General features: G+C 37.5%; 63 protein-coding genes and 3 pseudogenes (1 of these 66 only partly in view). 30 read left to right on the top strand and 36 right to left on the bottom strand.

Annotated features, from left to right (window positions below):
• Together B5X64_RS15670 and B5X64_RS15675 are read left to right on the top strand one after the other, a co-directional pair.
• The coding region (locus B5X64_RS15670; protein ID WP_139377612.1) for a Crp/Fnr family transcriptional regulator at positions 1–258 on the top strand (258 nt) is incomplete at its 5' end.
• Positions 259–355: 97 nt separating this feature from the next.
• Positions 356–565: pseudogene (locus tag B5X64_RS15675) on the top strand (DUF1275 domain-containing protein); the annotation flags it as partial.
• A 19-nt stretch (positions 566–584) separates the two neighbouring features.
• Here the strand turns inward: B5X64_RS15675 and B5X64_RS15680 are convergent.
• From B5X64_RS15680 to B5X64_RS15750, 17 genes are all read right to left on the bottom strand, one after another.
• Positions 585–983 carry an AraC family ligand binding domain-containing protein gene (locus B5X64_RS15680; RefSeq protein ID WP_164463431.1) on the bottom strand — a complete coding sequence of 133 codons (399 nt, stop codon included), beginning with the start codon at positions 981–983 and terminating at the stop codon, positions 585–587.
• 268 nt (positions 984–1,251) lie between these two features.
• Positions 1,252–1,470: a hypothetical protein gene (locus B5X64_RS15685; protein ID WP_079466132.1), complete on the bottom strand. Its 219-nt coding sequence runs from the start codon at positions 1,468–1,470 to the stop codon at positions 1,252–1,254.
• Positions 1,471–1,509: 39 nt separating this feature from the next.
• Complete coding sequence (locus B5X64_RS22850) at positions 1,510–1,776, bottom strand: hypothetical protein (RefSeq protein WP_079466133.1); 267 nt, start codon at positions 1,774–1,776, stop codon at positions 1,510–1,512.
• Positions 1,777–1,789: 13 nt separating this feature from the next.
• Positions 1,790–1,939 (bottom strand): hypothetical protein, encoded by a 150-nt coding sequence (locus B5X64_RS22855; RefSeq protein ID WP_164463433.1) that lies wholly within the window; start codon positions 1,937–1,939, stop codon positions 1,790–1,792.
• Positions 1,940–2,168: 229 nt separating this feature from the next.
• A complete protein-coding gene (locus tag B5X64_RS15695; RefSeq protein ID WP_123920878.1) occupies positions 2,169–2,456 on the bottom strand; it encodes a hypothetical protein in 288 nt (95 codons plus the stop codon).
• 198 nt (positions 2,457–2,654) lie between these two features.
• Complete coding sequence (locus tag B5X64_RS22620) at positions 2,655–2,816, bottom strand: hypothetical protein (protein ID WP_174887945.1); 162 nt, start codon at positions 2,814–2,816, stop codon at positions 2,655–2,657.
• A gap of 5 nt (positions 2,817–2,821) precedes the next feature.
• Positions 2,822–4,012, bottom strand: coding sequence for an ergothioneine biosynthesis protein EgtB (gene egtB, locus B5X64_RS15700; protein ID WP_079466135.1), 1,191 nt, complete (start codon positions 4,010–4,012; stop codon positions 2,822–2,824).
• A gap of 17 nt (positions 4,013–4,029) precedes the next feature.
• On the bottom strand, positions 4,030–5,013 hold the full coding sequence (locus B5X64_RS15705; RefSeq protein WP_079466136.1) for an L-histidine N(alpha)-methyltransferase: 984 nt from the start codon (positions 5,011–5,013) through the stop codon (positions 4,030–4,032).
• A gap of 19 nt (positions 5,014–5,032) precedes the next feature.
• A complete protein-coding gene (locus B5X64_RS15710) occupies positions 5,033–5,347 on the bottom strand; it encodes a zinc-binding dehydrogenase (RefSeq protein WP_338030755.1) in 315 nt (104 codons plus the stop codon).
• Between the two features lie 296 nt (positions 5,348–5,643).
• Positions 5,644–6,390 (bottom strand): M17 family peptidase N-terminal domain-containing protein, encoded by a 747-nt coding sequence (locus tag B5X64_RS15715; RefSeq protein WP_079466138.1) that lies wholly within the window; start codon positions 6,388–6,390, stop codon positions 5,644–5,646.
• Positions 6,391–6,566: 176 nt separating this feature from the next.
• Positions 6,567–7,937, bottom strand: a complete 1,371-nt coding sequence (locus B5X64_RS15720; RefSeq protein ID WP_079466139.1) for an alginate export family protein — start codon at positions 7,935–7,937, stop codon at positions 6,567–6,569.
• A gap of 141 nt (positions 7,938–8,078) precedes the next feature.
• The gene (locus B5X64_RS15725; protein WP_079466140.1) at positions 8,079–9,851 is read right to left on the bottom strand and encodes an amidohydrolase; all 1,773 of its coding nucleotides are present in this window, start codon (positions 9,849–9,851) and stop codon (positions 8,079–8,081) included.
• Between the two features lie 69 nt (positions 9,852–9,920).
• Positions 9,921–10,610, bottom strand: coding sequence for a hydrolase (locus B5X64_RS15730; RefSeq protein ID WP_079466141.1), 690 nt, complete (start codon positions 10,608–10,610; stop codon positions 9,921–9,923).
• 368 nt (positions 10,611–10,978) lie between these two features.
• Positions 10,979–11,854: a pirin family protein gene (locus B5X64_RS15735; protein WP_079466142.1), complete on the bottom strand. Its 876-nt coding sequence runs from the start codon at positions 11,852–11,854 to the stop codon at positions 10,979–10,981.
• 150 nt (positions 11,855–12,004) lie between these two features.
• On the bottom strand, positions 12,005–12,589 hold the full coding sequence (locus B5X64_RS15740) for a Crp/Fnr family transcriptional regulator (protein ID WP_079466143.1): 585 nt from the start codon (positions 12,587–12,589) through the stop codon (positions 12,005–12,007).
• A gap of 9 nt (positions 12,590–12,598) precedes the next feature.
• Positions 12,599–12,910, bottom strand: coding sequence for a hypothetical protein (locus tag B5X64_RS15745; RefSeq protein WP_079466144.1), 312 nt, complete (start codon positions 12,908–12,910; stop codon positions 12,599–12,601).
• Between the two features lie 133 nt (positions 12,911–13,043).
• Positions 13,044–14,654 (bottom strand): Na+/H+ antiporter, encoded by a 1,611-nt coding sequence (locus B5X64_RS15750; protein ID WP_079466145.1) that lies wholly within the window; start codon positions 14,652–14,654, stop codon positions 13,044–13,046.
• Between the two features lie 564 nt (positions 14,655–15,218).
• Here B5X64_RS15750 and B5X64_RS15755 point away from each other — a divergent pair.
• The 13 genes from B5X64_RS15755 to B5X64_RS15820 all read left to right on the top strand — a co-directional run bounded on the left by B5X64_RS15755 (position 15,219) and on the right by B5X64_RS15820 (position 26,784).
• Positions 15,219–15,695: a Dps family protein gene (locus B5X64_RS15755; RefSeq protein ID WP_079466146.1), complete on the top strand. Its 477-nt coding sequence runs from the start codon at positions 15,219–15,221 to the stop codon at positions 15,693–15,695.
• Positions 15,696–15,749: 54 nt separating this feature from the next.
• Positions 15,750–16,445 carry a LytR/AlgR family response regulator transcription factor gene (locus tag B5X64_RS15760; protein WP_079466147.1) on the top strand — a complete coding sequence of 232 codons (696 nt, stop codon included), beginning with the start codon at positions 15,750–15,752 and terminating at the stop codon, positions 16,443–16,445.
• A 250-nt stretch (positions 16,446–16,695) separates the two neighbouring features.
• Positions 16,696–18,909, top strand: a complete 2,214-nt coding sequence (locus B5X64_RS15770; RefSeq protein WP_079466149.1) for a hybrid sensor histidine kinase/response regulator — start codon at positions 16,696–16,698, stop codon at positions 18,907–18,909.
• Between the two features lie 23 nt (positions 18,910–18,932).
• Positions 18,933–19,484: a putative antibiotic biosynthesis monooxygenase gene (locus tag B5X64_RS15775; protein WP_079466150.1), complete on the top strand. Its 552-nt coding sequence runs from the start codon at positions 18,933–18,935 to the stop codon at positions 19,482–19,484.
• A 262-nt stretch (positions 19,485–19,746) separates the two neighbouring features.
• Complete coding sequence (locus B5X64_RS15780) at positions 19,747–20,304, top strand: hypothetical protein (protein ID WP_079466151.1); 558 nt, start codon at positions 19,747–19,749, stop codon at positions 20,302–20,304.
• Between the two features lie 50 nt (positions 20,305–20,354).
• Positions 20,355–20,798, top strand: coding sequence for a lipocalin-like domain-containing protein (locus tag B5X64_RS15785; RefSeq protein ID WP_079466152.1), 444 nt, complete (start codon positions 20,355–20,357; stop codon positions 20,796–20,798).
• 28 nt (positions 20,799–20,826) lie between these two features.
• Positions 20,827–21,795 carry an NAD(P)H-quinone oxidoreductase gene (locus B5X64_RS15790; protein ID WP_079466228.1) on the top strand — a complete coding sequence of 323 codons (969 nt, stop codon included), beginning with the start codon at positions 20,827–20,829 and terminating at the stop codon, positions 21,793–21,795.
• Positions 21,796–21,817: 22 nt separating this feature from the next.
• Positions 21,818–22,495 (top strand): YoaK family protein, encoded by a 678-nt coding sequence (locus B5X64_RS15795; RefSeq protein WP_079466153.1) that lies wholly within the window; start codon positions 21,818–21,820, stop codon positions 22,493–22,495.
• A 363-nt stretch (positions 22,496–22,858) separates the two neighbouring features.
• A complete protein-coding gene (locus B5X64_RS15800; RefSeq protein WP_079466154.1) occupies positions 22,859–23,905 on the top strand; it encodes a cupin domain-containing protein in 1,047 nt (348 codons plus the stop codon).
• 25 nt (positions 23,906–23,930) lie between these two features.
• The gene (locus B5X64_RS15805; RefSeq protein ID WP_079466155.1) at positions 23,931–24,632 is read left to right on the top strand and encodes a YoaK family protein; all 702 of its coding nucleotides are present in this window, start codon (positions 23,931–23,933) and stop codon (positions 24,630–24,632) included.
• A 4-nt stretch (positions 24,633–24,636) separates the two neighbouring features.
• A complete protein-coding gene (locus B5X64_RS15810) occupies positions 24,637–25,098 on the top strand; it encodes a redoxin domain-containing protein (protein ID WP_079466156.1) in 462 nt (153 codons plus the stop codon).
• Between the two features lie 3 nt (positions 25,099–25,101).
• Positions 25,102–25,620 (top strand): DsbA family protein, encoded by a 519-nt coding sequence (locus tag B5X64_RS15815; protein ID WP_079466157.1) that lies wholly within the window; start codon positions 25,102–25,104, stop codon positions 25,618–25,620.
• A gap of 342 nt (positions 25,621–25,962) precedes the next feature.
• Complete coding sequence (locus tag B5X64_RS15820; protein ID WP_079466158.1) at positions 25,963–26,784, top strand: alpha/beta fold hydrolase; 822 nt, start codon at positions 25,963–25,965, stop codon at positions 26,782–26,784.
• 584 nt (positions 26,785–27,368) lie between these two features.
• Here the strand turns inward: B5X64_RS15820 and B5X64_RS15825 are convergent.
• The 3 genes from B5X64_RS15825 to B5X64_RS15835 form a co-directional block, all read right to left on the bottom strand.
• Entirely contained in the window at positions 27,369–27,758 is a 390-nt protein-coding gene (locus tag B5X64_RS15825; RefSeq protein WP_079466159.1) for a RidA family protein, read from the bottom strand.
• A gap of 79 nt (positions 27,759–27,837) precedes the next feature.
• Positions 27,838–28,410 carry a Crp/Fnr family transcriptional regulator gene (locus B5X64_RS15830; RefSeq protein WP_079466229.1) on the bottom strand — a complete coding sequence of 191 codons (573 nt, stop codon included), beginning with the start codon at positions 28,408–28,410 and terminating at the stop codon, positions 27,838–27,840.
• A 361-nt stretch (positions 28,411–28,771) separates the two neighbouring features.
• Positions 28,772–28,987, bottom strand: a complete 216-nt coding sequence (locus B5X64_RS15835; RefSeq protein WP_228418953.1) for an FAD-dependent oxidoreductase — start codon at positions 28,985–28,987, stop codon at positions 28,772–28,774.
• A 179-nt stretch (positions 28,988–29,166) separates the two neighbouring features.
• On the opposite strand from B5X64_RS15835, the gene B5X64_RS15840 reads away from it, so the two are divergent.
• The 3 genes from B5X64_RS15840 to B5X64_RS15850 are packed head-to-tail and all read left to right on the top strand — an operon-like array spanning position 29,167 to position 31,248.
• Positions 29,167–29,373 (top strand): hypothetical protein, encoded by a 207-nt coding sequence (locus tag B5X64_RS15840; RefSeq protein WP_079466161.1) that lies wholly within the window; start codon positions 29,167–29,169, stop codon positions 29,371–29,373.
• A gap of 27 nt (positions 29,374–29,400) precedes the next feature.
• On the top strand, positions 29,401–29,946 hold the full coding sequence (locus B5X64_RS15845) for a hypothetical protein (RefSeq protein WP_079466162.1): 546 nt from the start codon (positions 29,401–29,403) through the stop codon (positions 29,944–29,946).
• A 9-nt stretch (positions 29,947–29,955) separates the two neighbouring features.
• Complete coding sequence (locus B5X64_RS15850; protein ID WP_079466163.1) at positions 29,956–31,248, top strand: hypothetical protein; 1,293 nt, start codon at positions 29,956–29,958, stop codon at positions 31,246–31,248.
• Positions 31,249–31,406: 158 nt separating this feature from the next.
• Here B5X64_RS15850 and B5X64_RS15855 read toward each other — a convergent pair whose 3' ends face one another.
• The 5 genes and pseudogenes from B5X64_RS15855 to B5X64_RS15870 form a co-directional block, all read right to left on the bottom strand.
• Complete coding sequence (locus B5X64_RS15855; RefSeq protein WP_034675205.1) at positions 31,407–31,625, bottom strand: hypothetical protein; 219 nt, start codon at positions 31,623–31,625, stop codon at positions 31,407–31,409.
• A 37-nt stretch (positions 31,626–31,662) separates the two neighbouring features.
• Positions 31,663–33,784, bottom strand: a pseudogene (locus B5X64_RS15860) (type IA DNA topoisomerase).
• A 51-nt stretch (positions 33,785–33,835) separates the two neighbouring features.
• Positions 33,836–34,777: a DUF3945 domain-containing protein gene (locus tag B5X64_RS15865; protein ID WP_338030628.1), complete on the bottom strand. Its 942-nt coding sequence runs from the start codon at positions 34,775–34,777 to the stop codon at positions 33,836–33,838.
• 5 nt (positions 34,778–34,782) lie between these two features.
• Complete coding sequence (locus B5X64_RS23260; protein ID WP_338030629.1) at positions 34,783–35,283, bottom strand: hypothetical protein; 501 nt, start codon at positions 35,281–35,283, stop codon at positions 34,783–34,785.
• 95 nt (positions 35,284–35,378) lie between these two features.
• Positions 35,379–35,660 (bottom strand): helix-turn-helix domain-containing protein, encoded by a 282-nt coding sequence (locus B5X64_RS15870; RefSeq protein ID WP_079466165.1) that lies wholly within the window; start codon positions 35,658–35,660, stop codon positions 35,379–35,381.
• A 177-nt stretch (positions 35,661–35,837) separates the two neighbouring features.
• On the opposite strand from B5X64_RS15870, the gene B5X64_RS15875 reads away from it, so the two are divergent.
• Entirely contained in the window at positions 35,838–36,104 is a 267-nt protein-coding gene (locus B5X64_RS15875) for a hypothetical protein (protein WP_079466166.1), read from the top strand.
• Positions 36,105–36,252: 148 nt separating this feature from the next.
• On the opposite strand, the gene B5X64_RS15880 is transcribed toward B5X64_RS15875, so the two are convergent.
• Positions 36,253–36,429: a histone H1 gene (locus B5X64_RS15880; RefSeq protein WP_055983569.1), complete on the bottom strand. Its 177-nt coding sequence runs from the start codon at positions 36,427–36,429 to the stop codon at positions 36,253–36,255.
• A 115-nt stretch (positions 36,430–36,544) separates the two neighbouring features.
• Here B5X64_RS15880 and B5X64_RS15885 point away from each other — a divergent pair, with 115 nt between their 5' ends.
• A complete protein-coding gene (locus B5X64_RS15885) occupies positions 36,545–37,357 on the top strand; it encodes a helix-turn-helix domain-containing protein (RefSeq protein ID WP_079466167.1) in 813 nt (270 codons plus the stop codon).
• A gap of 110 nt (positions 37,358–37,467) precedes the next feature.
• Positions 37,468–37,944 carry a DUF6265 family protein gene (locus B5X64_RS15890; protein ID WP_079466168.1) on the top strand — a complete coding sequence of 159 codons (477 nt, stop codon included), beginning with the start codon at positions 37,468–37,470 and terminating at the stop codon, positions 37,942–37,944.
• 48 nt (positions 37,945–37,992) lie between these two features.
• On the opposite strand, the gene B5X64_RS15895 is transcribed toward B5X64_RS15890, so the two are convergent.
• The 6 genes and pseudogenes from B5X64_RS15895 to B5X64_RS23065 form a co-directional block, all read right to left on the bottom strand.
• Positions 37,993–38,883, bottom strand: a complete 891-nt coding sequence (locus B5X64_RS15895) for an exodeoxyribonuclease VII large subunit (protein ID WP_164463434.1) — start codon at positions 38,881–38,883, stop codon at positions 37,993–37,995.
• A gap of 886 nt (positions 38,884–39,769) precedes the next feature.
• Positions 39,770–40,447: a type 1 glutamine amidotransferase domain-containing protein gene (locus B5X64_RS15900; RefSeq protein WP_079466170.1), complete on the bottom strand. Its 678-nt coding sequence runs from the start codon at positions 40,445–40,447 to the stop codon at positions 39,770–39,772.
• A gap of 133 nt (positions 40,448–40,580) precedes the next feature.
• Positions 40,581–40,793, bottom strand: a complete 213-nt coding sequence (locus B5X64_RS22625; RefSeq protein ID WP_073334137.1) for a hypothetical protein — start codon at positions 40,791–40,793, stop codon at positions 40,581–40,583.
• Positions 40,794–40,825: 32 nt separating this feature from the next.
• Positions 40,826–41,362, bottom strand: coding sequence for an alpha-ketoglutarate-dependent dioxygenase AlkB family protein (locus B5X64_RS15905; protein ID WP_228418959.1), 537 nt, complete (start codon positions 41,360–41,362; stop codon positions 40,826–40,828).
• 96 nt (positions 41,363–41,458) lie between these two features.
• On the bottom strand, positions 41,459–42,010 hold the full coding sequence (locus tag B5X64_RS15910; protein WP_228418961.1) for a S24 family peptidase: 552 nt from the start codon (positions 42,008–42,010) through the stop codon (positions 41,459–41,461).
• 39 nt (positions 42,011–42,049) lie between these two features.
• Positions 42,050–42,232: pseudogene (locus B5X64_RS23065) on the bottom strand (helix-turn-helix domain-containing protein); the annotation flags it as partial.
• A 61-nt stretch (positions 42,233–42,293) separates the two neighbouring features.
• Between B5X64_RS23065 and dinB the strand changes: the two are divergent.
• The 5 genes from dinB to B5X64_RS15935 all read left to right on the top strand — a co-directional run bounded on the left by dinB (position 42,294) and on the right by B5X64_RS15935 (position 49,884).
• Positions 42,294–43,436 (top strand): DNA polymerase IV, encoded by a 1,143-nt coding sequence (dinB, locus tag B5X64_RS15915; protein WP_079466171.1) that lies wholly within the window; start codon positions 42,294–42,296, stop codon positions 43,434–43,436.
• Between the two features lie 10 nt (positions 43,437–43,446).
• Positions 43,447–46,518, top strand: a complete 3,072-nt coding sequence (locus B5X64_RS15920; protein ID WP_079466172.1) for a DNA polymerase III subunit alpha — start codon at positions 43,447–43,449, stop codon at positions 46,516–46,518.
• Positions 46,519–46,906: 388 nt separating this feature from the next.
• A complete protein-coding gene (locus B5X64_RS15925) occupies positions 46,907–47,881 on the top strand; it encodes an NADP-dependent oxidoreductase (protein WP_079466173.1) in 975 nt (324 codons plus the stop codon).
• Positions 47,882–48,004: 123 nt separating this feature from the next.
• A complete protein-coding gene (locus B5X64_RS15930) occupies positions 48,005–49,024 on the top strand; it encodes a DJ-1/PfpI family protein (protein ID WP_164463435.1) in 1,020 nt (339 codons plus the stop codon).
• A gap of 59 nt (positions 49,025–49,083) precedes the next feature.
• Entirely contained in the window at positions 49,084–49,884 is an 801-nt protein-coding gene (locus B5X64_RS15935) for a helix-turn-helix domain-containing protein (RefSeq protein ID WP_079466175.1), read from the top strand.
• Between the two features lie 53 nt (positions 49,885–49,937).
• Here the strand turns inward: B5X64_RS15935 and B5X64_RS15940 are convergent, their stop codons facing one another.
• Positions 49,938–50,309: a hypothetical protein gene (locus tag B5X64_RS15940; protein WP_123920885.1), complete on the bottom strand. Its 372-nt coding sequence runs from the start codon at positions 50,307–50,309 to the stop codon at positions 49,938–49,940.
• A 224-nt stretch (positions 50,310–50,533) separates the two neighbouring features.
• On the opposite strand from B5X64_RS15940, the gene B5X64_RS15945 reads away from it, so the two are divergent.
• Entirely contained in the window at positions 50,534–51,526 is a 993-nt protein-coding gene (locus tag B5X64_RS15945) for an NADP-dependent oxidoreductase (RefSeq protein ID WP_079466178.1), read from the top strand.
• Positions 51,527–51,648: 122 nt separating this feature from the next.
• Here B5X64_RS15945 and B5X64_RS15950 read toward each other — a convergent pair whose 3' ends face one another.
• A complete protein-coding gene (locus B5X64_RS15950; RefSeq protein WP_079466179.1) occupies positions 51,649–52,035 on the bottom strand; it encodes a winged helix-turn-helix transcriptional regulator in 387 nt (128 codons plus the stop codon).
• A 124-nt stretch (positions 52,036–52,159) separates the two neighbouring features.
• On the opposite strand from B5X64_RS15950, the gene B5X64_RS15955 reads away from it, so the two are divergent.
• Positions 52,160–52,597: a nuclear transport factor 2 family protein gene (locus tag B5X64_RS15955; protein WP_079466180.1), complete on the top strand. Its 438-nt coding sequence runs from the start codon at positions 52,160–52,162 to the stop codon at positions 52,595–52,597.
• A gap of 130 nt (positions 52,598–52,727) precedes the next feature.
• Here the strand turns inward: B5X64_RS15955 and B5X64_RS15960 are convergent, their stop codons facing one another.
• Together B5X64_RS15960 and B5X64_RS15965 are read right to left on the bottom strand one after the other, a co-directional pair.
• Entirely contained in the window at positions 52,728–53,189 is a 462-nt protein-coding gene (locus B5X64_RS15960; RefSeq protein WP_123920887.1) for a hypothetical protein, read from the bottom strand.
• A gap of 171 nt (positions 53,190–53,360) precedes the next feature.
• The gene (locus tag B5X64_RS15965; RefSeq protein ID WP_079466182.1) at positions 53,361–54,404 is read right to left on the bottom strand and encodes an aldo/keto reductase; all 1,044 of its coding nucleotides are present in this window, start codon (positions 54,402–54,404) and stop codon (positions 53,361–53,363) included.
• Positions 54,405–54,573: 169 nt separating this feature from the next.
• Here B5X64_RS15965 and B5X64_RS15970 point away from each other — a divergent pair, with 169 nt between their 5' ends.
• Complete coding sequence (locus B5X64_RS15970; protein ID WP_079466183.1) at positions 54,574–55,449, top strand: helix-turn-helix domain-containing protein; 876 nt, start codon at positions 54,574–54,576, stop codon at positions 55,447–55,449.
• Between the two features lie 70 nt (positions 55,450–55,519).
• Positions 55,520–56,460: the 5' portion of an MFS transporter gene (locus tag B5X64_RS15975; RefSeq protein ID WP_228418955.1), read on the top strand. The gene runs 265 nt beyond the window's last position; only the first 941 of its 1,206 coding nucleotides appear in the window; the start codon lies at positions 55,520–55,522; its stop codon lies off the right edge, out of view.

Genomic DNA, 56,460 nt, shown 5'->3' on the forward strand with positions numbered 1-56,460 from the left:
GTTCTGTCACAACGAACGGTCAGGGAACGTGTAGCATTAAGTTTATTAATTCTGCATAGAAAATATCAATCTAATATAACAGAGGATAAAACTTATATTACATTATCCAGAACAGATCTTGCCAATATGGTAGGAACTGCCAATGAAACGTTAGCCCGTATTCTTCATGATTTCCGGGAAGATCAACTTATCGTTATGGAAGGAAGAAAAATTCTATTAATAGATTTGGAACGCCTTACCCGTATTGCGAATATCTAAAGGTAATAATTGTCTTTAAACATTTCAAGGAGCTGTCTGTAAAAATCTGTATTCAAAAAATTTACCTTTTTAAAAATTTCACTTAAAAGAATTGGTCATGTTTAGGCACAAAGGGAAAGGAAGGACATATTCCCATAATTTGAAATTGGCATCTATTTTATCTGGTGTTGCAGGATTAGTGAATATTACAGGAGTTCTCTCCGTTAACAACCTTACAACAAATGTAACGGGACACTTTGCTTTTTTTTCCGAACAACTATTTTTAAGAAATTATAAAATGGCATTAATTTATTTGCTATACATTTTATTTTTTTTATTAGGTGCTTTTATTTCAGGACTGATAATTGAATGGACTGCAAAGTACAGACCCCATAACTCATATCTCTCAAAACTGGAGGCGCTGCAAAAACATGCACTTTATTATAAAAATCATTATCAAAAACAGTTTTGAATAAGATAACCATGAGATTAACTGTGCTGGCTTCCGACTGAGTATGATGTTTTTTGCCCGTAGGGATCAAAATTAAGTGATTTTGTGGAACCAGATAGATTTTATTCTCAATGTGAAAATACTGATACCCTTCTTCAACATAAGTCAGCTGATATCTGTGATGAGCATGATCATAGTCATCATGTGTCCAGTCTTTCTCATACCACACATAAGCAGCAATATTAATTTCATCATCAAACTCCCCTTTCCTTTTTTCTAATAATCCACATTTCATTTTGGCGTTTTATATAATAATTATGATAAAAAAGAATTCTTGGATAGTAATCTCTTTGGGTATTTCAATGGGTATTAGTCAACTTATGGACTCTGAATATTCCTGGATTCCTTTGACTATTAATCTGCTGATTATCATTCTGTATTTTATGTATTTAAATTTCATAAAAGAAATACAGTAAAGTGAGAAAAAAGTACTTATTAAAATTTTTTTAAATTCTAACTATATAATTGTATCTAAAAAAGGAGTCAGTTTTTGACTCCTTAATTTATTTCGGCAACATTATCATTCGCGCGTTAGGACCTATTCGTATTGCAATTTTATTTTCATCAGCCATTCTCTTTAGAAAAGCATTTCTGTCTTCAAGTGACATATTTAGTATGTGGTCAAAATCAGCAAAGCCATTTCCATTATTTCCGCCAGTTTCATCATGCTTATTCTTGACTATCTCTAATATTTGTGCTTCTAATTCCTGAATGTTTTCCATCAGGTAAAGATACCGAGAAATTAAAACGATACTTTAATTTTATTCCTCATTTTTAGGTTTGAAATTCCTGCCGACGCCTTGTCGGATTACGGTTATCTTACCCTGTGTTTTCTTTGCTTTTGCGAGAATTTCTAAAGCTTTTGTTCGCTCGTTAATTCTTCCGGCATGTGTTATACTATCTTGATTTTCACTTTTTCTCATATTGTAAGATAGTGAATTTATTTTTAATAACCAAATATTTCGCTTCCATATTTTCAGAAATTTTATATCCAGAGAGTATCCTTGTAGTTCGATAACGTTGAACATTTCAAAAACTCAATTATAAATTATATACTAATATCTTTTTTTTATTTCTTTCAACTTGATGCTCTTGCCAATCTACTGCGTATTTCTCTGTAGTCTTTGTATTTGTGTGGCCAGCAATTTCAGCAGCTTTGGATAATCCAAAATCCTTTGATACTAAATTCAAGAAAAGTAAATGTTGTACAATGTCTGTTTGGGAAAATAATCAGATTATTGCCACCAAAGTTCTACTAACTTGATGAACATACGAAAACTGATCAACAAGTGTTTCAACAGTTATACTTTGGAAAAATCAGAATCACTAACCACTGAATTTCGGATGAAATTGATTACTTTCATTGTCTGATAATGTAAAGTAATCAGGACGACATTATTCCAAACTACTTTACACTTAATCACTTTTTACTGAATGTTTGGAAAGTATAGTCTTCAGTGGTAATGAACATATACTCCTTGCCTGATTTAAGCTCAACATATTCACCAATCACACATGTACCGTATGCAAATGGCGGCATTGAATCGCCGTCTGCCATAAATCCCCTGAATATGCCATGACCTAAAAATGGCAGCTGTATCCTGGGAAGGCTTTCAATATATTCGGGATCACTGAATCCGTTCAGATAGCCCATCGAAGCTTTTTGGGGAAAGATCTCAATAAACTTATTTCCTTCAGGATCAACCACCACAAGCAGCAATATTTTATTGCCCGGCAGGCTCTTTATCTTGTCTAAAGGATACTTTCGAATATCAACCGTGACCAGAAGGTCAATGCTGATATATAGTATTTGGAAATTCTAACCGTAATTGAACGGCTTTGGTTTTAAAAGCCGGATCGTAGATTTTTTGCTCTTGTTTCATAAGTTAAAATTAAGGTTTTATGCTTAACCTTTACTGGACGCTAAGTTAGGATATCCAATCGTCGTTTTTCCACAACCGCTGGTTCCCAGAAGCACCAATATTTCCTTATCATTTGCCTGAAAAGAAATAGTCTCTACTGCTGGTTTTCCGTTGGAACTTTTTGAAACCGATTCTACTGTAATCATAGTAATTATTGAGCAAGTCTGATTCCTGTGAACTGCCATTTCAAGCCAGTCTGGAAAAAATTCCGATAGGTATTTCTACTGTGACCTTTCGGCGTTGCCTCGGAAGCACCACGAAGAACGGTCTGATTGACCATAAATTTCCCATTGTACTCACCAACTGCCCCAGCTTCTTTTTTAAATCCTGGATAAGGCAAATAGGCTGAATTGGTCCATTCCCAACGGCTTCCCCATTCGAAATGATTGGAAGCAACTTCCCATTCCGCTTCGGTTGGCAAACGCATTCCTTTCCACGAAGCGAACGCTGAAGCTTCATAAAAATTGATATGACAAACTGAATCATTTAAATCTAATTCTTGTAATCCATTCAAAGTATAATTCATCCATTTCCCGTCAATCAAATGCCTATATAACGGAGATTTTGCATCATTCTGTTTCACCCAATCCCAACCTTCGGCGTGCCAATGTCTGAAATCTTCGTAACCTCCAGCTTTCATAAATTCTAGATATTCCGAATTGGAAACTAAACGGTCAGCAATTTCAAAATCATTCAAATAAACCTTGTGTCTTCCCAATTCGTTATCAAAACAAAAACTTTTACCTTCAAAACCGATTTCATAAACCCCTTCAGAAAAACTTAACATTCCAATCGCTTGAGAATATATTTTTTCTGAAATCATTTCATTTTTATAAGTTGGAAAAAGAGGATTGTGACCTAAAATATATTTGATATCAGTCATCAATAATTCCTGATGTTGCTGTTCGTGATTGAGTCCAAGCTCGAGTAAAGGTTTGATTTCTTCCGTTAAAAATTCGCTGTTGAGAAAAGCATTCATTTGTTCATCAACATATTTTCTGTATTTGTAAATATCAGAAACAGATGGACGGCTCAAATTTCCTCTGTCCGTACGGATAACTCTCGCTCCAATCGTTTCATAATAACTGTTGAAAACAAAATTATATTGAGCCTCGAAAATCTGATAATCAGGGAAATTTGGTTCCAAAATAAACGTTTCAAAAAACCAGGTCGTGTGACCTAAATGCCATTTTGGTGGACTCACATCTACAATCGGTTGAACGACATAATCCTCGATTTCTAGAGGCTTACAAATCTCCACAGAATAATTTCGGATTTCTAAATATTTCTCGGCCCAATTGGTTATGGAATTTGATATTGTTAAAACGGAATTTGTTTTCATTTGAATTAATTTTAAAATTAGACAACTTGCCAAATCGAATCTACAAACCAGTTTTTGGAATCGGCAATCTCATCAATGATATGGAATTTGGAGTCCCTGGAGAGTTTGCTGATATCGTCCTGAGAAAATTTTTGTGAGATTTCCATATCAATCAATTCATTTTCTTCAAAGTGAAAAACCTGATTTCTGATGTGCACATTTTGCTCCACGAGAGCTACGAGATAACTTTTGCAAGCCCCTGATATTGGGTCGTAGGTTTGATAATGCTGGAAATTCAAAACATCGAAATTGGCTTTCAGTTCGCGATTAATTCTGATGAGAAGATTGAGGTTGAAAGATGATGTAATTCCTGCGGAATCATTGTATGCATTGAGAATGATGTGTGGGTTTTTCTTAAGGTCGAAACCAACCAGAAGAATATCGCCACGATTGAGTTTTCTTCTGAGTTCTCTGCAGAAATTATAAGATTCTTCCAAGTCCATATTACCAATATTTCCACCTAAAAAAAGAACCACTTTTCTTCTTGGTGAGATGGACATTGCCTTGTCGAGCATATCAAAATAGTCTCCTTCCAAAGTGATGACTTCTAACTCGGGCAAATCTCTCCTGAATTTTTCATCTAATTCTTTCAGAATATGTCCGGAAATATCAATCGGCATGTAGGTGAAATCTATATTTTTTTTGGTCAGATGTTCTAGCAGATAACTGGATTTCATCGCATCTCCGGCTCCTAATTCTATTAAATCGAAAGGTTCATTGTCTATCAGAATGCTTTTTGCTAATATCTCAATTTTATTTTTGAAGATATCCAGTTCACAATTGGTGAGATAATATTCCGGCATATTCATGATCTGTTGGAAAAGTTGGTCGACCGCTTTATCGTAAAAATATTTTGAATGTAATTTTTTTGGAGTGCTTTTTAAACCTTCCAGAACGTCCGCCAGAAAAGTTTCCTTGGAATTGTTTTGTGTCTGAGACTCTGTTTCCACCTGTGAATTCATAAATATTGTTTTGGGGGTTTTAGAGAACTACAACTATCTTGCCGCCGCCGGAATTGGATTCCATAAAAGTGTGGGCTTCTACAATTTCTTCCAGCGTGAAAACCCTTTTTATTTTCGGATGAATGTTTCCATTTTCGATTTCATTAATAAAATCCTGAAAATATTTTCCTTCAACCCGTATATGCCCGCTGTCGTAAACGGTGACAAAACTTGCAGCCGGAATATAATCAATCGGCGCAAAATCTTTGATAGACCATTGCTCAGAATGCATTCCGGTTATACAAACGATTTCGCCCAGAACAACTGATGCTAATGATTTTTGGCAACTATATATTTAAATGTACCAATTTAATTTTTCATTAGGCTTTTTATGAGAAGAAGATATTATGATATGTTTTATTTATCAGAAAATTATCATTTATAAATAGACAATTTTCTGATTTCATTTTTATACAAAATATTGTCAATATCCTCTACTAATTGGTTTGAATAGAGTCCTGTTAAGTTCACAAACAGCCAAATGGCGCCACTTGTCTTCAAGTGGCGCCATTTTTTAATTTTCAATACCAGGAATAGTTCAGCTTAAAAATTCTAAAAAAGAGAGCACCATAAATTTATTTAATAAAACTATTACCTCTTAACTTCCGCAATCGCAGCCTGAATTCCGCCACCTGCAACTTCAAAGAAAGACGGACCAGCCAATAGATATACTTTTTCCAACTTTTTTGTTTTGGAAAGATTATGTCCTCTTAAATAAATTTCTGAACGATTAGCCAAGACAACACCTTTTACCACATTTCCTGCAACGAGAGCAGTTGGAGAATCAATTCCGGCATCTTTAAGGTCGCTGGCAAAGGCAAAGTTAGTTACACCCAATCTCAAAGCTTCTCTGGTAGCCACTTCTGCTACGGAAGTCATCAGTTCCGGAGTGAAATTGTTACGGTCACCCAAACCAATTAATAACAATTTTTTCACTGACATAGAACCCGCGGGAGGCGTAATCAATAAGGTTTCCAAAGAATGTCCCTTGAACTGACCCGACTGTCTGATTTTGGTGAATTCACCCTTCAAAGCTTCATCCAGATGCACCAATCCGTTTAAGTTGGCAGGCAGTGCCTGAGCGCTGTGGATGTCGTTATCTGTATATTCGAAAACACAGGCAACCTGCAGTTGAGCGTCAGCCGAAGATGGTCCCTGAACCAATCCAATCATTGAAATCCCGTCCACTGAACCCCAGTTTTTAGAAGTTCCGATGGCTGTGGTTTTTGCAGAGGCATTGACCGTAGTTGTAGCTGTTTGCGCAAATGTTAGGGTTGAAAATGCTAATCCTGCGATTAATAATGATTTTCTTAAGGTATTTTTTACGATATTTTTCATAATATTTTTTGCTTTTAGCTTTAGCAGCTTGCTGTGGCTGATGATAATTTTGTTAATTTATTTTTGTTTTAATGTTATTCAAAGGTAGTTTCAGAAATAGATTCTGGCATTGATGTGAGATAACTATTGAAATTGATTTTCAAATGAGCACATTCTCAAATTTTCATATTAAATTTTTAAAACTTGAAAACAATCCTTGAGTTGATAAACAATCCGTTTTTGTCATTTTCAATAATATCATCCACAAATTCTCCGGTTTTGAAATACTGCATACCCGTATTGAAATTAAAAGATTTATTGATTTTATAATTAAAGCTTCCAAGGAAAGCCGTTCCGATATATTTCTTTTTAGACTTCATTGAAGTCAGATTTAAAGAACCGCTTGGTCTGTAAACGCCGTCCTGCGTAGAATATCTCCAGTTGAAAATCACATCGGCCTGAACCGTCATTTTGCTGTTCAAATCTACTGTTGCATACGGATGAATGTCAATTAAATTCACAGGTCCGATTTGTGGATTGAATCCGAAGTAACCACCTTTAGGATATAATGGATTGAAAGTTCCCAATTTGCCATCCTCTCTGTTTCGGTCTCCGGAAATGTAATCGTTTCGAAGATTGATGCTTGGTTTTCCTTTCACATTTTCGAATAGATATCCAATATCTGCAGAAGCTGTCCAAGCACTTATTGTACTATTATTAAAGTTTCCAAACTGATAAGCACCTTCAAAATTATAAATAAATCCGCCACCATATCTGTAAAATCTTCCTCCCAAAGTGTGTCTTTTCTCATCTCCTGTTCCATCTTCGAAACGTGATTCTTTTCTTTGAATTCCCAAATAATAAAATTCCAGATTCCCATTTTTCGGAAGAATTAATGTGTTATAACTTCCCCAAAGATTGACCGATTTTGAAGGTTTGTTATCAAAAACTCCGGTGCCGATTTCACTCGCCATCATCATAAAAGCATCCGATTTGAAGTTTCCTCTTTTGTACATCAGTTTCAGTCCGTCAAAATAGAGTCTCAAGTTCGGACCTTCACGCACCGAAATCAATCTTCCGCTTCCGTAATCCAACTCCTGTCTTCCGGCACGAACGGTCAGTTTTTCTTTTTCATTTTTAATCGCATCAACGTCTACGAAAAGGTTTTGAACATTCAAATGGTCTTCATCAATGGGTCTCGGTCCGTTTTTTCTGCCATTTTCCCACGCACTTCTCAACTGTCCGAAAACTCTCACCTTTGAACCTAAATGCAAATCGGCGTGAACTGTATATCTTTGGATAAAAAACGGGTTGCTTCCGATTCCCAATCTTCCCCAGTCTTCATTATTAAATTCTACAAACTCTGCTCTCGCCTCTCCGCCTAATGATAAATATTTATTGTTATTTTTTTCGGAAAGTGGAATGTATTTTATGGAATTGTAAAATGTGTCAGCAGAATCTTTGTAAGTTGAATAATCTTCATCAAATCTCATCAGTTTAAATTGTGCAGATATGATGTGTGGGTTAAAAATCTGCAGGACAAAAAAAATTATGATTAGCTTTTTCATTGTTTTAGGTTTGAGTTTTTCAGGAGTGTAATGAGTTATTTTTGATTGTCAGTTAAACCACCTCGTCAAAAATTCTTTGAATTTTCGTCACCCCTCCAGAGGAGGGGAATTTTTAGCAAAATTATTTTGTTTAAATCTTAGTTATTTTGTTTGGTATCCGCCGTAGTATTTTACAGGAGACCATTCTGGAAGAACCGGAAGTGCAGCTGGAGAAACCGTTTTGTAGGTTTCGTCTCCATAAACCACTTTTCCGTCAACGATGGTTAATTTGGAAGTGATGTCTTTAATTTCTTCTTCATCAACACTGAAATAATCTTTATCTAAAATCGTAAGGTCAGCTAAATATCCTTTTTTGATTTTTCCTTTTTCATAATCCTTTATCAATTCATATCCTCCAAAAGTTGAAAGTGACAACGCTGTTTTTCTATCGAGAGCATTTTCTTTGGCCATCACCTGAGTTCCGCCCAAAGTTTTCCCTGAAGTTATCCAGTACAAAGCCACCCACGGATTATAACTTGCGACTCTGGTTCCGTCTGTTCCCAATCCTACAGGAATTCCCATTTCCAGCATTTTTTTAACTGGCGGAGAAGATAAAGCAGCCTTTTTCCCATAACGGTGGATAAAACTTTCACCTTGATATGCCATTCTGTGCTGCACTGCGATTCCGCCATTTAAAACTTTGATGCGTTTCATATTGTCTTCAGAAACCGTTTCTGCGTGGTCGAAGAACCATACCAATCCGTTCAAAGGCGTTTCTTGATTTACTTCTTCGATTACATTTAAGAATCTTGTGATGCTTTCGTTATACGTTGCGTGGATTCTGAAAGGCCATCTTTTTTTCACTAAAAGATTCACGACTTCTTTCATACTTTTCTCCATTGTTGCAGGCAATTCTGGTCTTGGGAAAAGGAAATTTTCAAAATCAGCACCGTCGGAAACCAGATTTTCGCCGCCGCCTTCTACGTGATAATCAATTCCGTTGTGGTCGTTGTGCCCGTGATCATCGATGTCCACCATTCCTGTCCATTTGGTGTAATCTGCTAACTCGGAACCTTTTTTTTGAGCAAAAAGATAATAAGGCAAACGAACCGTAATTTTTCCTTTTTTGTTTAAGGCATCCGTAGTTTCGTAATCATCAGGGAAGTTTTGAAAACCACCGCCTGCATCCATTACGGCCGTCACGCCAAGACGATTCAGTTCAGTCATATATTGAAGCGTTGAATTTTCTTTTTCAGCTTCGGTCAGCTCAGGCAATTTTGCCAAAGTTGAATAAAGAATAAATGCATTCGGTTCTGCAACCAAAAGACCTGTTGGGTCACCATTGCTGTCTTTTTCAATTAAACCCTGAGCCGGATTTGGCGTTTCACCAGTGATATTTAATTGTTTCAAACCTGATTTATTCAGCCAAGCTTTTCCGTAGAGATACATTACGAAAGCCGGAACATCGCCTGTTGCTTCGTTGATTTCTGCCAAAGTCGGCAATCTTTTTTCTTCAAACTGATATTCGTTCCAACCACCAATGACTCTTACCCATTGACCTTTCGGCGTTCTCTGAGCCTGTTCTTTCAACATTTCCAAAGCTCTTTTCAAAGTTTTCACACCATCCCAACGAAGTTCTGTATTGTAAAATCTTCCACCACGAATTACGTGCAAATGACTGTCAAATAATCCAGGAATCACACGGTTTCCTTTAGCATCGATGATTTTTGTGGAGCTTCCTTTAAGTTTTAAAATCTGGGCATTTGTTCCGGTTTGGAAAATTTTGTTGTCTTTAATAGCAACTGCCTGAACTTCCGGATTTTTATCATCCATTGTGGTGATTTTTCCGTTGGTTACGATTAAGTCAGCTTTCTGAGCATTGAACAATCCGGCACCTAAGACGAATGAGAATAGAATTTTATGGAGTGGTTTCATAATGTACTTTTTAATGGTTTTGAAGAAAAAAAGGCAGGTCGGTTTTCAACCTGCCATTGTTGAAATTGATTAGTGTTTAAGCATATCCTGAGCGTACTGAATTCCCAATCCGTAAGCACCACCATATTTTTTCATTAAGTCATTGACTGGTTTGTACGTTTCTTTTCTAGACCAATCTCTCTGTAATTCAAGAACATACTGAACTGAGGTAATCGGATGTGCACCCGCCTGAACCATTCTAGTAACTGCCTGGTCGTGAGCTTCTTTTGAAATATCACCCGAAGCGTCCGTAATCACATATACTTCATAACCTTCGTCAATGGCCGATAAAACCGGACCTACGATACAAACACTCGTCCACAGACCAGCCAAAACTAGTTTCTTTTTGTTTTTTCCTGTAATCGCTTTGTGAGCGTTCAAGTCTTCCCAAGTGTTCATCGTTGTTCTGTCTACATATCCGCTGGTCGCTTCTGGATACACTTCTGAAATTTCCGGGAAAACGGGTCCGGCGAAAGATTTTTCTGCTACTGTAGTTACCACAGTTGGAATGTTGAAGATTTTTGAACCACCAGCAATCAAAGCCACATTGTTTCTCAATTCTTCCATACTGATGCTTTTTGTTGCGAATGCCATTTGCCCTTCGTGGTCAATTAAAATCAAAGCGTGGTTGGTTGGGTTCAACATAGATTTTCCAGGTTTCTGAGCAAATGCTGTTACTGATAATACTACTGTTGCGAATGTTAAGATTAACTTTTTCATAATGTTTAATTTTTAAATTTTGTTGTTTATTTTTATTGATAATTAAATTCTGTCTGAAGTATTTCCTTGATTTTGATATGACAAATTTAGGGCAGTTAGAAACCCTGCACATTTAACTAGTTTAATAAATTACATTTCTGAAAAAAAATTTAAATCCTTTTTATTGTTCATTATAGACAGATGATTTCAAATCGATAAAAAATAATTCAAATAGCATGTTAAAATATGAATAATCAATTATTTAAATTAAACTAAAACTTAAAATAAGTTTTAGTTTAAAACAAAAAAAACAGGCTCAGATAATAAAACCTAAGCCTGTTTTTTATAAATATTTCACTCTCCAAAAAGTGACTGTTTAATTTTTTTTCTTACATCGTCATCGGAACTTCCATTAATAAAATTTTTGTGCCTTCTGTTGTTGATTTGATATTTAAATCTGTAATATCCCAAACTCCAAAACCATCTCTTGTTTCCACTTTTTGTCCTTCGATTTCTGCACTTCCTTTTAAAATAAAAGCATACACGCCGTTTCCTTTTTTCTTGATTTGATAGTTAGTTTCAATGTTATTTTTGAAGCTTCCTAAGTGAAACCACGCATCCTGATGAATCCAAACCCCTTCGTCATCTGCATTAGGAGAAAGAATCTGCTGGAATTGATTCTGACCTTTGGATTTGTCTAAAGTAATCTGGTCATATCGTGGTGTCACGTTTCTTTTGTTTGGATACACCCAGATTTGAAGAAACTTTACCAAACTGTCATTATTTTTATTGAATTCGCTGTGCATAATTCCAGTTCCGGCACTCATCACCTGAATGTCTCCACTTGCGATAATCGCAGAATTTCCCATACTGTCTTTGTGCTCCAAATCACCCTCCAAAGGAATACTGATGATTTCCATATTGTCGTGCGGATGCGTTCCGAAACCTCTTCCCGCCTCTACTTTATCATCATTCAAAACTCTAAGAACACCAAAATGCATTCTTTCAGGATTGTGATAATTCGCAAAGCTAAATGTATGATTGCTCACCAACCAGCCGTGGTCTGCCTTCCCTCTGGAATCCGCTTTGTGAATCACAGAATTGTCTTTGATTTTTGAATCGGTGTTCGGTAAATGATTGTATCCAATCGGTTCCAGCGGCTCGATTTCGTCAATCTCATTTTTCATTGTATTTCCCAATGAAGCGGTTGCCACAAACATTCCTGTTCCAAGTAATCCTTTCTTTAAAAAATCTTTTCTGTCCATATCTGTTGGTTGTTTATTCGTTATTGATAGGACAAATTTATGCTGATGGAAACTGCTGAGCATTTAACTAGTTTAATAAATGACTTTAAAGCAAAAAAAAATGCCGAATATTTTCATATCCGACATTTTATATTTTAAATACTAAGTTAGTTATTTCTCTTTCGTCGCCAAACGTTTCCTGATCGTACTTACAAATTCTTTAGAAACTCCTAGATAAGAAGCGATATAGTATTGCGCAACGCGTTGCGGAATCGTTGGATATACTTTTATAAATTCCAGATATCGGTCTGATGCACTTTTTGAGATGGTATTTACCAAACGGTTTTGAAGCGTAAACAGATTTCTCTGAACCAACATTCTGAAAACCCTTTCGAATTTCGGGATTTCCTGTAACAACTTTTCTTTGGTGGTCGGATTCAGCATAAAAATCTCTGAATCTTCAATCGTTTCAATATATAAATTAGAAGGTTTCTGATCCTGAAATGAGGCAATATCACTAATCCACCAATCTTCGATGGCAAACAGAATCGTGACTTCAAAACCATTATCATCAAGATAATAGACTCGAACACAACCTTTGTGAATGAAGCCTTCAAACTGGCAGATTTCACCTTCCCGCAACAAAATTGTTTTCTTGGGAATGGTTTCACAAACCAATAAGTCGGTGAAGATTTTCTCTTCATCAGCATTAAGATTGATAAAACGCGTAACGTTTTTGATGATATTTTCAAACATAAATTAAGTTTACGGCTGCAAATTAGGAAAAAGACTGTAAACTTCGTTCTTCAAAAGCCCACTTCCTCCGCCGTAATGGTCGATAACCTTCACATCTTTGTTCAGATTCCGGCAAAAAGTTTTCACCTCATTTTCAAATTTCTCCTCCAAACCGGAACTCAAAAGCACAATATTTACCTGATTCTCTTTGATATAATCATAGCAGACGTTTTCATCGCTCTTGATTTCTGCTTTCCAGCCTTCATTATTTTCGATAATTCTTTTTAAGGTATCAAGAATTTCCTGATTTTTCCCAATGACTAAAAATTGTAAGCTTTCCATTTGATATTTGTTGTATTGAAGTTAATTTTCAGGAGCTTAATCCCACTATCCACTATATCTTTTTTTCCCGCCGCCAATTACTACCACAAAAAAAGGATGCCGTTCCTTATCGGGGCTAGGGATTTGGTCCGTATTATAAATGTTTGGTACCCGTAATTTTCAGTTCATTAAGGTCCAGCTGTGATTCTGCTTTTCTCACTTCATCCTCACTGAATTGGTTTTCACGTTTTATTTTGAACAATTCTTTTCTCTGCAATGCGAAAATATCCAGCATAATTTCGTGGTATTCATTTAAATCATTTCGTCTGTTGGTGCACATTTCCAAAGACTCCAGATGACCTTGCTGTTGCAAAATATCGTTCTCTATGGTATTTTTAAAGTTTTCCACCAGACTGTTCGTTTCCAGATTGGACTGGTATTTTTCATTCAGTAAATTCACCGCAAGATTATCCATCCTGATTTGAATGCTTGCCTGCTGTTCGTGAGAAGGCAAAATGTTATCAATCTCACCAATTTTGGTCAATTTAATAATCAAAGGAAGCGTCAAACCCTGGAAAACCAAAGTCACAAAAATCACCACAAACGTAATAAAGATAATCAAATTCCTGTGCGGAAATTCTGATTGCTCATTCATCATCACCGGAATCGATAAAGCCGTTGCCAGAGAAACCACGCCACGCATTCCTGCCCAACCGATAATCAATGGGTTTTTCCAGCCCGGACTTGGGTCTTTACGTACTTTTTTGCTCAGCCATCTCGGAATATGCGCCACAGGATAAATCCACAACATACGAACGACAATCACAATTAAGCTGATAATTAGACCATATTTAATTCCATCCATTACAGATGTTTCGCCCAATCCATCGACAATATCGGGAAGTTCCAATCCGATTAAGACAAAAACCAAGGCATTCATCACAAAAATCAGTGTATTCCAGACGCCTGTCATATTGATTCTTGTAGTTCCCGTCTTGAAGATTTCGTGCGAACGGAATGACATAAACAATCCGCCACTCACCACCGCCATTACTCCCGAAAAATGAAAATATTCCGCGGAAAGAAATAAAATATACGGCGTCATCACCGTCAAAGCTGCATCAATTGCAGGTGTCGTCGGCAAAAATCTGTGGATGGCGTAGAAAATATGAGCCGCTGCAATTCCGACCACAACACCCATTCCTGCAACCAAGAAAAATTGTCCCGTGGCTTCCTGCATAGAAAATACACCAGTCATCACGGCTGCCAAAGCAAATCTGAAAACAATCAGTGACGATGCATCATTGATGAGACTTTCCCCTTCCAGCATTGCAATCGTTCGCTTTGGAACTTTTAAACCTTTCAAAACCGTGGTCGCAGCAATCGCATCCGGTGGCGAAACAATTCCACCTAACAAAAATCCCATTGCCAAGGTGAATCCCGGGATTAAAGCCTGTGAAGCAAATGCTACAACAATAGACGTCAGAAAAACCAATCCGAAAGCCAGTAATCCAATGGTGCGTTTCCATTTCCAGAAATCGTTCCACGAGGTGTACCAAGCGGCTTCATACAACAATGGCGGTAGAAAGATGAGGAAAATAATTTCCGGGTCCAATTTCAAAACAGGAACTCCGGGAATTAAACTGATTCCCAATCCTGCCAACACCAAAAATATAGGATACGCAATTTTGATGCGCTGCGCCAGCATAACCAGTAGCATTACGACCAATAGAAGTCCAAGTATGAGTAGTAAATCTTCGTGCATAGTTTTTTGTTTATAAGTTAAATATGAAATATTAGATGATAGATCTATAACTTTTTTCGCCAATTGTTATTTTTTATTTTATAAATGAATAAAATGACATTCTGATATTTGTTTTCGGTCCTTTATTTTAATAAAGCTGTTTAAACTAATTTGAAATTTAACCACAAAAGGAACAAAAGATAATTATAAAGCTATTATTAATAATCAAAGTTCTCAAAAGAATAAAAAATCAAAGATTTTTAAAGATTTTTGTGTGCTTTTTTCTTTGTACTCATCAACTTTAGATAAAAATATCTAAATCTTTTGCCTCTTTTGTGGTTAAATAAAAAGTTTAAACAAGTTTAATATGACAAATGTATGGCGACAAGAGATACTGAGCATTTAACTAGATTAATAAATTACATCGCATCACATTTTTTTTCATTACAAATGTTTAAAAATTTAAAAATATGATTCAACGACCCATTTTGCCTATTCATCGAAAACTTTCGTCATTACGTAGGATTTACTATGAACTTTACATCAGAAAAGAGCAATAACGTTCAAACTTAAAATCTCAATCTTATGAAAACAAACATCGGGCTTACGGAGCAAAACACAGAAGCTGTAGCAGAACAATTGGCAAAATTATTAGCAGATGAAACTGTACTTTACATCAAAACCAGAAATGCACACTGGAATGTGACTGGCGACAATTTTCACGCAAACCATATTTTCTTTGAAGAACAGTATAAACAGATTGACGAGTTGATTGACAGCGTTGCAGAACGTTTACGAAAAATCGGTCATTACGCACCTGCTACAATGAAAATCTATCTTGAATTAACCCACCTTACAGAATACAGCGAGAGAACCAATGACGGATTGGGTTTTATGAAGGATTTACTAAAAGACCACGAAAGCATTATCGATTTTTTAAGAGGAAACGTTACACCTTTTGCTGAAAAATACAAAGATTACGGTTCCAGCGACTTCGTCACAAGCCTGATAGAAACGCACGAAGAAATGGCCTGGATGATTCGTTCTTACTTCAGAAATTAAAGTAAATAAGAAAAGGAATAATTATATTTGTGTCAACCATAATAAACTATCCCTATGAAAGCCCTGATTGTTGATGACAACGATATCGCAAGAACCACTCTCGCACACTTGGCGAAACAAGTCCCAAATTTGACGATTGTCAATGAATATTCCAACGCGATTGAAGCTTACAATCATTTGCAGAACAATCACATCGATTTGATATTTCTTGATATCGAAATGCCGGAAATGACCGGAATCGAGCTCACTAAAAACCTTTCAGGGAAAGACATTATTATTATTTTCACCTCATCAAACAAAGATTACGCACTCGAAGCTTTCGAATTGAATATTGCAGATTACATCTTGAAACCCGTGATGCCTGCAAGATTTTTACAAGCTGTAAGCAAAGCAAAGTCGATTTTGGAAAGCAGAAGAGAAAATGTAGAAGTCACCAAAGATGAGTTCCTTTTCGTCAGAGATTCCAATATCACAAGGCGTTTGAGACTCGACGATATTTTTTATGCAGAGGCAATGGGCGATTATGTAAAGTTTTACACAAGAGAAAAAATGTTTGCCATCCACGGCAAGATGAAAACGGCGGAAGAACGTCTCCCAAAAGACCATTTCATAAGGGTTCATCGGTCTTACATCGTCTCTGTCGGCAAGATAGACACGCTTCAGGACGGCGGAATTATGATAAACGGAAAATTCATTCCCGTTGCAGATGCGTACAGAAAGGCACTCAACACAAGAATGAATGTTTTCTAATTGACTTTTAATGATTTGGGCAGCTTAATCCGTCTTCCACTCCTGCTTTTTTTGTCATTGCGAACAAACTTTAGCAATTTGTTGAACTTTACAGCAATCGCAATGACAAAAAGAGCTCCGTTCAAGCCAGGTTGCAGATTCAACGTTCAAATTCGAGCGCAAAAATTCCCCTTTCTTGGGGGGGTGGCGAAAATTCAAAGAATTTTTGACGGGGTGGTTAATCACAATTTGAAAATAAGTACAGACACTTATGAAAAAAATATCCTCAGTAATGGGAAACAGACGGTTTAGTTATTTCATCATCCTCACATTCATTGCGGGTTCTCTCCTATTGATAGCGGTTCAAATCAATTCAGCTAAAAATACCAAAGAGCTCATTAAAAATAACAACAGACTTCTGAACGAATTGCGTTCCAGCAATCATTTACGTGAAATCGACCGTGATATTTTGGGTGTCGAAAGCAGAATCCGAGCTTCTATTGCGACCAACGACACGACACATCTCGAAGGAATTGACCAAAAAATCAGTCAAATAGAAAACTTTCTCGATTCACTCTCCAAAGACAACTCAGACGATGTTGAAGAAAAGTGGATTCACAGACTGAGCATTCTCGCAATGGAAAAGAAGACAACGAAGGATAAATTGCTGCTCCGTTATCACACCCTCGGAAATATGGACGACAACACTTCCATTGCCAATCCAAGAGCCCGAAAAATTTCGAACGAAATCACTTCCATCACTGCAAAAATCTACGAAAGCCGAAAGCTTCATATGGTTGACCTCAGCAAAGAAACGGAAGCGATGGGACAAAAAGCGAGATTGTATGATATTTCCCTATTGATTCTTTTGATTTTAAGCGGTTCAATCGTTGGTTATCACATTCTTCGTCAGTTTAAACGTCAGCGATTATTGATTCAGGAATTGGATGTTGCAGAGAAGAAAGCATCGGTTGCCGCACAGACCAAAGAAAATTTCTTAGCCAATATGAGTCACGAAATCAGAACGCCTTTGAGCGGGATTTTGGGCTTTACCAACCTTTTGCAGAAAAGACCTTTGGACGAAACTTCAAAAGAATTTGTTTCTTCGATTCAACGTTCTGGAGAAAATCTGATGGCGATTATAAATGACATTCTAGATTTATCAAAAATCGAAGCCGGAATGATGCGCATTACCAAAGGCATATTCAGCATCAATGGATTGTTGAATTCTATCGAAACATTTTTCGTAGAACGAGCAAAGGAAAAAGGTTTAACCATTTCCAGTAAAATAGATTCGTCCATTCCAGATACTTTAAATGGCGATGCAACGAGATTAACTCAGATTTTGGTTAACCTCATCGGGAATGCGATAAAATTTACGCATCAGGGAAACATCAATATCAAAATTTATAATAAACAACAAACAGAAAACGAAGTTGTTATCGGTTTCAAAGTTTCTGATACAGGCATCGGAATTGATAAAGAAAAACTGAGCGAAGTTTTTGAAAGATTTAATCAGGGAGAAGATTCTACAACACGAAATTACGGAGGAACGGGACTTGGTTTATCAATTGTAAAAAGCCTAATCCAGTTACAAAACGGCGACATCGAAGTCATCAGCGAACAGGGAAAAGGCACGACTTTTCATTTTTATATTCCTTATAATATTGCTAAAGAACAGCTTAATGTGATTCCGAAAGTTGACACCAATTATTTTAAAGACAAATCGAATGTACCTTTAAAAATTTTAATTGTTGATGATAACGCTCTCAATCAAAGTCTGATGAAGCATCTTCTCTCACAATGGAACGTCGATTTTGATACTGCAAACAACGGTCTGGAAGCGGTCGAATTTCTCAGAAATAACCATTGCGATTTGGTTTTAATGGATATTCAAATGCCACAAATGGACGGTTACATTGCCACGCAAACAATCCGTGAAGAATTGAAACTGAACACACCAATCATCGCAATGACGGCGCACGCTTTGGCGGGCGAACGCGAAAGATGTATGAGCCGTGGAATGAACGAATACATTTCAAAACCTATCATAGAGGAAGAATTATTTAAACTAATTTCCAATTTCGGATTGAAAGAAAACGAAAAAACCGAAACAAAAGCTGAAGAAACAGCTTCTAATTACGAGTTCATAGACCTTACTTATTTGAAGTCTATCAGTAATGATGACAAAGATTTTGAAAGAACAGTGACGCAACAGTTTTTAGATAAAGTCCCGACTCATTTGCAGGAAATGAAACTGGCTTATGAAAACAAAGATTTCAAATTACTCAAATTGAGAGCGCACGATTTGAAATCGAGTGTGGCGATAATGGGTTTGTTTCCATTATTAGAGGAAAAATTAGATATTTTAGAATTAACAATTGAAGAAAATCCGGCGTCAGCAAAAGCTTTGCAAGATCTAGAAGATATTTTACTGAAATCTTTTTTCGAGACTACATTATTTATACAAGCCATCAATCATTGATTTATTAAAAAACCAATTTCATTATGGAAACTCATGGCGCATCGGTGGTCATTACTCACCACATTCTAGACAGCAAACAAACAGAATATGAAAAGTGGCTCGATGAAATCCTGCCCGTTTCAAAAAGCGCCCAGGGTTTTATCGATTGGCAAATCGTTCGCCCAATTCCGAATCTGACTTTTGTTTATACAGTGATTATTCGCTTTGATACGATTGAAAATCTCAGAAACTGGATGGAATCTGATACCAGAAGAAAATTGATTGACAAAGCCCATCCATTATTCACCAAAGCAGATAATTACGAAATCAAATCCGGGTTAGATTTTCTGTTTTATGGTGAAAAAATAGACAACAAAGTTCCGGTTCGCTGGAAACAATATTTGGCGACCTGGTCTGCCATTTATCCCTTATCATTGCTGATGCAATTGCTGTTATTACCCTCTTTAAGATTAATAAATATTCCTGCCAATCGTTATTTTGATACATTGGTGAGTACGGGCTGTTTGGTTTTTCTGGTGATTTATGTGGTGATGCCGAATTATACGAAGCTGATTAGGAGATGGCTTTATAAATAATTTTAAATCTGACATTAAGCAAAATCCGTCTCAAGCTAAATTGGGTCGGATTTTTTGTTTTAAAGCTTTCTTCAAAACAATTTGTTTAAACCAAAACAACTTTGTGTTTTGTTTCCCACATTTGTTTTGGAACTTAACAACTTTTATCTAACAAATTCCAACGACACTTTCTGCCTATTCATCGAAGACCAATTGATTTTGCGCTGAGTTGCTTGTAGCTTTACTTCATCAAATTAATACAAACAATTAAAACCAGAAAATTATGGAAATTATTCAAACACCAGAAAACGCATTGTCTCACTCTACAGTTACAGCGATTATCAATGCCCCAATCGAAAAAGTAAACATCGCAGATTGGTTACTTAATCTTCCCGATGCCGAATATCAAAGATGCTCAACGCAGCACATCGGAGCGGCTATTTCTACCACTTATGATGGCGAACCGGTTTCTTTAAACGTTGAAACAATCGGAGATGCTTTGATGGTTCAGCATTATGTGGCGGTAGAGCACCGTCCGGATTACTGCAGAATGTTATCCATTTCAGATTCAATTACCAAAGGTGGTCGTACCAAAGTTCAGGTTTTATGGGAACTGAAAGCCACAAAAATCGATGATAACACGACATTGTACACCAACGAAATTCATGCAACTGCCACTCCCGAAATGTTCGAATTCCTGAAAGAACACAACGTAAATCTAGCTGATGCAGCCACTTCCAGACAAGCTGCTTCCGACGCTCACAACCACGAAGAAACGCCCAACTTTGCAAAAAGCATCGAAAACAAAGCGTTGACCGGAAAATACAATCAACCTTTCTAATTTAAAAACATAATGAGCGTATTTCGGTACGCTCATTTCATTTTAAAGTTATGGAAACACTTTTTGAAAAACTTATAGGAAGCTGGACTTTGGTAGAACTCATCGAAGTTCCTGTCAACGGCGGAGAAATTACGCATCCGATGGGCGAAAATCCAAAAGGACTGATTATTTACAATCCTGACGGTTTTATGTCGGCACAAATTATGGATATGCATCGGGAAAACTTTCATCAGGAACATTGGACCAATGCCACGCCGGAAGAATATACACAGGAAGGTTCAACCTATCTTGCGTATTCAGGGCCGTTCAAAACGGATGATGAAAAACAGTTGGTGAGCCACACGATGTACATCTCACTTTTCCCTAATTGGACAGGGCAAACGCAGAATAGAAATGTTATCTTTAAAGATGATTTTCTGCATCTTGAAAGCGAGAAACCATTCACCAGCAATTCGAGGTTGGTGACCCATAAACTGACCTGGAAGAGAGTTTGAAATGAATCTGATATTAAAATTTAAAAAAATGAAAGCAATCGTTATTACAAAACCTGGAGGCCCTGAAGTATTGAAATTACAGGATTACCCTACTCCCGAAATTTCCGGAGACGAAGTTTTAATCGAAGTGAAAGCAGCCGGACTCAACCGTTCCGATGTTTTTCAGCGTGAAGGCAATTATCCTGCACCGGAAGGAGCTTCTGCCGAAATTCCGGGATTGGAAGTTGCCGGAACTATTGTAAAATGCGGTTCTGATGTCGTAGATTTTACCGTTGGCGACAGAGTTTGTGCACTTCTCGCAGGTGGCGGCTATGCTGAATATGTCGCTGTGAGAGAAGGTCAATGTTTACCGATTCCGGCAGATTTAAGTTTTGCTGAGGCGGCAAGCTTACCGGAAACGGTTTTTACGGTTTGGTATAATGTTTTTCAGAGAGGAAAACTTCAACCGGGAGAAACCCTTTTGCTCCACGGTGGAAACAGCGGAATTGGAATCACGGGAATTCAGATTGCCCACGCTTTGGGTTCAAAAGTAATTGTCACAGTAGGTTCTGATGAAAAAGGCCGGAAATGTCTTGAACTCGGCGCAGATTCTTACATTAATTATAAAACCCAAAATTTTGAAACTGAACTTCAAGATAAAGGTGTTGACATCATCTTAGATATGATTGGCGGCGATTATTTATCCAAAAACATCAATATTTTGAAGCCTGAAGGCAGATTGGTTCACATCAATGCGGTAAATGGCAGTCGTGTCGATTTAGACATCTGGAAAGTAATGACCAAGCGCCTGAACGTTACAGGAAGTACTTTGAGAAGCCGGGAGTATGAATTCAAAAAACAATTGGCCAAAGAAATCCAGAAAAATGTCTGGCCTTTGATTGAATCTAAAAAGTTCAGACCTGTCATTTTTAAAACATTTTCTTTCTCGGAAGCCGAAGAAGCACATCGATTGCTTGAAGATGGTTCGCATACAGGAAAGATTATTCTTGTGAGATAGCAAAAATTTGAACTGATAACCAATGAAAAGAGATGTTATCTTCTACTCGTCCCTGATTATGGCTTTCAGTGCGGGCTTTGTGGATACAAGCACCTTCACGGCTGCAGATGGATTATTCTCTGCCCATATCACAGGGAATTTTGTGGTTTTCGCATACAAATTAACCAATCATCCGCAATTGCGTGATTTTATCAATCTTGTCAGCTTTCCTGTTTTCATCTTGGCGGTCATCTTAACCAGAAAAATGGACAGCCTTTATAAAAATGAAAAAGGAATATTTGCATCCATCGGTATATTTTTGATTGTTTCAGGTTGTACCGCTTTTTTATTAAAACAAAATCAGATTACAGCAGGATTTGTGTATCGTTCTATGCTGATGCTCATTGTCTTTTCGATGGGAATCCAAAATACAGTGACCCGTCTATACACCAATTCCGCTTTTGGTCCGACGACGGTAATGACGGGTAATATAACCAAAGCCATCCTTGATTTTTTCTCTTACATCTCAACACAGCGTACGTTTGAAAAGCTAATAGAATTACAGAAATCATTTGTTCTTTTAATTGGATTTTTGATTGGATGCGTCTCTGGAGCCTTAATTTCTGCACATTTCGGATTGGTTTCTATGTTGATTCCGGGTACTTTGATTTCAGTCTTCTACACCGTATCTTCAAAAAAAACATCTTTATCCCTGCCATAAATTCTTCTATAATTTAAATATTTATCCTTCTCAAATCAAACTGGGAAGGATTTTGTTTTTTTTAAATTACTTTAAATAATATCTGTCTTTAAAGTAAAAAATTGAATTTCGAATTATTCTCCATTCATGTGATAACGGCCACAAATCCACGAATTAATTTGATTGAAGTATTTTAAATTCCGCTTTTGATTTAAAAAAAATCGCGCATTCGTGGCATCCATTAAACTCATCAACTACTACTTTCAAATTCCTATCGACTCATTTTGCCCGTTCACCGAAAACCACTTCAAAATACTTTGATTCCGAGGTAGCTTTACAGTAGAAATAAAGACAAAAACTTATTAATCACAAAAACTTATCATTATGAATACTGCATCATTAAGTTTCAGATACGAATTAGAAAAAAAAGAACCAAGAACCAACGACGGCGGAACTACGAGAGGTGCTTCTGTAAAAGATTTCCCTGCTTCTATCGGCATTGCAGGAGTTTCGATGAGATTGCAACCGGGAAGTATGAGAGAATTACATTGGCACGCCAACGCCGCAGAGTGGGCGTACGTCATCTCAGGAACAGTTCGTACCACGATTATTCATCCAGACGGACACAGCTATACAGATAATTTTGAACCGGGCGATGTTTGGTATTTTCCAAAGGGTTATGGCCACTCTATTCAGGCGACAGGCACGGAAGAATGTCATTTCATTTTGATTTTTGATAACGGTAATTTTTCCGAAGACCACACGTTTAGCGTGACAGATTTTGTTTCGTCTGTACCACCTGAAATCGTTGCTCAGAATTTAGGATTGACTTTAGAAGAAGTAGGCGCTTTACCTCAGAAAGAAGCGTACTTCGCAGCAGGAATTGTTCCGGATGAGATGTCTTTCGTTGCTGAAGCTCGTCCAAATGAATCTAACATCGAATTAACTAGTTTTCACCGTTATCCTTTGCATTCTCAACAGCCAAGAATTGTTCCGGGCGGAGGTTTGCAGAGATTGGTAACGAGTAAAGAATTTCCTATCAGCAGCACGATGTCTGGTTCTATTTTGGAATTGCAACCGGGCGCTTTGAGAGAAATGCACTGGCATCCTAATGCGGACGAATGGCAATATTTTATTTCAGGACAGGCAGAGATGTCGGTTTTCCTGGCAGAATCTACTTGCGTTACCGAGCAATTCAATGCGGGAGATGTTGGTTACGTTCCCATGGGAGCCGGACATTACATCAAAAATACAGGTGACACGGTTTGCAGAATTCTCATTGGTTTCAACAGCGGAAAATATGAATCTATTGATTTGAGCGAATGGCTTGCTGGAAATCCGAAGGATGTTGTAATAACGAACTTTGGTTTGAAAGAAGGTGAAATTGGGAAATTCCCGACTGAGAAAGTTTTCATTCAGCCTAAGAAATAAGATTAGAATAAAATCTCGGGAAATAATGGATAATACTGTAATCAAAACAAGCACTTCCGTTTCATCTGATTCGATTAAGATGCAAGAGAGATTGGCGATATTTTTAGCTTTGATTGCCGGATATATCGATGCAACAGGATTGATCCAATGGAAAACGTACGTCTCTTTTATGAGTGGAAATACAACTTCATTGGGAGCGGCCATTTCAACGAGTACATCTGGAATTATAATTACATCAGTCACAGTTATCCTTTGCTTTTTAATAGGAATCTACGCAGGAACTTGTTTGTCATTATCGAGGAAAATAAAGAACCAAACATTGATATTTTATTTAGTTTCCGGAATTCTGATTTTGTACACCATCATTGCTTATTTCTTTACAGTCAATAAACTATCATCCATTGCAATCGTAGGATTTTCAATGGGATTGATGAATACGATTGTAACTTCTGTCGGAAATCAAAAGGTGAATACTGATTTCGTGACAGGAACTCTGAACAGCTTGGCAAGAAACACCGCAATGCTGATGATGACCAAAGATAAAGCAGAAAAAAAGGAATATCAATCCAACGCCATTCATCTTTTGCTTTTGTGGATAGGATTTTTATCAGGTGCGTTTATCGCCCCTTTCCTACTCGATTATTTTGGAAAATGGACTTTGATGATTCCTGCATTATTACTGATGATTTGCGGAATATTGATTTCAAAAAATAACACTAAAAACTAATATTATGTTACAGAAAAACGATGTTGCTCCAGATTTCACTTTGTATGCAACGCCAGACCAGAAAATTACACTCTCAGAATTCAAAGGAAAGAATGTTATTCTTGCTTTTTATCCCGCAGACTGGAGTCCGGTTTGCAGCGACCAAATGGCTTTGTACAATGAGACTTTGAAGTTTTTCAAGAAATACGATGCAGAGATTTTCGGAATTTCTGTGGACAGCAAATGGTGTCATCTGGCTTTTTCACAATCAAGAAATTTACATTTTCCTTTGCTGGCAGACTTTGAAGCCAAAGGAGAAATCGCTAAAAAATATGGTGTTTATGACGATCAAGAAGGTGAATGTAAAAGAGCACTTTTCGTCATCAACAAAGATGGCATTATCGAATGGAGTTATCTGTCGCCAACCGCCATCAATCCCGGTGCAGACGGAATTTTAGACGCTTTAGAAACCCTTAACACAAAATAAATTATGTCACTAAAACCAAATGTCAGCAATACTGACCACGCACAAGGCAACTTAACTGCCAACCTTATTATTGTAGAATACGGCGATTATCAATGTCCATATTGTGGCGCTGCTTATCCGGTTCTGAAGGAATTGATGAAAGAATTTGGAAGTCAAATTAAATTTGTTTTCAGAAACTTTCCATTGTCTGAGATGCATCAATATGCAAGACCGGCGGCCATCGCAGCAGAAGCAGCCAATCTTCAGGGGAAATTCTGGGAAATGCACGATGCAATTTATGAAAACCAGAGAGATTTGAATGAAAACTTACTGATGAAGCTGGCGGAACAATTAAAACTGAACATTCCGCAATTTGAAAAGGATTTGGAAAGTACTGAACTGGCTGATAAAGTAGATTCAGATTTTGAAAGCGGGATTATGAGTGGCGTGAACGGAACACCTTCTTTCTTTGTGAATGGGAAGAAATTCGATGGTGGCGCGGAAGATCTGTTTGAGCTTTTGAGGGAAAATACTAGAAACTGAAACCACAAAGACACAAAAGATCTTTGACACTTAAGAAAGTAATTATAAGTTTCTTTCATAATGCAAAGAAGAACACTAAAGTTTTCTTTTTCATATTGAAATTTGTTTATGCTGAATCTGCAGCCTGACTTGAGTGGAAATCCTTTTTTGTGGATGGAAAAGTAAGGGCAAAAAAGATTGGGAACGGAAGGCGGAAATAGCTGCCCAAAATAAAAATTATCTAAAATGTACGATATTAAACTAGATTAACGAGAAACGAATTGAACCATCCTACATTTGCTAAAGAATTAAGACAACAAAATATTAAAATAAATTAATCACAACACTTAAAAAATTAAAACAATGAGCACACTTAAATTAAAAGACGGAACAGAGATTTTTTACAAAGACCAAGGCGAAGGACCGGTTTTGATGTTTCACCACGGATGGCCTTTATCATCTGACGATTGGGATGCACAGGTTATTTTCTTTTTACAAAAAGGGTACAGAGTGGTGACGCACGACAGAAGAGGTCACGGCCGTTCTAGCCAGAATATTTACAATAACACGATTGAACAATATGCTTCTGACGCAGCTGAATTGGTAGAATTTCTTGACCTGAAAGATGTAGTTCACATTGGTCACTCAACTGGTGGTGGCGAAGTGATCCGTTATGTGAATAAATATGCTAATGGAAGAGCTAAAAAAGCAGTTTTAATCAGTGCAGTACCTCCAATTATGGTGGCTAGTGATGAAAATCCTGATGGTGTTCCGATGTCAGTTTTCGATGGCATCAGAGACCAGACTTTGAACAACAGACAACAGTTTTACATCGATTTGACTTTCCCTTTCTACGGTTACAACCGAGAAGGTGCAGATGTGAAAGACGGCATACAGAGAAACTGGTGGAGACAGGGGATGATGGGCGGAATTGTGGCTCATTATGACGGAATCAAAGCATTTTCTGAAACTGATTTCAGAGACGATTTGAAAGCTGTTGATATTCCTGTTTTGGTTCTTCACGGTGAAGATGATCAAATTGTGCCTTATCAAAATGCGGCTTTAAAATCAATCAAATTATTGAAAAACGGAACTTTGAAAACATATCCTGGTTTCCCTCACGGAATGCCGACTACGGAAGCTCCAACAATTAACAAAGATCTTTTAGAATTTATTGAAGGTTAATCAGATATATAAATAAAAGGGAATTAAAATTGATTCCCTTTTATTTATTTAATCGTCACGTAAATTGGCCTAACTCTTCTAATCTAATATAATCAACTTAATACTTTAAAATACTATCATGTCAGGGAACAAAGGGTTTATATATATACCTTTCAAGTTCATAACAATGTTTTAAAACAAAAATTAAATTTGAGAAATTCTAACTAAATCTTCCACCAAAAATTTCGACATCTATTTTATTATGAGTACAAGTAAAAAACCAAATTTACAGGAAGTTATGTGGTAAAAATGAGTTTTACAATTCTTGTCTAATATGGTTTTAAAGAACCAAGTCATCGATAAAAGTGGTTGAAGATATGTTCGTTTTAGTCACACTTGAGATGAGTCGTTATTTAGATTATTACTTTATTCCTGTCACATACCAACTTACAGTCCATGATAAAAAGTTGACATCAGTTATTGGAACTTATTAGATTGGGGAAGGGAGCATCGAATAGAGATTTTTAGCAATAAAAACTAATAGTAATGATTTTAGTGCTACAGCACTAAAATGATGTATTATTGCAGAATTAAAATCATCTAAATTATTTGACAACGGTTGCTTCCAACTCAACTTGTAGTGTTTCAAAAAGGGTCTTGACTTCTAATACAGTACTCGCCTGCTGTACTTCATTTTTAGTCAGCCAGTGTTGAATAACATCAAAATTTTCAAATAGTTCGGGAGAATTAGTGGTGTAAATATTAAGACGAACAATGTTTTTTACTTCATAGCCGCTTGAAAAAATTACTTTTTCTAAGTTTTCAATTGTTTGAGAAAGTTGGGTCTTCATATCTTCATCACTTGATATTCCATCTTCACTGATCGCAGTTTGACCTGATACATACAATGTGCCCACAACATTTTTAACTTCTACTGCCTGAACATAATTTCTGGCATCCTGCCATTTCCAGGGATTGATTACTTTTTTTTCCATTTTAATAAAATTATTGTGATACAAAGCTCACCATAATCTTATATTATCCAGTGTGATAAACCTCACATTATTTTTTAGGTTAAGAAAATAAACGACTTAAAGTTTCTCTAGATACTCCTAAATAAGAAGCAAGAAGAGACTTTGGGAGTCGTTGGAGCAATGATGGATGTTGCATTAATAAATATTCATATCTTTCTCTTGCTCCCAAGGTTAGAAATGAGAGAATACGCTTCTCTGAACCTATATGTCCTGCAATTGATTTACGAAGAAAAAAACGCTCCATCTTTTGCAGATCATTACAAAGTTTTTCGAAATTATCTAAAGACAATGATAATACATCGGTCTCTTCCAAGCTCTCTAATGTTAATGTAGCAAAACCTTTAGTATAAAAAGCTTGAAAATCTGTTTCCCACCAATCTTCCATTGCAAATGAGATAATGTGCTGTTTGTTATCTTCATCAGTATAAAACAATCTGAGAAGACCTGAAAGTACAAAAAAGACATTTACTACTTTTTCACCTTCGGAGATGATAATCTCATTTTTTTTAAATCGCTCATAAATAAAATATTTACTGACAGAGGCGAATTCCTCATCAGACAGATGTACAACTTTCTCGATATGTTTTCTTAGGAGAATGTATTTATCTTCCATTATAATATGAATGTCAATTAAGATCAATGCTGCACAAAGGTAGTTGATCATTTCTCAAAAGCATAATTTTAGTACTTCAAAATGACGATGGTCGGATCAGACATTATAAAAAACTGATTAACGCATAAAAAAATCAAACAATGTTCTAAAGGATTTTAAATTTGAAGATCAATTAGAGATTGGTGAATTTATACAGCGTTACAGCTTTTGTAAGATTAGAACAAATAGAGATAATTTTCCCATAGCAACTCACCTTCATTTCATATAGAATGTTCAGAGAATAAAATAATTTTTAAGCTACCATTGCGGTGGCAAAAATATTAACCAAACTTTTCCATATCAATAGGCAAACATTCATAAGTTATAAATTTGACCATTTTTCTTGTATCAATTCCATATTGACTGCTGAACCGGAAACACCACCAGCGTATATGGCTTGCGCTACTGACCTCATAAATGTGGTATTGTCTCCGCAAGCATACACTCCCGAAATAGTAGTTTTTTGGAACATATCTACTTTTAAGTAACCTTGTTCGGTTACTTCACAACCTAATTCTTGAGGGAAGAATATCGTCAACCACAATAATGGTTGGTTCTGTGATTAATATTGGAGTTACTTCTAAACTTTCTTGATGTTGTTGCACCGTATTTCTTGTATCGGCATGAAATTGTCCACTTGATTTGGGAATTGCATACTTACGTTGTAGGCAACTTGCCACGCTCTCCCCTAATCCATTGCTGACAAGCGTTTCACAAATGATCCTGGCAGGAAAAACAGCTCCCTCTACTAAGGGTGTACTTCTTGGTACCGGAACTAAAGCTGAGTTTGAAAAATATTCCGATAGATCGGCTTCTTTTATTCTCTGGCTTAATCTTGTACTGAAGCTTACATCTCCGTTTTTACAGGAACCGGCAACCGTCCTTGAAGAAATTTCTATCTCGGACTTACCTCTTGGAGAATAGGCCAAAAAAGTAAACAATGAAAAGTTATTGAAAAAGTACTATCCTCAATTTTTATGGACTACTGAAAATGAAGAGGAAAACTTTTTGAGAAATCAGACTTTGAAAAACCGTATAAAAAAAGATTTTTCAGATTGGCTCAACTACCCTCTTAAAAATCGAAAAAGAAAATCGAAAATGTTAATTCGAAAATTTAACGACAAAAGTTACCCTCACACAAATGAACCTAATGAGTTTGGTGAATATGATTGGTACAATGCAGGATTATACCAAACTTATGATAAAGGTTTAGAATTTATCATAAGTACACACGAAATAATTTCATTACAAAATAATAAATGGAGATTTCTCAAACCTGAAGAGAAAACAAATGGCAATAACTTTATAGTTTCTAAAATTGGAAAAATCAATTATTCAGAAATCATTGATTACGATATCGACGGTAATGAATATCATCTTCATCCTCACTTCTATTGTAAATTTTCATACAGCGGTACTCCATATGAGGAGATATACTATGTTGATATAGATAAAATATTTAATAGATTTGAAATTATTAACCATGAGAATGGATAAAATTTATTTATGATGGATAGTCAAATTAGAGGAACCGAAGGAGAAGAATTTGTTAATCAGTTAGCTTTCTCAACATTTTTTAAGTATTGGTGTTATCCAAGTCCAAAGTTGGAAAATGGCAATAAAAAAGAAATCTGTGATTTACTAATTATTTTTAAAGATATAGCCATAATCTTTTCAGTAAAGAATTATGAATTTAAGGGTAATCATAATCGTTATTTCAACAATACTATTTCCAAAGCTACGAAGCAAATCAATGGGGCTTACAAAACTTTATTTTCAAGGGATGAAGTTCGAATAAAACATCCTGATAAACAATTTGAAGAAATTTTCCATAAAGATTCTATTAAAAAAACTTTTAGAATTATAGTAAATTTAGGTGAGAATGTCAAATTTTATCCATTCAGCTCAATTACCAATAATGGTGATTTTATAACATTATTTGATAGAGACTCTTTTGAAACAATTATCAAAGAATTAGATACAGTCCCGGACTTTATTGATTATATTGAAAAAAGGGAAAAGCTTTTTAAAGATAAATTTACCATTATTCTTCCTGCCGAAGAAGATGACTTTTCAGTTGAAACGCAGAAAGAATTCTTTTCAATAACAGAAAATAGCTTTGACAATAATACAAAAACAGTTCTACTGTCAGGCACTGAGAAAGATTTATTAGCTCACTTTTTTGAAAATAAGAGAGAGTTTCCTGATATTTTAAATGATGAAACAGTAAATGGATTCTATTTAGTCATAGACAATAAATGGAATGAGTTTATTTCGAGAAAAAGATTTGAAAACAAAAAAGAAGCTGACAAAATAAGTTATTTCGTCGATGGATTTGTTGAGAATGAATTATTAATAAATATTACTCCATACAGAGAAGAATTAGCAAAACATTTATTATCATTTGATCGTTTAACAAGGCGATCAATTGGAGAGAGTTATTTTGATTTTCACAAGAAAAATGCTAATAATACAGGATTATATTTCGGAAGAAGATTAGTAGACTTCGGGGAAATAGGGATTCTGTTTACGAGTTACACAGAAGAAATGACTGATGAGATGTTCAACATATTGAACAACCTAGCTGTCGAATCATTTAATGTCTATACAAAATATAAATATCCAACCATTATTTTGATTTCAACAAATAAAGACCATTTTTTAAAATTTGGCTTAATTGAAAATATTAAGCCCTACCCAAAAGAATATGAGGAATTAGTAAAAAACGACATAAAAACTTTAGGTTGGTTTACTGATTTAACTGAAGGAAAATTTACAAATCAGGAATTTCCTGAATAATAATTTTCCATGACTTATTTATCACAACCGAAACTATCTTTTAAAGAATTTACTTGTGGTGGATTACTCTTAAAATGGTTTTCAACACTAGAGAACTTTTTACACTGCCTTAATAAATATATTTTCACAACTTTAATTAAAATAATTAGTTTAGTTTATTATTCTAATAGAATTTCCACTGAAGACTGTTTCCCATCTTTATACAAAAACCATGAGATGTTGATGATTTTGAGATAATCTTTTTTTGTGCCCAACTGTTTGAATTCTTTCTCCGATAAAAGTTCAGTGGTTGAAATATATTCTCCGGTACGGGGAAGAAATGGTAGGTCCCATTTGATTTCTACCGATCCATTTTGATAACATAGAAATACTTTCAAAACTTTTATTTCTAAGATACTTATTTTTAAAATAAATTTAGTGATCCGGGAACTCAAATATGGTTTTTTGGTCATCTTTCAAAACTAGATAGGCACTGAACTTTTTGCCGTTCTTGGCCTTCATATTTTTGATGAGAGGGGTTTTTCTGTTGTTGATGAGTGAAGTAATCTGCTGTAAGCTTAGCTGCACGCCACAGACAGTTCTGAACTGCATCCAGTTGCATTGTTCATCAGGGCATTTGATGATCTTGTCTTTGATGATGAGGTTGTGCTGCTGGCATTTTGGGCATTTGAGTTCAGGGATATTTTCTTGTAGAATGGATAGTGATAATAGTTCTTTAGTGATCTCTTTTGTGTAGTCTTTGATGTCAGTGATGAATTGTTTTGAATTGAGTTCGCCTTTTTCGATCTTGTCCAATGCCATCTCCCACTCTGCGGTCATTTGTACATTGGCTATCTTTTGGTTTTTGACAAGGTGATAAACTTTGATTCCTTTTTCGGTTGGTACTAAAGTCTTGCTTTTTCGGATGATGTAGTTTCTGCTGAGCAGGGTTTCAATGATGGAAGCTCTGGTTGCGGGTGTTCCGATCCCGATATTTGAAATGGCTTTCTGTTGTTCTTTATCTTCGATCGATCTTCCTGCATTTTCCATCGCCGACAACAGATCTGCCTCACTGTACAGTTTGGGCGGTTGGGTTGTTTTTTCTTGTAGGTCTGCTTGTGAAATTTTCAGCTCATCCCCGATTTTCATTTCTGGCAGGTCAATAAGTGTTTCTTCAACATTATGGTTATTGGAAGTGCTGTCGTTATTTTTGTTATTATCGTTATGTTCTGAGAGTATCCCTTTGATGGCTCGCCAGCCTTTGGTTAGTATTTTTGATCCTTTGATGCTGAATTCATAGTGGTGTACTTTGAGTGTAATGTGGCTGACCTGTTTGCTGCAATGTTCTGACAAGGATTCCAGTAAACGGTAGGCAATCATATCATAGATGGCTTTCTCGGTTGCATTGAGTGCAGATGGTATTTTTGTGGTGATCAACATTCCGTGGTGATCAGTTACTTTTAGATCATTCACCATCCTTTTGTTGAAATTACCGAATTTAAGGGCTGAAATGGCAGGTTTGAATTGATCGACCGTATTGAGAATTCTGACCAATTCCGGGATCTCTGCCCAAAGGTCTTCGGGAATATAGTTGCTCCCGGTTCGTGGATAGGTGATGAATCTCTTTTCGTAAAGTGACTGTGCGGTCTGCAAGACCTCATCAGCTGACAGACCTAGCTTTCTGTTGGCTTCCTTCTGAAGTTCTGTCAGGTCAAAAAGAAGAGGTGATGGTTCTTTTACAGTTTGGATTGAGACATTCTCAACAGTAGCCCTGCCCTCTCTTTCTATGGATCTTAGGATCTGCTCTGCCTGTTTTTTGTCTTCCCATTGCTCCGTGGACTGGCTGGTGAAATCCAGGTATTCTTTTCGATGCTTCAACTGGATCTGCCAGTATTTGTTTTGGGTAAAATTATTATGGTCTTCAAATCTCTTGCAGATCAAAGCGAGTGTCGGGGTCTGTACCCTGCCTAAGGAATAGACATCTTGGTTAGCAGCAATGCTCAATGCCTGGGTGGCATTGATCCCGACCAGCCAATCGGCTTCGCTTCTGGCTTTTGCTGCCTGATACAAACCATCGAATGCCGAACCTCGTTGCAGCTTTTTGAAACCGTCCTGTATGGCTTTTTCAGTCAGGGAACTGATCCATAGTCTTTCAAACGGTTTATTGCATTGGAGGTAGTGGTAGATGTATCGGAAGATCAACTCACCTTCCCTTCCTGCATCGGTAGCAACGATGATACTGTCGCATCGATCGGTGACATTTTGTATGATCTTTAATTTGTTTGAGTGCGGAAGGATCAGGTTGGTAACCTTTCTGGTTTTGTTTTTTAATGGACCTTGGGATCAACAGGAATGGATCTGGAAAGATAGGCAAAGAGGCTTTGTCAAAGCCTCTTATATCATAATCTTCCGGCATTCCCAATGACACCAAATGACCTAATGCCCAAGTTATGCAGTAACCGTTGCCCTCCAGATAACCGTCTTTTCTTTCGTTGGCATTTAACAATTGTGCGATCTCTCTTGCGACACTGGGCTTTTCTGCGATGATGGCTTTCATAGGGTTGGATTTATTGTGGTTGTAATTGTATTATTAATTGTCAGTGGTCGACTACATCTTGCGTCCTTTTGATCTTGTCGGCTTTTTCTGCTGATCTTCCTGCTTTTTATTGGCAGGTTGTTGCTGTTTGGACTCTAAAGGCTCTTTGAGATTCTTGGTGGCTTCATTCGTCTTGCCATCGGAATTGACTGCCTTTTGAGTCTTGTGGTCTTCCGACGGCTGGGCTTTTTCTTTAAGCTTATTGGGATTGGTAAATGAAAAGTCCGTTTTGGACGTTTCCTTATCGAAGGTGATGTAGCCTTGATAGGCTTTTCCTTTGCCGTCTACAAGACCATCCACATACACCGTCTGCCCTGCTTTGAATTTGTTGTACTGTGCATCATCCAGTTCTTTTCCACGGAATACTCTCGGGGCTTCCCCATCTTTGGATTGATTTTGCTGACTGGATGGGTTCTTTTGTTGTGTTTGATGCTGGTTTTGGTTGTTGTTGAAGATAAATTCAACATAACGCTTATCTGCATTGAACTGTACAGTAGCATCAAACAGTTCTCCTTTTTTAGAGGTCATCCCTTCCAGATAAAGAGGCTTGCCTTCCAGCAATGTTTGTTTTTGGTGGTCATCCAATCTGATGCCCTTGATCTCATCCGGGATCTTCATATACTCAGCCCTGTAAGCGACCAGTTCATTGGTCAGTCGGTCACGGCTGATCACGGAAGGAATGATCTCATCGGTCTTGGGATTGACAAGATCGACAACCCTGCCCATATTCCCACTTTCTTTGAGGTTCTTTTTGTCTTCATCGGTGAACTCGTGACCGAGAAACTTGAGGTTGTAGTTGGGCTCTTTGCGGATGCCGTGCAGGTTAACGGCAACTTCGCCGTTGTCTGCGGTTTGGAGTGATAGGCGGACATCCATCTTGCTGACCGCTGTTCCCAAATTGATGGTAATGGGAATTAAATTATTGGTTTTGAAGCCTCTGAGAAGAGGATCCATAGCATTCATTTTTTCAAGCTTCTCCTGGTTAAGCCCGATTTCTCCATAGTTTTCCAGTCGATCTGTTCAGGCTGGAAACGGTACTCCTGAGTTTCTGTGTTGTTTTCCATTGTATTCTGATTTTTTAATGGGTTTGTATTTTTTAATTGTATTGCATAATCTTTCAGCTTTTCCTTTTCTTCAGGGGATGCCTGATCGACATACTGCTGAAGGTCTTTCGCGGTATTGACCGCATTATATTCCGAGACCTTGAAGAAATTGAAATGCGATGGGTTTTTAAGCTGCCTGTAGAAATTGGAAAAGAAGTTGGAGAAAGGGTCGCCGTGCTTGTCAACCCGGATCAATTGGTCATTCTCCTTTTTCTCGTCAGGAGGGATCTTTTGCAGATTTCCATCTTGGTCGATTCCTTTGACCATCTCAACAGCATTGGTATGGATGTTCAAGACAAGCAATGTGTCGGACAACGGCTTGATCTCATTCGTTTCATTCTGTACCTTCTTTTCCATAGCAGATATTTTGTGCGATGAAGGTAGCGGGATGAGCGTTGAATGGGTTGATTTGGAACTTTCTCTACTTCTTTGGCAGCTTCTGTCCTACTTCATTATGCACTTAGACATTCTCTGATGAGCTGATGGACATCGGACAGCTTGTAATATAGCTTGCCACTAATGGTGTAGTAAGGCAGCTTTTTGTCTGTGCGATAGCGCTGCAAGGACCTTGAACTGATCTTAAGAAGTTGCAGTACGTCCTGATTGTCAAGCAATACCTCGCCGTCGATCTCGATAAATCGGGATTGGCTGGATGCCACTTGTTCTTTAAGGATATCGAATCGTTCCATGATCCTTTGCATCCATGCGATAAATTCTGTTCTTTCGGTATTCATAACGGTGATTTTTTAATGTTAAAGGGTATGAACAGTTGATCAACTTTCTATTGGGGTAAAGTTGAAAATTGAACATCACATAAAATCACTACCTTTTCGTAGTACCGAAAAGATTTTAAGTTTTTGAAATGAATATTTTTGGTAAAAGATCGATATTTACTATAAAATAAAAATAAGATGGGATTGACAGAACAACTTTTTGGAAGTGCTGCTGAGAAATTTACAGAATGTGTTGAGATTAAAATTGCAGAACTCAATGAGAAGCATAAAAATTTTCTTTCTGAACAAAATATTGATCTGAATGATTCCTATATAATCACATTTGGACAAAGTGGGACAGGCAGAATCGGATTCAGTAGGACGAGTGATATTTCAAATGAGATTGATATCGAGATTGATAAAATTCTACATGATTGTGCGGAAAAGCATCTTAATAAATTGTAGTATCTCATTAGAATTTGTACATCTATCCGTTTCAGGTAATGAATGATTTAGTTTACAACAATAAATTTGTTAACGTCTTGAAATTCCTAAAAATAGGGTTCAATAAAAGATCCCCGCAAAATTTGCAGGGATCAGTATCGTAACATTCTTATTTCTTTGATTCCTCAACAGAAACTTTTCTGAAGTCTTTAAATAATTTGCTTAGTTCAAGGGCAGATTTTCTTGCTCTTGTCCCGGCAGCCTTGTTCCCTTTTTCAGATTGTTGATTAGCTTCAGCAGAAAATGCTTCAAATTCTGCGTTGATCTTTTCGATTAGTTCTTTCATAATGTGATAATTTAAAATTAATTGGACGGCAAATATAATGGTTATGGGGCTTTTATTCGATGATTTTCAATCTTGTTTAGATGATTTTTTTTATTTTTATTGAAATTAAAAACCGATGAATTACCAAACATTTGAGCCTGATAAGGAATTGGAGGTACTTGTCAAATGCTATTGGACACTGGAAAGTTCAGTAGATGAACAACGGGAAAAGCAATCCGTCGTTCCAGATGGATGTATGGAGATGATCTTTCATTATGGTGATCTTTATAAGCAGTACACCGGCAGAGGAAAAAGTATGATCCAATCCAGATGCTTTGTCATCGGTCAGCTGACAAGACCACTTGAAATAGAACCTACCGGAAGGACGGGTATTTTCTCTGTCCGCTTTCATCCCTATGGTTTTTTACCTTTTGCTTTCCTACCCATAAAGGAAATGGAAAACACTGCTATTCCATTGGAAAAACTCTTCGGACGGAAAGGGAAAGATCTGGAGGAGAAAATATTAAATGTGAATTCGGTGCAGGAAAGGATCAAGTTGGTCGAAATATTTTTACTGAACAGTCTGAGCCGCTTAGAAACTATAGATCATATTGTGAGATCGACTGTTGAGACCATTTTAACGGGCAACGGACAACTTTCCATTAATGAACTTTCCAGCCAGATCCATATCAACCGCAGGCAATTGGAGCGTAAATTTTATCTGGCCATAGGTTTAAGCCCAAAACAACTGTCAAAGACCATTCGTCTGCAGGCTGCACTTAAGATGCTGTTGACGAAGGAATCTGCTAACCTTACGGCTCTGGCCCATGAGAATAATTATTATGATCAGGCTCACTTCATCAAAGATTTCAAAGAACTTGTTGGCATTACCCCAAAAGAATTCTACGGAAAGAATCTGAAAATGACCTCTTTTTTTATCGTAGATTGATCATGTCGCATTTTTACAATTTTGTTTACAGGGGATATTGCAACTTCGCATCGTGATCTGATGACAAGGCAAAGAGAATTGTCGTAAACGCCATCAATAAAACCAAAACGATGAGAAAAAGAATAAATTTTTATGTGGTTGCTGCCCTGCTAACGCTTTGTACCTGTACCTTAAAAAATTCAAGCAATATAAAAAAAATAGAATGGCTGGTCGGAACCTGGGAACATAAAACTTCGAAAGGTAGTATTTATGAAACCTGGAAAAAAGGCGATGGAAATGAACTTGTCGGTAAAAGTTATGTGATCAAGAATAAGGATACTATCTTATTTGAGAGCATACGATTGGTCCACGAGCAAGGCAAACTTTTTTATATTCCGGCTGTTAAGGATCAGAATGAAGGTACTCCGATCCGTTTTGAGGGAAAGAGAATTTCTGAAACCCATTTGGTGTTTGAAAATAAAATGCACGATTTCCCACAGGTCATCTCTTACAAAAAGATTGGTGAAGACTCTTTGAAGGCTGAGATTTCAGGACTTAGGAATGGAAAGGAAGAACGGCGTTACTTCCCAATGAGACGTATTAAATAGAGTCTCATATATTAATCCGCAGAACAGGTTAAAACCTGCTCTTTTATGCTATATAAATTTTGCAAGAATAAATCCTATAACCAACGCCACTAGAAATGCAATGATAATCTTCGTATGATCGGTTTTACTACTTTGGACTTCCTGATTAAGCCTGACATTTTCCTTTTTCAGAGTTTCCAGATTAATTTTTAAAGAAGCTGTACTTTCATTGATGGCGGACTGGACATTCTTCTCGTGCAGAACAGCGATCTCCTTTTTGTAGCTTTCCATTTCAGCCTGGCGCTGTTTCTGCTGCTCCTGGAAATTCTTCTGAAGATCTTCCAACTGTTTACCGGATGATAACTGAAGTTTCTGAAACTCCTCGTTTCTGATTTTCAGTTGGTCTGTAAAGGTTTTGTTATGGTTCTCTACTTGCTCTTTATATATTTTCTGGGCTTCGGTGAATTCTTCATTTTTCTTCTTCAGCTGCTTTTCCAAAGTTTCTACCTGTTCCGAAAACTGCTTGGTAACATCTTTTTTGACCTCATCAATTAGGAGGGCCCTTGAATTGGATCGTTCGTGGGATAGCTTCTCTGCAATGGTATGCAATCCAGCTCCGTAATCGTGTGGTAAGTGAAAACGCTTGTCAGCCAGCTTATCCAATAATGTTTCATCGACCGTATGACCGATAGCCGTAACAGTAACCGGTTTCATTTTGATGAATAATTCGGATAGGCTCAGGTCATTAAAAGTCTCCATACTCTGCCGGTCACCTCCTCCCCTGACCAAGGCAACAATGTCATAATCCAAAGCTGAAATTTCATTCAGTTTGGAAATGATCGCCGTGGAGGAAGTGATATTGCAGCTGTGATCTGAAATATCAAAATATTTTCGGGAAACATCCAATCCTTCAAAAAAATCCTTCTGGACAATGGCGTTGTTCCCATAGATGTTAGCCACCCTGACCTTTTCATCTTTGAGCATCTTATCCCTGATAAGGGTTTCAAGGTCTTTTGATCCTGTCTCCAGTTTTTTCTGGATCAGCCCATACCTTTCCAGTTCTTCTTCGGAGATGGATCTCTCTTCCTGCTGAACGATCTCGTCCACAACAAAGCGCAGTTCAATCGAAGAATTTTTAATGCTTTTCTCAATAAATCCTCTGAGTGTGTAGACCTCATTATTGGTGATCTTGCTCCTGAGCAATGAAGAAATACGAATCCCTATCGAAGTGTGATCACCTTCTGAGAACAGAAGGTCATAATAATAGTTTCCATATGATTTACCGCCACCAAAAGCATATCTGCCTTTAAGATAGATCAGATATTGACCGTGGCATTGAGCTTCAAGGCATTGCTGAAGATCCCAATGACTGAGGCTGGTGAATAGACCGGATATGTGACATCTTGATCGTCCATGTGATTGACTGTCGTTTTAAAAAAGCTTGAGAAGCAAAGGTATTGCTAATTGCACTTAAATAAAATAGCCGTGATTACATATCCTGAAAAGGTGAGCTTTTAAATTGAATGCAACAATTACCTATACTTTAAAAGAATATAGAACGTATGTCACTTTCTAACTTTTGGCTTCAACTATTACAACATTTTAGTTGCTTTAGAAATAAAAAAATCCCCAAATAATATGGGGATAAAAACTAATAACCATGAAAACCTTTTTACAAGTATTTCCTTTGCAAAATTATGGAAACTAAATACATTCGAAGATGATCAATGGTGTTAATTGTATTTTAAAAAAGACCTGATTATCTTAATGTTTCCTAAAAAAGCAATCATTTTTATCGTCATCAATTGATCTTTGATGACAAGATCTATTTCTGAATGAAAATGGTCTATATTAATTTCAATAATTCCTCTGCAACTTTCTCAGATGATGCAGGATTCTGTCCTGTGATCAGTCTTCCGTCAACCACAGCATAAGGAGCCCAGTCTTCGACTTTACTGTATGATCCGCCATTCTTTTTCAGCATATCTTCTACCAGAAAAGGGACAACATCAGTCAATTGTACTGCCTCTTCCTCAGTATTGGTAAATCCAGTGACATTTTTACCTTTTACCAGATATTCACCGTCAATTTTCACATCCTTCAGAACTCCGGGTGCATGGCAAACGAATGCTACAGGTTTATCATTGCTGTAAAAATCAACAATTAAGTCCTGAGAAACCTTGTCTTCAGCCAGATCCCATAAAGGACCGTGACCACCAGGATAAAATACCGCTTCAAAGTCTTCACTTTTGACTTCGGATAACTTGTGGGTGTTTTTTAATTTATCCTTTAAAAACTCATCCTTGTCCATTCTGAGTGTAGCATCCGTTTGAGACGAGGGATCTTCACTTTTAGGATCGATCGGCGGTTGCCCCCCTTTTGGAGATGCCAATGTAATTTCAACCCCTTTATCAGACAATGCATAATATGGCGCTGCTAATTCTTCAGTCCAGAATCCGGTCTTCTGACCTGTATTTCCTAATTCGTCGTGACTCGTAAGCACAAATAAAACTTTTTTGCTCATTTTTATATTTATTTAGTTAATACTACAAAGTTGGAATTTATCTGTGTTTTGAACACAGGATCCAAGTCACAATTTTCATGTGATCCGGATCACATTTTTTTGATATGCAGACAAATGAAAATTATTTTATGTGTCATAAAGTTCCTTTATTCTGGAAGACGCTAAGACCTTCTATCTTGTTATTGATGGTCTTATATACTATCTCAACTGAAAAACTTGACAGCTCATATAATACAAACTTTAGTCCATCCTTCGAGGTTTCACTGATGACCCTTCCTTCGGCCAAAGCCAATTCGTATTGAGATTGCGTGGGTAGATTTTTAAAATCGTAATACGAAATAGACATATAACTATTATTTAATTTTATTTTTCATGATATTATAGTTCACTGATCAATCGGAACGTTAGATTAACACGTTCCTTCATGGGTATTGTAGATTTGGCGATCCGGTGTTCCCAGTTTTCCTGAAGATCCCCTTTCATAATAAGGAGTGAACCATTAGGAAGCGGCAGGCTATACTTGCTCTGATGGTGGTCTCTTTTTCTGAAATCAAAGTTTCTTGTTTCGCCTAAACTGATGGATGCAATAACAGGACGCTTTCCATACCTGCTTTCCTTATCCCTGTGCCAGGCTACTGAATCCTTATTGTCCCGATAGAGGTTTAATAGAACCCCGTTGAACTTATAACCGAATTCTTGTTCAATTCTTTCTTTTAATGCCAGCAACTCCGGAGTCCAGGGATTGGTACCGGATGTATTATTATCAGCCGATTCGTAAGATCTTTTGTCATCACCATACCAAGCGGTCAGTCGTGGGGTTATGACTGTCTTATCATACATTTTCTGAGTACGCTGCTCCCACGGAGCCGTTTTAAGAAGATGGTCTTTCAATTGATCCGCCTCTTCCCGACTCAGGAAATTCTCCCTTTATTCCAAAAGGTCTTTTGGAAACTCGTAAAATTCTTCTGTATCAAATAAACTAAGCTGCATGGGAATATTGATTGAAAAAAATTATTTAATGGATGAAACCTTATCATCCAATTCTTTGATACTGGTTTTAAGTTCCTGCAACACTGTATTGATATAGGTCTCATTTGTCTTTCCAGGTTTATAATTTTCCGGAAGGATCCCACGCACATATTTCCATACCTCAAAAACATTTTCAAGAGGGATCTCATAAGGCTCATAAAATGTATTGTCTGCCGAGACGATAACCGACTTTTTCGTCTGCTTGACCAATGTCTTGTAGGTGATGCCTTCTGAAGTGACGAAAATATATTCCTTGCCGGGTTTCAGGTCGGTCAATTGTTCTATGTATTCGCCTATAATATAGGAGCCGTCTGCAAAAGGAGGCATCGAATCACCATCCGCCAGAAAAGCCCTGTATTTTCCATTCTTCAAAAAGGGAAGTTTCATTCGGGAAAGCTTATCAATATAATCTGCATCACTGAAACCTTTCAGATAACCCATCGATGCTTTCTGAGGTACGATCTCGATAAAATTCTCCCCTTCAGAATCTACGGTGATCGGCAATACCACCCTGTTCTCCGGTAGCTTCATCATATTGTCCACCGGGTATTTGCTGATATCCAAGGTCAGCAGCAGATCGATGCTCACATTGAAGAATTTGGAGATCCGGATCAGGATCTCGTAAGGTGCCTCTGAACGCCCGTCTTCGTATTTTGAATACCGCACTCTACTCATCCCTAGACTTTCTGCAAAGCTCTGCTGAGATAAATTTTTCTTATGCCTTAGAAGCCTGATGTTTTCTGAAAATATCGACATTGATACAATTTGTATCTGCAAATATAATAAAAAAGATACATAATGTATCTAATTTTGTCAAATGGAAAGAGCAATTGCACATATGGATCTGGACACGTTCTTTGTTTCCTGTGAAAGGCTGAAAAACTCCGAATTGGAGAAACAGCCGATAATCATTGGAGGTGGTGATCGTGGTGTGGTTGCGTCATGCTCATATGAAGTTCGGAAGTTTGGAGTACGCTCAGCGATGCCGATAAAAATGGCTTTGAGGTTATGTCCTGAAGCAAAAGTGATCAAGGGCGATATGGAATACTATTCAAATATGTCGCATCTGGTGACAGAGGTAATTCAGGAAAGAGTACCGGTGTTGGAAAAGGCAAGCATTGATGAATTTTATCTTGACCTTTCGGGAATGGACAAGTTCTTCGGCTGCTTTCAGTGGACCAATGATATCGTCGACGCCGTAACAAAAAATACCGGTTTGCCGATCAGCTTTGCTTTGTCTACTAATAAGACGGTCTCCAAAATCGGAACCGGTGAATCCAAACCCACCGGAAGATTTGAAGTGAAAGAACAGAATATCCAGCATTTCCTAAATCCTTTATCGATAAAAAAGATACCGATGGTCGGACCTGAAACATTCAACCTGTTTTCACGATTGGGTGTCAAGACCATAAAGACCCTTTCTGAAATGCCGGTCGATGTATTACAGGAACTGGTCGGAAAGAATGGAACGGTACTTTGGAAGAAAGCCCATGGCATCGATGAAACCCCTGTAATCCCATACTCTGAAAGAAAGTCGATCTCCACGGAGGATACATTTGCTCAGGATACCATCGATATAATGAAGATCAGAAGCATTCTATCGGGAATGGTTGAAAAGCTTTGTTATCAGCTGAGACATGAAAAATGGCTGACCTCAACGGTATCCGTAAAGATCAGGTATTCCAATTTCGATACTGAGATCAAGCAATGCAGAATTCCTTACACCTCAGCTGACCATACTTTGCTCAAGTATGTTTTGGAACTTTTCAAAAAAGTCTACACCAGAAGAATGAGGATCCGATTGATCGGTGTCAGATTTACCGGACTGGTACACGGACTTCATCAGATGGATCTTTTCGAAGACACTGAAGAAATGATCTCCCTATATCAGACAATGGATCATATTAAAAACCGATTTGGAAGCTCAAGTGTAGGAAGGGCATCGGGATTTTTAAAATAAATTTTTATCTATGTTTCTTAATTGCCATACTTATCACAGTTTACGTTATGGAACCATCCCTGTTGAAGATCTGGTTCAGCTGGCTGTTGATTATCAACTAAAAGTGTTGGCATTGACGGATATCAATACGGTTACGGGTATCTATCAGTTTTACAAACTTTGTCAGGAAAAAGGAATCAGACCGATTGTCGGTATGGATATTAGGATTGAAAATGAACAATACTACATCTGTCTTGCCAAAAACCCAAAAGGCATAGCAGAGGTCAACAGGCTTTTGACCAACTATAATTGTGACGGAATTGAAATACCTAAAGCTAATCCTGACCTGGAAGATAGTTTTGTGATCTATCCCTTAACAAATATTCCTGAAAAATTGCTTCAACATGAATTTATCGGGATAAGACAGGATGAGCTCAATCGGTTGTTCGATCCTGAATTGAAAGCTTTGACCCATAAAATGGTCATCCTGCATCCGGTAACCTTTAAGACAGACGAAGAATATGAATTGCATAAAGTATTAAGAGCAATAGATGGCAACACCTTATTTACTAAACTCACAGAGGATGATTATTGTAAAAGCAATGAGACCTTTATCGGTAAAAGAGGACTGTTAGAGAAGTATTCCCAATATCCGGAGATCATTGAAAACACAAAATATATTGTTGATGAATGCAGTTTTGACTTTGACTTCAAGACACCGAAAAATAAAAAATATTATACCGAAAATAAGGAAAATGATTTTAAATTATTGAAAAAACTGGCTTATGAGGGCTTAGACAAAAGATATCCTGATGATAACATACAGGCAAAGGCAAGAGTTGATAAAGAACTGGCGGTGATCGATCAACTTAATTTTTGTGGCTACTTTTTGATCACCTGGGATATTGTCCAGTACAGTAATCGGATGGACTTTATGCACGTCGGTCGGGGAAGCGGTGCCAATTCCATTGTGAGCTACTGTATCGGGATCACCGATATTTGCCCCTTGGAACTGGATCTTTATTTTGAAAGGTTTTTGAACCTCAATAGAAAAACCCCTCCAGACTTTGATCTTGACTGGAGTTGGAAGAATAGGGACACCATACTGGAATATATCTTTGATAGATATGGTAAAGACCATGTGGCATTTTGCGGGACCAATGTGGAGTTTAAGAGCAGATCAAGATTCAGGGAACTGGGGAAAGTTTTTGGGCTTCCGAAAGAGGAATTGGATGAACTCTCTAAAAAACCGAGAGATCAGCATGATCAGAATTCCATCGTTCAGGAGATCTACAAGTATGAAAGATTGCTGGTCGGTTTTCCCAATCAGAGAAGCATGCATTCCTGCGGCATCCTGATCTCAGAGGAACCGATCACGAATTACTCTGCTTTGGAGTTTCCTCCAAAGGAATTTCCGATCGTGCAGTTCGATATGTACACGGCAGAGGATATTGGACTGGAAAAGTTTGACATTCTCTCACAAAGAGGGTTGGGAACCATTAAAGATGCAGTAAAATTGATCGAAGAAAAAAGAGGGATTATTGTAGACATAGAGGATACAAGGATTTCCAAGAATGAGGCTAAGTGCAACGAGTTCCTGAGTATTGGAAAGACCATCGGCTGTTTTTATATTGAATCGCCTGCGATGCGGGGATTATTAAGAAGGCTGAAATGTGATAACTACAAGGTATTGGTTGCAGCCTCCTCCATCATTCGTCCCGGAGTTGCACAGAGCGGTATGATGCGGGAATATATATTCCGGCATAATCATCCCGACCAGTTTGAATATTTTCACGAGGTCTTCGAAAAAGAACTGGGCGAGACATATGGTATTATGGTCTATCAGGAGGATGTCATTAAGATCGCCATGCATTTCGGCGGCGTTTCTGCGGAAAATGGGGATGTACTAAGAAGAGCCATGAGCGGCAAGGGCCGTTCATTATCCGCCCTGCAAAAATTAAAAGATGATTTTTTTGAATCGTGCAAGAAAAAGGGTCATCCTGAAAAATTGTCCCAAGAAGTGTATCGCCAGATCGAATCCTTTGCAGGATACTCATTCTGTAAAGCCCACTCGGCTTCCTATGCGGTGGAAAGTTATCAGAGTCTTTATCTGAAAGCCTACTACCCTATTGAATTTATGGTTTCTGCCATCAACAACGGCGGTGGATTTTATAGGACGGAAGTTTATGTGCACGAAGCTAAAATGGCAGGAGCGACCATTCATAATCCTTGTGTCAACCTCAGTAAATTTCAGACCACGGTCTATGTAACAGACGTATACCTAGGTCTAATGCACATCGAAAAATTAGAGGCTACGGTCAAGCAGTTCATCCCTGAAGAGAGAAAGAACAATGGAGATTACAGATCGCTTGAGGATTTTGTGAAAAGAGTTTCTATAGGTATCGAAACATTGCAGACCCTTATTTTCATCGGAGCTTTCAGGTTCACAGGAAAGCAAAAACATGAACTGCTGATCGAGGCCAGATTCCTGTTCTCTAAAGGTCAGTACAGAACTAAAATTATTTCTTTATTTGACGAGCCTCAGAAGGATTATAAGTTACCGGTTATTCAGAGAGACCGGTTTGAAGATGCTTTCGACGAAATTGAAATACTGGGCTTTCCAGTCTCCTATTCCATATTTGATATGCTGAAAACAAAGTACAGAGGTCACGTATTAGTAAAGGATCTTCTGAAATATCATAAGAAACAGGTCAAAATGCTGGCCTATCTGATATCAAGAAAGCATGTGCCTATCAAAAAGAAAGATCATCCCGGCAAGAAAGACGACATGTACTTCGGGACCTGGATCGATGCTGATGGTCAGTATTTTGACACAGCGCATTTTCCGGATAGTCTTAGAAAATTTCCTTTCAAAGAAGGGGGAATTTATTTGTTGTTGGGAACGGTGGAAGTCGATTATCATTTTCCGACGGTCACCATTACCAAGATGGCCAAGATGCCGCTTATTGCCGATCCGCGATATTCAATGGATCAGGAGAAAGCTAATGAAATTGAGAGAGGACTTCGGGAAGATGTTAGCATGACATACAGGCAGCCCTATCCACAGGCACATGAGATCAGACTTCCCAGACAGAAAATGTGATTGTAAATACCACTAATCGATGAAGTGGATGAGCGTTATTATTCCTTAAGGGTTGAGAGACCTTTTCGCAGCACGCCTGAACTTGCTTGTCTGAATTGCCAGATATCATAAACTAAAAATATCGTTCTTTTCAATAATGCAAGGACTTGCTTCCACTATTTTACTTCATATCATTGGAATCAATTCAAGGATCTCTTTTTAATTAGGTTTTTTTCATATTTACTGATCCTTTATCCTATATGATTTTGTTTGATATCAAAAATATGATTTATTACAGAAGAAATTGTAATAATGCCCTACTGACATTTTAAACAAAGAATAATTGACATTCTAAGCAAAATTATTTTACCGCGTTCAAGATAACTTTGCAATAGTTAAATTATTACATATGAAAGCAGTTGTTTTAAAGGAGTTTGGACCGGCACAGAATCTACATGTTGCGGATGTCCCAATTCCATCAATATCAGATGATGAAGTCCTTGTGAATGTAAAATCATTCAGCATCAATCCCGTAGAGGCGCATGTACGTGAAGTAGAACACTGGTGGAACCTGGTCAGTGCCTCTACAACCGCAGATCCACATATTATATTGGGTTGGGACGTTTCAGGTATCATCACTGAAACAGGAAAGAATTTCACCAAATTTAAAAAAGGCGATGAGGTTTTCGGAATGATCAATTTCCTCGGATATGGAGCAGCATACGCAGAATATGTCAGTGCTCCAGTTACTGATTTGGCTTTGAAGCCATCCAACATCAGTTTTGAGGAGGCGGCAGGTGCAACCATGGCAGCACAGACAGCCTGGGTTTCACTTGTTAGATATGGAAAGGTCAAAAAAGGTGATAAAGTTGTTATAACAGGGGCATCCGGAGGTGTTGGACATTTTGCCGTACAGATTGCAAAACATTTTGGTGCCCATGTAATTGGAGTGGCATCTGAAGAAAACAGAGATTTTGTACTGTCATTGGGCGCAGATGAATTCGTAGACTATAAGACGCAAAATTTTGAAGAGCTTATTACGGACGCTGATCTAGTTCACGATGCAGTTTGGAGAAATGACGAATCACATATCCTTCGTTCACTCAATGCGATTAAACCAGGAGGAACACTTCTCAGCCTGATGGTATATCCTAGTGTTGATTTCATAGAGATGGCAATGAAAAAGAGAAAGGTTTCCGTTGTAAGGATGAATGTGACTGATTCTTCTGACCATATCGGAGATGTGGAAGCCATCAGGTCACTCTTGGATATGGGTAAAATGAAAACCCACATCTCTCAGGAATTTGCAATAGAGGAAACCCAAAAGGCACATCAGCAGATAGAAACACACACTACTAAAGGAAAGATAGTTATCAAACTATAAAGATAACAGGGCTTCGATAACTATTGTGCTTACTCTATTATGAAGCCCTGATCTATCGAAGCTATCATCCTTTTATGCATCTTAAGAGATGCAGCTCATTTTCAAAATTAAATATCAATGACTATGGATTCAACTAAAAAGAAAAAGGCACTTATCGTGATCTCTTCAGCGAAAATACTGCCTCTTTCAAAACCCGTTGGTCACGGAGGCATATCGACCGGATTTTTTCTCATAGAATTAGCCAAAGTACTGCATGCATTCGAAGACACACATGATTTTATCTTTGCTACACCGGACGGAAAAGTACCGCAGTTGGATATCAACGGTTTAGCATTAAGCATGCATGCAGCTGATAAGACCGGGAGCATTACAATGGGTACGATAATAGATCAGATGTTTAAATTTAATGCTGACAGTTTTCGAAAAAAGTATTCAGAATTGGCTTCCAGAAGAGAATCAGAATTGAATACGGCATTCAAACATTTGGGTAAGATTCATATATCAAAGCTACTTCCGAATACAGACAAGGAGGTAAGAAGTATCATTCCAGACATAGAAAGCAGAATGAGCACCTTGACTGAAAAGTATTTTTTCTCTCTTGAAGAGCTGCTCGAAAAAGATGTACGATCTACAGACGTGTTCAAGCTTAAAGATTTGGATTTCGTACATCTTCCGGGTGGGCATGCCCCTATGGTCGATTTTTACGACAATCCCCACCTTGGTGAACTGATGAACAGATTGAGAGAGGAAAATATCTTGATATCTATGATCTGTCATGGACCTGTAGCTTTGACCTCTGCCAAATACAGAATTCTTACCAATGGAAAGCCCGTCCTTACTGACAATAAGAATTTTAAAGGTGCGAATATAACCGTATCTTCGAAACTTGCAGAAATGATTGCGGTAAAAATGGCCTATCCAAAAATTCCAGGAAAAAAGACCAGACTTGAGTATATTGTTGAAGATGTTCTTAAACAAGATGGTTACCATATTGTTAACAGTTATAATCCTGTTGCTATCCACGTAGTTTATGATCAAAAGTTTAAACTCCTGACAGGCAATGGTCCACAGGCAATGGATGCCCTGACGCAAAAATTACAAGAAATAGTGGGTGTAATAAATAAAAAATCTCATATTGATTAAGCAGAAAAATCTGTAATTTAATCTCTTTTTTTACAACAGACTAAACACATAATCGAAAGATGGCAAAACAAAACTTCAATAAATTCACAGATCTTGTCTGGACTGTCACTGAGGATGGGATTTATAAAGACGATCTGAGTCTCGACTTTCATTCTTTTGTACTCATCATTTCCGGAGAAATGAAGATCATTCAGGCAGATAAATCCTATACATTTGGTGCGGACAGTATGCTGCTTTTTCCGAGAAATCAAATATCTGCGGTCATAAAGCAACCTAAAGACGGGAGACCTTACAAGGCTATAGTATTCGGTTTGACGGTGGAAAGGCTGAAAGCATTTTACACCAAAGAAAGTCCAAATCCTGATGTTTCACCAGATCTTTCTGTTCGGATCTTAAGTGAGCAGCCATTATTGAAAAGTTTCTTTTCTTCCATCCTTCCTTATTTTGAATTGGAGCAAAAACTTCCTGAAAATATTGAAAAACTGAAGTTCGAAGAAGCTATTTCTATTCTCAGGTACATTGAGCCCGGTATAGATGGTATTCTCTCTGATTTCTCTGAACCAGGAAAAATCAATCTGGTTGATTTTATGGAAAAGCATTACAAATTCAATATGCCAATCGAAAAATTCGCATATCTCACAGGGCGCAGCCTTTCTACGTTTATAAGGGATTTTAAGAAAGCTTTTAAAATAACTCCTCAACGCTGGCTAACAAAAAAGCGCCTGGAATTGGCACATTTTCAATTAGCAAAAAAAGACAAAAAAGCGAGAGACATTTATCTTGAGATCGGGTTTGAAAATCTCTCCCATTTTTCTTTTGCCTTTAAGAAACAGTTCGGGTATTCACCCTCAGAATTATGATTGGTTTTAGAGTTAGAGTAATTTAAAAATAAATAGTAATCCTTAACGGATTACTATTTATTTTTAAATACATTGCTGTAAAGATTTACTGTTGCACCACCTGCCATTCCTTTCATCATGGCAAAAATATCGTCAGAATAGTTGCCAAGCAGGTCGATTCGATTGATTTTCCAATCAACTTTGTGCTCATTCATTACCGGACCAAATGCCTGTGCGTGCTTTATCAATTCATTTTCATCAGCATAAGACTCAAGAAAAATAATTTCCAAAGTATCCGGATTGTAATGGCATTCATGGATCAAGACCCCATCCCCTTCTTTAGGTATAGATATTCTTGCAGCTGCCATCAATTGTTCTAATTTTTCCCATTTACTGGGCTCCACTGTTGCAGACATTGTAAGTCGTAAAATTGATTGTTCTGACATTTTAAATGTTTTTAATTATTGGTTGATTAATTAAATACAAAATTAGCTTCAAACCGACAATTACTCTTTGTTAAAAATTTCAAAAAAACATTGTTCAAAATGTCATTTAAAATTACTACCAACTGCTTTTTGACAATCTCAGCAAAGTAAATTTGACATTATGAACAAAAAAAAAGCAGATTATTGAATCTACCTTTGACCAATCATTTTAAATACAATAAATAATGAAAGCAATAATCTTAAAAGAAGTAGGCGGTCCTGAAAACTTAATTTTAGCAGACGTTCCTGTACCATCCATCAAAGAAAACGAAGTTCTGGTTCAAGTAAAGGCAGTAGCCATTAATCCGGTAGATGCTTTTGTCCGTAGAAATCAGGCTGCATTGGAAATGATCTATGCGCTTAAGGGTAATGAAGAAAATATCATTCTGGGATGGGACGTGGCTGGTATTGTAACTCAAGTTGGAAGTACTGTGACCAGATTTCAGGTCGGAGACGAAGTTTTTGGGAATTTCAACTTTATCGGTCAGGCAAATGCATACTCAGAGTTTGTTGCCGCACCGGAACATGAATTGGTCATCAAACCGGAAAATGTCAGTTTCGAAGAAGCAGCAGGTGCAACAATGGCTGCTTTGACTGCTTGGGCTTCAGTGGTGAAGCTTGCAAAGGTTAAGAAAGGCGATAAGGTCATTGTTTACGGTGCCTCAGGAGGTGTTGGTCATTATGCTGTACAGATCGCAAAGCATTTCGGTGCATATGTTGTTGGAGTAGCATCTGGTGATAACAAAGATTTTGTTCTAGGTCTCGGCGCTGACGAGTTCTTTGATTATAAAACCCAGGCGGTTGAAGATTTTATCAACGATGCCGACATCGTCCACGATGCCGTTTGGGTTGAAGCAGACGTCAACAGTACTGAAGAGACCCATTTGGCCCGTTCATTGAAAACACTCAAGGATGGAGGTATTTTGTCAAGCATTGTGGTTTACCCCGACCAACAATTTATTGACAAGGCAAAGACAGAGAGGAACATAACTGTTCAGCGAGTGAATGTGACGCCCAATGATACCTATCTTAAAGATATGGAAACTATCGCTCAACTTTTATCTGAAGGAGAAATCAAGACCTATACCTCACACGTGTTCCCCTTGGCAGAAATGGCTAAAGCACATGAAATCATTCAAACCAAAAATGCTGTGGGCAAAATAATTCTTGTTCCGTAATCTGATCATTTGAAATAAAACAAAGGGACTTCTATTCGTGGAAGTCTCTTTTTTATTTGAAGTTTTCTTATTGATTTTGTTTGTTGATTCTTTACATTTTTATCAACCAAAAAAAACCTAAATTACTTTTCAGCGGACATTTCAGCCTTTACCTTCTCACGATGCTGCATTCCCCATTTTGTCATGGCAGCGACTACCTCTTCCAGAGTGTAACTATAAGGAAGCAGTTCATACTCGATCGTTACCGGATATCCATTTTCTACTTTTTTGATGATGAAACCGTTCATTTCAAGTTCCTTTAATTCACTTGAAAGAACACGCGCAGAAATTCCCGCTACCTGTCTTTGGATCTCTGTAAATCTTTTGTTACCTCTTCCCATAGCAATGATGATCATCAGTTTCCACTTGCCTCCGATCGCATACAAAGCATCCGACATGGCCATTAAAACTTTATGGCATTCTTCAGTAAATGCTTTGTTATCTATTTGATTTTCCTGTGTATCTGCCATAGCTTTATTTTTGATTAGCTCATAACCTTTAGGTAACGACTAATAAATTGTAAGCAAATATAGTATAATTTTGTCAACATTAATTACAGAAAGTAATTTTCAGTATTCATTAAACAACAAAATTATGACACTAGAAATTTTAAAGACAAAGGAAGACCTGAGAAACCTGATCGATGACTATGCTTACTTAAGTGATGAATGGAAGATCTCCGAAGTAATGGATCTGTTCACACCAGATGTGAGCTATAAGGTCCATATGAATGGTGCTTTGGTAGCAGACGTTTCAGGAAGGGAAAATATGGAACGGGATTTCAATCTTCACGCTTCACAAGTGAAAACGTATTTTACGCTCAACGGGCAGCATACTGTAAAGATTGAAAACGAAACTGCCACCGGCATTTCCTTCGCCCAGATCAAAATGATCAGGGAAGCTGAAGGAAAAGATATCTTGACCGACTATAGTGTAAAATATGACGACCTCTATGTGAAGCAAAATGAAAAATGGCTGATCAAAGACCGTGTGGCCCATTTCCTGATCATCGAATCAAGGTCAATTTCTTGATCTTCTGTGCGCATTTAAACAGTAAAGCCTTGCAACACATTTTGTTACAAGGCTTTACGCTTTCCAAAAATCAATTTTAATTTGGCAGCATCCCTCAGGAAAAAGCTTTAACTTATAAAGGTCAGGCAATCTATCTGAACAATAGAACCTCTTTTAAAGTACCATTTTCAATTTTTATTGATTCTTCAAAAAGCTGAAGGTTAGCGGGACATACCTCTTCATAAGCTCTGCGAGAATTTTTAATTTCAAACAGAGCAATTCCCAAAGCAATATACATTTGCTTGTTTTTCCAATCATTGAATTGTTCTCCATCTTCAAATTTAGATAACTGCTGAAGCATATAATCGATACGCTTATCCTCATTGGTGAGATTGAAGTATTCTTTGCTGTGTATGAGATAATCGTGAAAATCATCCCTAGTATAAAATTCAGAGATAAAAAAAGCAATTCCTTGAGTATATTCTTTGAGATGCCGTTGAGGAATATATTCTTTAATATTGCCATCAACTTTAAAAGGTTTGAGAATATAGGGAAGAGTTCCCGTTGAGATAGAAAGCTCATCCAACCTGTTTTTTATGTTGTCAAATATCATAGATCATTTTTAACTCTGTTAAACATTGGTGTCGTACCCATTGGTTTTGAACAAAACACACAGTCCGGTCATCATTTATTGTAAAGTAAAAGCCATACTTTCATTTATACAATTCAATGCTGTCCCATAAAGCAATGAAACAGCATTAAAAATGGTCACTATCAGTAGAATTTAGAGAACAGTGATCGTTGGCTTCTTGATCAGATCCACCTTATTTCCGGTAAGAGTTGACCTATTTTCCGGTGCTCTGTTAAAATCGTGGGGATATCCCATCTTTATCGAACTTGCCTCATCCAAACTTTCAACCTGTTCATCGGTAAGATGAAGATCTGCCGCCTTCAAATTATACTCGAGCTGTTCAAACGTGCGTGGTCCAAGGATTGGAATGACATTTTTAGCTTTAAGCCAGGCAAGTGCCACCAATGCGGGTTCACTTTCAAGAACCTCAGCGATAGCAAATAGCCTGTCAAGAACTGCTTCTGCAATCTCACCACCCTGGTAAGGATTACTCCCTGCAAATACAGTAGCCCTGCCGCTTTCACCTTTCCGGTATTTTCCGGTCAACAGTCCGCCAGCCAACGGTGACCAGGCCAATACACCCAATCCCATTGCTTCTGCCATTGGTAAAAGATCTCGTTCTGTCTCACGTTGAAGAAGACTGTACTCTACTTCGATGGCGCTGACGGCAGACCATCCCCGAAGGTCAGCGAGTGTTGCAGCAGCAGAGATACGCCAGGCCGGGAAGTTGGAAATACCGCCGTACACAATTTTTCCGGCTCGGACAAGATCGTCCAGCCCGCGGACTATTTCCTCGATAGGCGTGAAAAAATCATCCTGATGGACAAAGTAAAGATCGATCCTGTCGGTTTTTAATCTTCTTAAGCTATCTTCCACCGCCTGAACCATACTTTTACGATGATTTCCCAATGTTCCTAACGCCTGACCCGGAAAAACACCTCTGGTATATTTGGTGCTGATGACAAGATCATTTCTCTTGGTAGCGATTGCCTTTCCAAGAATCTCCTCTGATTCACCGCATTGATAAGTATCTGCCGTATCGATCAGATTACCGCCATGTTCCGTATAAAGTGAAATGATCCTTTCTGCTTCTTTGGCTTCTGCACCATAGCCCCACGCCTGTCCGAAATTTCCTGCTCCTAAAGCAAGATCGCTTACAGGAAGACCTGTTCTTTTACCTAACAATTTATAATTCATTTTTTTTAATTTTAAGATTAGATGTAATTCTTATGGGCAAAATTACCCCATATTTGATTACATTTTGTTAGTCGTTACTAAAAGGTTATCAACTACGATTTTGGAATTGCTTATTATAATATTTGTTATTATTTACAAGATCTATATTTGAATTTCTTAATTTTGTAAAATGGAAAAGATTGTTAGAGTTGTGTCGGAGTTTAATAATGAATTGAAACTTCAAGGTTTTAAAGCATTTCAGATTGAACAAGACAGTGGTGATACGAGAACTTATAGCCGAAAAGAATTCTATAAAATCTGCCTCACCACCGGCAATAGCAAAATTCACTATTCTGATAAAACGTATGAACAGGAAGGAACAATTCTCTTCTTTGGAAATCCGCATATTCCTTACTCCTGGGAAACGATTTCTACAACTTACGTGGGTTATACTATTCTTTTCTCTGAAGATTTTTTTAAAAATTCCGAACGTTCCGAGAGCTTGCAACAGTCATCATTCTTTAAGATTGGTGGAACACCAGTTTTGAAAATTACTGAAGAGCAAAGAATTTTTCTCAATACCCTATTTCAGAAAATGATTGCGGAGCAGGAAAGCAATTATGTGTTTAAGGATGAGTTGATACGCAATTACATCAGCCTGATTATCCACGAGTCGTTGAAGATGGAGCCGTCGGAAAATTACGAACAGAACAAAAATGCATCTTCCAGACTGACATCAGTTTTCTTAGAGTTATTAGAGAGACAATTCCCAATTGAAACGACTGCAAATCCACTTCAATTAAAAACTGCGCAACATTATGCGCAGCATCTTAATGTGCACATCAACTATCTTAACCGGGCCGTGAAGGAAATCACAGATAAATCTACAACGACACATATTACAGAACGTATTATCACGGAAGCAAAGGCGTTACTGCAACATACAGATTGGAGTATTTCCGAAATTGCCTACGCACTAGGGTTTGAATATCCAACCTACTTCAATAATTTCTTCAAAAAACAAACCGGCACCAACCCAAAAGCTTTTCGTTTGACGGAAGTTTGAATTTCTTAATTTTTGGTTTGATAATCGTTATTATCTAAAAGCAATCCAAAAGTAACTTTGTTCTACAATAATGAACAGTTATATGGATAGTAAAAACAGGGAAATAGGAATTAAAAAAATTGCTTACGCAGGCTGTTTGGGAGCGGTCAGTATTATCAGTACCGAGTTTGGAATTATTGGCGTTTTGCCACAAGTTGCCTCGCATTACAATATCGGGATTGATAGCGCTGGATTATTGCTGAGTGCATTTGCTTTGACGATCTTTCTCATCGGACCCTTTCTCGTTCTTCTAACCTCTGGAATCGATAGAAAAAAGATGATGCTTTGGGCAATTTTACTTTTTCTACTATCTAATATTATTTCTTCCTTTGCACCGCCGTTCTGGCTTTTGGTTCTGTTTCGAATTTTTCCTGCAATCCTGCAACCCGTATTTTTTTCTGCTGCTGTTGGAACAATTATTCGAACAGCCTCCAAAGCAGAACAGCATAAATTAATGGGAATTGTAATTGGCGGAATTGCATTGGCGCAGGTGACCGTTATTCCACTGACTACATATATGTCTAGCCTTTACGGATGGCAAGTCAGTTTTGTCATTCAGGGAATTATTTCGCTGATTGCTTTGGCTGGAATTTTCATATTCATTCCAACGATGCCTGTTAAAGAGAAATTGTCCTATGGGAGTCAATTGTTGATTCTGAAAAAACCACGATTTATTATCAGTATTGTATTCAATGTACTGTTGATTTCAGCTTGGTTCTCAACCTACAGTTATTTCGCAGATTATTTGGGGAAAGTGAAAATGATGAGCGGACAACAGGTAAGTTATATGCTCTTGCTTTTCGGTGTAGCAGGGGTTGTTGCCAATTGGTTAGCAGGAAGATTATTATCTAAAAATGTTGTTCGCACAACCGCATTTTTCCTGGCAGGAAGTATAGTACTCCCCGTGATCTTACAGTTTTCCGGCGAAAACTTTTATTTCCAAATTATAGTCATTGGCTTTTGGGGAATAAT

It is taken from the genome of Chryseobacterium balustinum (assembly GCF_900168205.1).
In the GTDB taxonomy this organism is placed as follows: domain Bacteria; phylum Bacteroidota; class Bacteroidia; order Flavobacteriales; family Weeksellaceae; genus Chryseobacterium; species Chryseobacterium balustinum.

What these genes read in the sequence shown, in the direction of transcription:
- B5X64_RS15955 (WP_079466180.1), top strand. Translation starts at nt 52,160, where the DNA reads ATGACACTAGAAATTTTAAAGACAAAGGAAGACCTGAGAAACCTGATC.
- B5X64_RS15810 (WP_079466156.1), top strand. Translation starts at nt 24,637, where the DNA reads ATGTTACAGAAAAACGATGTTGCTCCAGATTTCACTTTGTATGCAACG.
- B5X64_RS15685 (WP_079466132.1), bottom strand. Translation starts at nt 1,470, where the DNA reads ATGGAAAACATTCAGGAATTAGAAGCACAAATATTAGAGATAGTCAAG.
- B5X64_RS15775 (WP_079466150.1), top strand. Translation starts at nt 18,933, where the DNA reads ATGGAAACTCATGGCGCATCGGTGGTCATTACTCACCACATTCTAGAC.
- B5X64_RS15830 (WP_079466229.1), bottom strand. Translation starts at nt 28,410, where the DNA reads ATGGAAGATAAATACATTCTCCTAAGAAAACATATCGAGAAAGTTGTA.
- B5X64_RS23260 (WP_338030629.1), bottom strand. Translation starts at nt 35,283, where the DNA reads ATGGAAAAGAAGGTACAGAATGAAACGAATGAGATCAAGCCGTTGTCC.
- B5X64_RS15875 (WP_079466166.1), top strand. Translation starts at nt 35,838, where the DNA reads ATGGGATTGACAGAACAACTTTTTGGAAGTGCTGCTGAGAAATTTACA.
- B5X64_RS15880 (WP_055983569.1), bottom strand. Translation starts at nt 36,429, where the DNA reads ATGAAAGAACTAATCGAAAAGATCAACGCAGAATTTGAAGCATTTTCT.
- B5X64_RS15820 (WP_079466158.1), top strand. Translation starts at nt 25,963, where the DNA reads ATGAGCACACTTAAATTAAAAGACGGAACAGAGATTTTTTACAAAGAC.
- B5X64_RS15930 (WP_164463435.1), top strand. Translation starts at nt 48,005, where the DNA reads ATGGATTCAACTAAAAAGAAAAAGGCACTTATCGTGATCTCTTCAGCG.
- B5X64_RS15825 (WP_079466159.1), bottom strand. Translation starts at nt 27,758, where the DNA reads ATGGAAAAAAAAGTAATCAATCCCTGGAAATGGCAGGATGCCAGAAAT.
- B5X64_RS15910 (WP_228418961.1), bottom strand. Translation starts at nt 42,010, where the DNA reads ATGATGAAGCTACCGGAGAACAGGGTGGTATTGCCGATCACCGTAGAT.
- B5X64_RS15805 (WP_079466155.1), top strand. Translation starts at nt 23,931, where the DNA reads ATGGATAATACTGTAATCAAAACAAGCACTTCCGTTTCATCTGATTCG.
- B5X64_RS15720 (WP_079466139.1), bottom strand. Translation starts at nt 7,937, where the DNA reads ATGAAAAAGCTAATCATAATTTTTTTTGTCCTGCAGATTTTTAACCCA.
- B5X64_RS15725 (WP_079466140.1), bottom strand. Translation starts at nt 9,851, where the DNA reads ATGAAACCACTCCATAAAATTCTATTCTCATTCGTCTTAGGTGCCGGA.
- B5X64_RS15680 (WP_164463431.1), bottom strand. Translation starts at nt 983, where the DNA reads ATGAAATGTGGATTATTAGAAAAAAGGAAAGGGGAGTTTGATGATGAA.
- B5X64_RS22625 (WP_073334137.1), bottom strand. Translation starts at nt 40,793, where the DNA reads ATGTCTATTTCGTATTACGATTTTAAAAATCTACCCACGCAATCTCAA.
- B5X64_RS15900 (WP_079466170.1), bottom strand. Translation starts at nt 40,447, where the DNA reads ATGAGCAAAAAAGTTTTATTTGTGCTTACGAGTCACGACGAATTAGGA.
- B5X64_RS15925 (WP_079466173.1), top strand. Translation starts at nt 46,907, where the DNA reads ATGAAAGCAGTTGTTTTAAAGGAGTTTGGACCGGCACAGAATCTACAT.
- B5X64_RS15870 (WP_079466165.1), bottom strand. Translation starts at nt 35,660, where the DNA reads ATGAATACCGAAAGAACAGAATTTATCGCATGGATGCAAAGGATCATG.
- B5X64_RS15960 (WP_123920887.1), bottom strand. Translation starts at nt 53,189, where the DNA reads ATGATATTTGACAACATAAAAAACAGGTTGGATGAGCTTTCTATCTCA.
- B5X64_RS15920 (WP_079466172.1), top strand. Translation starts at nt 43,447, where the DNA reads ATGTTTCTTAATTGCCATACTTATCACAGTTTACGTTATGGAACCATC.
- B5X64_RS15840 (WP_079466161.1), top strand. Translation starts at nt 29,167, where the DNA reads ATGATCCTGGCAGGAAAAACAGCTCCCTCTACTAAGGGTGTACTTCTT.
- B5X64_RS15735 (WP_079466142.1), bottom strand. Translation starts at nt 11,854, where the DNA reads ATGGACAGAAAAGATTTTTTAAAGAAAGGATTACTTGGAACAGGAATG.
- B5X64_RS15770 (WP_079466149.1), top strand. Translation starts at nt 16,696, where the DNA reads ATGAAAAAAATATCCTCAGTAATGGGAAACAGACGGTTTAGTTATTTC.
- B5X64_RS15815 (WP_079466157.1), top strand. Translation starts at nt 25,102, where the DNA reads ATGTCACTAAAACCAAATGTCAGCAATACTGACCACGCACAAGGCAAC.
- B5X64_RS15885 (WP_079466167.1), top strand. Translation starts at nt 36,545, where the DNA reads ATGAATTACCAAACATTTGAGCCTGATAAGGAATTGGAGGTACTTGTC.
- B5X64_RS22620 (WP_174887945.1), bottom strand. Translation starts at nt 2,816, where the DNA reads ATGATTACAGTAGAATCGGTTTCAAAAAGTTCCAACGGAAAACCAGCA.
- B5X64_RS22850 (WP_079466133.1), bottom strand. Translation starts at nt 1,776, where the DNA reads ATGTTCAACGTTATCGAACTACAAGGATACTCTCTGGATATAAAATTT.
- B5X64_RS15755 (WP_079466146.1), top strand. Translation starts at nt 15,219, where the DNA reads ATGAAAACAAACATCGGGCTTACGGAGCAAAACACAGAAGCTGTAGCA.
- B5X64_RS15965 (WP_079466182.1), bottom strand. Translation starts at nt 54,404, where the DNA reads ATGAATTATAAATTGTTAGGTAAAAGAACAGGTCTTCCTGTAAGCGAT.
- B5X64_RS15800 (WP_079466154.1), top strand. Translation starts at nt 22,859, where the DNA reads ATGAATACTGCATCATTAAGTTTCAGATACGAATTAGAAAAAAAAGAA.
- B5X64_RS15940 (WP_123920885.1), bottom strand. Translation starts at nt 50,309, where the DNA reads ATGTCAGAACAATCAATTTTACGACTTACAATGTCTGCAACAGTGGAG.
- B5X64_RS15950 (WP_079466179.1), bottom strand. Translation starts at nt 52,035, where the DNA reads ATGGCAGATACACAGGAAAATCAAATAGATAACAAAGCATTTACTGAA.
- B5X64_RS15780 (WP_079466151.1), top strand. Translation starts at nt 19,747, where the DNA reads ATGGAAATTATTCAAACACCAGAAAACGCATTGTCTCACTCTACAGTT.
- dinB (WP_079466171.1), top strand. Translation starts at nt 42,294, where the DNA reads ATGGAAAGAGCAATTGCACATATGGATCTGGACACGTTCTTTGTTTCC.
- B5X64_RS15795 (WP_079466153.1), top strand. Translation starts at nt 21,818, where the DNA reads ATGAAAAGAGATGTTATCTTCTACTCGTCCCTGATTATGGCTTTCAGT.
- B5X64_RS15715 (WP_079466138.1), bottom strand. Translation starts at nt 6,390, where the DNA reads ATGAAAAATATCGTAAAAAATACCTTAAGAAAATCATTATTAATCGCA.
- B5X64_RS15760 (WP_079466147.1), top strand. Translation starts at nt 15,750, where the DNA reads ATGAAAGCCCTGATTGTTGATGACAACGATATCGCAAGAACCACTCTC.
- B5X64_RS15740 (WP_079466143.1), bottom strand. Translation starts at nt 12,589, where the DNA reads ATGTTTGAAAATATCATCAAAAACGTTACGCGTTTTATCAATCTTAAT.
- B5X64_RS15945 (WP_079466178.1), top strand. Translation starts at nt 50,534, where the DNA reads ATGAAAGCAATAATCTTAAAAGAAGTAGGCGGTCCTGAAAACTTAATT.
- B5X64_RS15790 (WP_079466228.1), top strand. Translation starts at nt 20,827, where the DNA reads ATGAAAGCAATCGTTATTACAAAACCTGGAGGCCCTGAAGTATTGAAA.
- B5X64_RS15705 (WP_079466136.1), bottom strand. Translation starts at nt 5,013, where the DNA reads ATGAATTCACAGGTGGAAACAGAGTCTCAGACACAAAACAATTCCAAG.
- B5X64_RS15785 (WP_079466152.1), top strand. Translation starts at nt 20,355, where the DNA reads ATGGAAACACTTTTTGAAAAACTTATAGGAAGCTGGACTTTGGTAGAA.
- B5X64_RS15935 (WP_079466175.1), top strand. Translation starts at nt 49,084, where the DNA reads ATGGCAAAACAAAACTTCAATAAATTCACAGATCTTGTCTGGACTGTC.
- B5X64_RS15745 (WP_079466144.1), bottom strand. Translation starts at nt 12,910, where the DNA reads ATGGAAAGCTTACAATTTTTAGTCATTGGGAAAAATCAGGAAATTCTT.
- B5X64_RS15890 (WP_079466168.1), top strand. Translation starts at nt 37,468, where the DNA reads ATGAGAAAAAGAATAAATTTTTATGTGGTTGCTGCCCTGCTAACGCTT.
- B5X64_RS15865 (WP_338030628.1), bottom strand. Translation starts at nt 34,777, where the DNA reads ATGGATCCTCTTCTCAGAGGCTTCAAAACCAATAATTTAATTCCCATT.
- B5X64_RS15730 (WP_079466141.1), bottom strand. Translation starts at nt 10,610, where the DNA reads ATGAAAAAGTTAATCTTAACATTCGCAACAGTAGTATTATCAGTAACA.
- B5X64_RS15970 (WP_079466183.1), top strand. Translation starts at nt 54,574, where the DNA reads ATGGAAAAGATTGTTAGAGTTGTGTCGGAGTTTAATAATGAATTGAAA.
- B5X64_RS15850 (WP_079466163.1), top strand. Translation starts at nt 29,956, where the DNA reads ATGATGGATAGTCAAATTAGAGGAACCGAAGGAGAAGAATTTGTTAAT.
- B5X64_RS15750 (WP_079466145.1), bottom strand. Translation starts at nt 14,654, where the DNA reads ATGCACGAAGATTTACTACTCATACTTGGACTTCTATTGGTCGTAATG.
- egtB (WP_079466135.1), bottom strand. Translation starts at nt 4,012, where the DNA reads ATGAAAACAAATTCCGTTTTAACAATATCAAATTCCATAACCAATTGG.